Origin of the sequence: Nitrincola tapanii (genome assembly GCF_008368715.1) — a bacterium.
GTDB lineage: Bacteria > Pseudomonadota > Gammaproteobacteria > Pseudomonadales > Balneatricaceae > Nitrincola > Nitrincola tapanii.
Genome location: NZ_SMRS01000004.1, coordinates 230,686 through 282,347, shown reverse-complemented (window position 1 = coordinate 282,347; position 51,662 = coordinate 230,686). Strand labels below are relative to the sequence as shown.

At 50.6% G+C, this 51,662-nt stretch carries 45 protein-coding genes (1 of these 45 running past the window's edge); 21 read left to right on the top strand and 24 right to left on the bottom strand.

Features of this window, described 5'->3' with window-relative positions:
- Positions 1 to 997 (bottom strand): retention module-containing protein (locus E1H14_RS07140; protein ID WP_149390768.1); only part of this gene is annotated, 997 nt, incomplete at its 3' end.
- Between the two features lie 417 nt (positions 998 to 1,414).
- Here E1H14_RS07140 and E1H14_RS07135 point away from each other — a divergent pair.
- From E1H14_RS07135 to E1H14_RS07115, 5 genes are all read left to right on the top strand, one after another.
- Positions 1,415 to 2,836 carry a TolC family outer membrane protein gene (locus E1H14_RS07135; RefSeq protein WP_149390767.1) on the top strand — a complete coding sequence of 474 codons (1,422 nt, stop codon included), beginning with the start codon at positions 1,415 to 1,417 and terminating at the stop codon, positions 2,834 to 2,836.
- A 90-nt stretch (positions 2,837 to 2,926) separates the two neighbouring features.
- Entirely contained in the window at positions 2,927 to 5,068 is a 2,142-nt protein-coding gene (locus E1H14_RS07130; protein ID WP_149390766.1) for a type I secretion system permease/ATPase, read from the top strand.
- Positions 5,068 to 6,495 carry an HlyD family type I secretion periplasmic adaptor subunit gene (locus tag E1H14_RS07125; protein ID WP_149390765.1) on the top strand — a complete coding sequence of 476 codons (1,428 nt, stop codon included), beginning with the start codon at positions 5,068 to 5,070 and terminating at the stop codon, positions 6,493 to 6,495. The genes E1H14_RS07130 and E1H14_RS07125 overlap by 1 nt, the downstream gene beginning before the upstream one ends.
- Positions 6,492 to 7,088 carry a response regulator transcription factor gene (locus tag E1H14_RS13155; RefSeq protein ID WP_200834054.1) on the top strand — a complete coding sequence of 199 codons (597 nt, stop codon included), beginning with the start codon at positions 6,492 to 6,494 and terminating at the stop codon, positions 7,086 to 7,088. Before E1H14_RS07125 ends, E1H14_RS13155 begins: the two co-directional genes overlap by 4 nt.
- 13 nt (positions 7,089 to 7,101) lie before the next feature.
- Positions 7,102 to 7,452, top strand: coding sequence for a tryptophan synthase subunit beta like protein (locus E1H14_RS07115; RefSeq protein ID WP_149390764.1), 351 nt, complete (start codon positions 7,102 to 7,104; stop codon positions 7,450 to 7,452).
- 36 nt (positions 7,453 to 7,488) lie between these two features.
- Here the strand turns inward: E1H14_RS07115 and E1H14_RS07110 are convergent, their stop codons facing one another.
- Complete coding sequence (locus tag E1H14_RS07110; RefSeq protein WP_149390763.1) at positions 7,489 to 9,420, bottom strand: bifunctional diguanylate cyclase/phosphodiesterase; 1,932 nt, start codon at positions 9,418 to 9,420, stop codon at positions 7,489 to 7,491.
- A gap of 28 nt (positions 9,421 to 9,448) precedes the next feature.
- The gene (locus E1H14_RS07105) at positions 9,449 to 10,141 is read right to left on the bottom strand and encodes a transglutaminase-like cysteine peptidase (protein WP_149390762.1); all 693 of its coding nucleotides are present in this window, start codon (positions 10,139 to 10,141) and stop codon (positions 9,449 to 9,451) included.
- Between the two features lie 229 nt (positions 10,142 to 10,370).
- Between E1H14_RS07105 and E1H14_RS07100 the strand changes: the two genes are divergently transcribed.
- Positions 10,371 to 10,658 (top strand): ArsR/SmtB family transcription factor, encoded by a 288-nt coding sequence (locus E1H14_RS07100; protein WP_149390777.1) that lies wholly within the window; start codon positions 10,371 to 10,373, stop codon positions 10,656 to 10,658.
- A gap of 112 nt (positions 10,659 to 10,770) precedes the next feature.
- Here the strand turns inward: E1H14_RS07100 and E1H14_RS07095 are convergent, their stop codons facing one another.
- Positions 10,771 to 13,506 (bottom strand): bifunctional acetate--CoA ligase family protein/GNAT family N-acetyltransferase, encoded by a 2,736-nt coding sequence (locus E1H14_RS07095; RefSeq protein ID WP_149390761.1) that lies wholly within the window; start codon positions 13,504 to 13,506, stop codon positions 10,771 to 10,773.
- 278 nt (positions 13,507 to 13,784) lie between these two features.
- Here E1H14_RS07095 and E1H14_RS07090 point away from each other — a divergent pair, with 278 nt between their 5' ends.
- On the top strand, positions 13,785 to 15,518 hold the full coding sequence (locus tag E1H14_RS07090; RefSeq protein ID WP_149390760.1) for a PHA/PHB synthase family protein: 1,734 nt from the start codon (positions 13,785 to 13,787) through the stop codon (positions 15,516 to 15,518).
- A 180-nt stretch (positions 15,519 to 15,698) separates the two neighbouring features.
- On the top strand, positions 15,699 to 15,893 hold the full coding sequence (locus E1H14_RS07085; RefSeq protein ID WP_149390759.1) for a PA3496 family putative envelope integrity protein: 195 nt from the start codon (positions 15,699 to 15,701) through the stop codon (positions 15,891 to 15,893).
- Between the two features lie 69 nt (positions 15,894 to 15,962).
- Here the strand turns inward: E1H14_RS07085 and E1H14_RS07080 are convergent, their stop codons facing one another.
- Genes E1H14_RS07080 through ectA form a run of 4 tightly spaced genes read right to left on the bottom strand, consistent with a single transcriptional unit; the run spans position 15,963 to position 19,692 of the window.
- Entirely contained in the window at positions 15,963 to 17,390 is a 1,428-nt protein-coding gene (locus E1H14_RS07080; protein WP_149390758.1) for an aspartate kinase, read from the bottom strand.
- Positions 17,391 to 17,411: 21 nt separating this feature from the next.
- The gene (locus tag E1H14_RS07075; protein WP_149390757.1) at positions 17,412 to 17,795 is read right to left on the bottom strand and encodes an ectoine synthase; all 384 of its coding nucleotides are present in this window, start codon (positions 17,793 to 17,795) and stop codon (positions 17,412 to 17,414) included.
- A gap of 31 nt (positions 17,796 to 17,826) precedes the next feature.
- Positions 17,827 to 19,101, bottom strand: a complete 1,275-nt coding sequence (gene ectB / locus E1H14_RS07070; protein WP_149390756.1) for a diaminobutyrate--2-oxoglutarate transaminase — start codon at positions 19,099 to 19,101, stop codon at positions 17,827 to 17,829.
- A gap of 27 nt (positions 19,102 to 19,128) precedes the next feature.
- The gene (gene ectA, locus E1H14_RS07065) at positions 19,129 to 19,692 is read right to left on the bottom strand and encodes a diaminobutyrate acetyltransferase (RefSeq protein WP_149390755.1); all 564 of its coding nucleotides are present in this window, start codon (positions 19,690 to 19,692) and stop codon (positions 19,129 to 19,131) included.
- A 281-nt stretch (positions 19,693 to 19,973) separates the two neighbouring features.
- Here ectA and E1H14_RS07060 point away from each other — a divergent pair, with 281 nt between their 5' ends.
- The 4 genes from E1H14_RS07060 to E1H14_RS07045 all read left to right on the top strand — a co-directional run bounded on the left by E1H14_RS07060 (position 19,974) and on the right by E1H14_RS07045 (position 24,539).
- Positions 19,974 to 20,471, top strand: coding sequence for a MarR family winged helix-turn-helix transcriptional regulator (locus tag E1H14_RS07060; protein WP_149390754.1), 498 nt, complete (start codon positions 19,974 to 19,976; stop codon positions 20,469 to 20,471).
- Positions 20,472 to 20,544: 73 nt separating this feature from the next.
- The gene (hisC, locus tag E1H14_RS07055; RefSeq protein WP_149390753.1) at positions 20,545 to 21,618 is read left to right on the top strand and encodes a histidinol-phosphate transaminase; all 1,074 of its coding nucleotides are present in this window, start codon (positions 20,545 to 20,547) and stop codon (positions 21,616 to 21,618) included.
- Between the two features lie 104 nt (positions 21,619 to 21,722).
- The gene (locus tag E1H14_RS07050) at positions 21,723 to 23,030 is read left to right on the top strand and encodes an aspartate aminotransferase family protein (RefSeq protein WP_149390752.1); all 1,308 of its coding nucleotides are present in this window, start codon (positions 21,723 to 21,725) and stop codon (positions 23,028 to 23,030) included.
- 12 nt (positions 23,031 to 23,042) lie between these two features.
- Complete coding sequence (locus E1H14_RS07045) at positions 23,043 to 24,539, top strand: CoA-acylating methylmalonate-semialdehyde dehydrogenase (RefSeq protein WP_149390751.1); 1,497 nt, start codon at positions 23,043 to 23,045, stop codon at positions 24,537 to 24,539.
- A 3-nt stretch (positions 24,540 to 24,542) separates the two neighbouring features.
- Here E1H14_RS07045 and E1H14_RS07040 read toward each other — a convergent pair whose 3' ends face one another.
- The 5 genes from E1H14_RS07040 to E1H14_RS07020 all read right to left on the bottom strand — a co-directional run bounded on the left by E1H14_RS07040 (position 24,543) and on the right by E1H14_RS07020 (position 29,836).
- A complete protein-coding gene (locus tag E1H14_RS07040; protein ID WP_149390750.1) occupies positions 24,543 to 25,031 on the bottom strand; it encodes a GGDEF domain-containing protein in 489 nt (162 codons plus the stop codon).
- 23 nt (positions 25,032 to 25,054) lie between these two features.
- On the bottom strand, positions 25,055 to 25,348 hold the full coding sequence (locus E1H14_RS07035) for a c-type cytochrome (RefSeq protein WP_149390749.1): 294 nt from the start codon (positions 25,346 to 25,348) through the stop codon (positions 25,055 to 25,057).
- A 103-nt stretch (positions 25,349 to 25,451) separates the two neighbouring features.
- Positions 25,452 to 27,386 (bottom strand): molecular chaperone HtpG, encoded by a 1,935-nt coding sequence (gene htpG, locus E1H14_RS07030; protein WP_149390748.1) that lies wholly within the window; start codon positions 27,384 to 27,386, stop codon positions 25,452 to 25,454.
- Between the two features lie 106 nt (positions 27,387 to 27,492).
- Entirely contained in the window at positions 27,493 to 28,254 is a 762-nt protein-coding gene (locus E1H14_RS07025; protein WP_149390747.1) for a DUF599 domain-containing protein, read from the bottom strand.
- Between the two features lie 103 nt (positions 28,255 to 28,357).
- Positions 28,358 to 29,836, bottom strand: a complete 1,479-nt coding sequence (locus E1H14_RS07020; protein ID WP_149390746.1) for a protein adenylyltransferase SelO — start codon at positions 29,834 to 29,836, stop codon at positions 28,358 to 28,360.
- A gap of 129 nt (positions 29,837 to 29,965) precedes the next feature.
- Here E1H14_RS07020 and E1H14_RS07015 point away from each other — a divergent pair, with 129 nt between their 5' ends.
- A complete protein-coding gene (locus tag E1H14_RS07015) occupies positions 29,966 to 30,295 on the top strand; it encodes a DUF3301 domain-containing protein (protein ID WP_149390745.1) in 330 nt (109 codons plus the stop codon).
- Between the two features lie 7 nt (positions 30,296 to 30,302).
- Here the strand turns inward: E1H14_RS07015 and rmuC are convergent, their stop codons facing one another.
- The 3 genes from rmuC to E1H14_RS07000 form a co-directional block, all read right to left on the bottom strand.
- Positions 30,303 to 31,985 carry a DNA recombination protein RmuC gene (rmuC, locus tag E1H14_RS07010; RefSeq protein ID WP_149390744.1) on the bottom strand — a complete coding sequence of 561 codons (1,683 nt, stop codon included), beginning with the start codon at positions 31,983 to 31,985 and terminating at the stop codon, positions 30,303 to 30,305.
- 78 nt (positions 31,986 to 32,063) lie between these two features.
- Positions 32,064 to 32,699 carry a class I SAM-dependent methyltransferase gene (locus E1H14_RS07005; RefSeq protein ID WP_149390743.1) on the bottom strand — a complete coding sequence of 212 codons (636 nt, stop codon included), beginning with the start codon at positions 32,697 to 32,699 and terminating at the stop codon, positions 32,064 to 32,066.
- Positions 32,700 to 32,865: 166 nt separating this feature from the next.
- Entirely contained in the window at positions 32,866 to 34,785 is a 1,920-nt protein-coding gene (locus E1H14_RS07000; RefSeq protein ID WP_149390742.1) for a DNA topoisomerase III, read from the bottom strand.
- Between the two features lie 112 nt (positions 34,786 to 34,897).
- Between E1H14_RS07000 and E1H14_RS06995 the strand changes: the two genes are divergently transcribed.
- Positions 34,898 to 36,097, top strand: coding sequence for an MFS transporter (locus tag E1H14_RS06995; RefSeq protein WP_235017409.1), 1,200 nt, complete (start codon positions 34,898 to 34,900; stop codon positions 36,095 to 36,097).
- Between the two features lie 50 nt (positions 36,098 to 36,147).
- Here E1H14_RS06995 and rapA read toward each other — a convergent pair whose 3' ends face one another.
- Complete coding sequence (gene rapA, locus E1H14_RS06990; RefSeq protein WP_327436776.1) at positions 36,148 to 39,015, bottom strand: RNA polymerase-associated protein RapA; 2,868 nt, start codon at positions 39,013 to 39,015, stop codon at positions 36,148 to 36,150.
- 125 nt (positions 39,016 to 39,140) lie between these two features.
- Between rapA and E1H14_RS06985 the strand changes: the two genes are divergently transcribed.
- Entirely contained in the window at positions 39,141 to 40,007 is an 867-nt protein-coding gene (locus E1H14_RS06985; RefSeq protein ID WP_149390739.1) for a prephenate dehydratase, read from the top strand.
- 261 nt (positions 40,008 to 40,268) lie between these two features.
- Here the strand turns inward: E1H14_RS06985 and mgtE are convergent, their stop codons facing one another.
- The 6 genes from mgtE to E1H14_RS06955 are packed head-to-tail and all read right to left on the bottom strand — an operon-like array spanning position 40,269 to position 45,361.
- Positions 40,269 to 41,612, bottom strand: a complete 1,344-nt coding sequence (gene mgtE / locus E1H14_RS06980) for a magnesium transporter (protein WP_149390738.1) — start codon at positions 41,610 to 41,612, stop codon at positions 40,269 to 40,271.
- An 11-nt stretch (positions 41,613 to 41,623) separates the two neighbouring features.
- Complete coding sequence (locus E1H14_RS06975; RefSeq protein ID WP_149390737.1) at positions 41,624 to 42,682, bottom strand: FAD:protein FMN transferase; 1,059 nt, start codon at positions 42,680 to 42,682, stop codon at positions 41,624 to 41,626.
- 12 nt (positions 42,683 to 42,694) lie between these two features.
- Positions 42,695 to 43,642: a tRNA cyclic N6-threonylcarbamoyladenosine(37) synthase TcdA gene (tcdA, locus tag E1H14_RS06970; RefSeq protein ID WP_149390736.1), complete on the bottom strand. Its 948-nt coding sequence runs from the start codon at positions 43,640 to 43,642 to the stop codon at positions 42,695 to 42,697.
- Positions 43,629 to 43,868 (bottom strand): hypothetical protein, encoded by a 240-nt coding sequence (locus E1H14_RS06965; RefSeq protein ID WP_149390735.1) that lies wholly within the window; start codon positions 43,866 to 43,868, stop codon positions 43,629 to 43,631. Before E1H14_RS06965 ends, tcdA begins: the two co-directional genes overlap by 14 nt.
- Positions 43,869 to 44,576 carry a DnaA regulatory inactivator Hda gene (hda, locus tag E1H14_RS06960; protein ID WP_149390734.1) on the bottom strand — a complete coding sequence of 236 codons (708 nt, stop codon included), beginning with the start codon at positions 44,574 to 44,576 and terminating at the stop codon, positions 43,869 to 43,871.
- 2 nt (positions 44,577 to 44,578) lie between these two features.
- Positions 44,579 to 45,361, bottom strand: a complete 783-nt coding sequence (locus tag E1H14_RS06955) for a DUF2066 domain-containing protein (RefSeq protein ID WP_149390733.1) — start codon at positions 45,359 to 45,361, stop codon at positions 44,579 to 44,581.
- 154 nt (positions 45,362 to 45,515) lie between these two features.
- Here E1H14_RS06955 and purM point away from each other — a divergent pair, with 154 nt between their 5' ends.
- Genes purM through E1H14_RS06935 form a run of 4 tightly spaced genes read left to right on the top strand, consistent with a single transcriptional unit; the run spans position 45,516 to position 48,217 of the window.
- Positions 45,516 to 46,571, top strand: a complete 1,056-nt coding sequence (gene purM, locus E1H14_RS06950; protein WP_149390732.1) for a phosphoribosylformylglycinamidine cyclo-ligase — start codon at positions 45,516 to 45,518, stop codon at positions 46,569 to 46,571.
- A 2-nt stretch (positions 46,572 to 46,573) separates the two neighbouring features.
- On the top strand, positions 46,574 to 47,206 hold the full coding sequence (gene purN / locus E1H14_RS06945; RefSeq protein ID WP_149390731.1) for a phosphoribosylglycinamide formyltransferase: 633 nt from the start codon (positions 46,574 to 46,576) through the stop codon (positions 47,204 to 47,206).
- Positions 47,207 to 47,228: 22 nt separating this feature from the next.
- Positions 47,229 to 47,936 carry a DUF3108 domain-containing protein gene (locus E1H14_RS06940; protein ID WP_149390730.1) on the top strand — a complete coding sequence of 236 codons (708 nt, stop codon included), beginning with the start codon at positions 47,229 to 47,231 and terminating at the stop codon, positions 47,934 to 47,936.
- A complete protein-coding gene (locus E1H14_RS06935) occupies positions 47,933 to 48,217 on the top strand; it encodes a YfcL family protein (RefSeq protein ID WP_149390729.1) in 285 nt (94 codons plus the stop codon). Before E1H14_RS06940 ends, E1H14_RS06935 begins: the two co-directional genes overlap by 4 nt.
- On the opposite strand, the gene E1H14_RS06930 is transcribed toward E1H14_RS06935, so the two are convergent.
- Complete coding sequence (locus E1H14_RS06930) at positions 48,157 to 49,368, bottom strand: EAL domain-containing protein (protein WP_149390728.1); 1,212 nt, start codon at positions 49,366 to 49,368, stop codon at positions 48,157 to 48,159. The two genes, E1H14_RS06935 and E1H14_RS06930, sit on opposite strands and share 61 nt — an antisense overlap.
- A gap of 137 nt (positions 49,369 to 49,505) precedes the next feature.
- Between E1H14_RS06930 and E1H14_RS06925 the strand changes: the two genes are divergently transcribed.
- Both E1H14_RS06925 and E1H14_RS06920 read left to right on the top strand, forming a co-directional pair.
- On the top strand, positions 49,506 to 49,877 hold the full coding sequence (locus E1H14_RS06925; protein WP_149390727.1) for a response regulator transcription factor: 372 nt from the start codon (positions 49,506 to 49,508) through the stop codon (positions 49,875 to 49,877).
- Between the two features lie 4 nt (positions 49,878 to 49,881).
- On the top strand, positions 49,882 to 51,662 hold the 5' portion of the coding sequence (locus E1H14_RS06920) for a 3'-5' exonuclease (RefSeq protein WP_149390726.1). The gene runs 259 nt beyond the window's last position; the window shows 1,781 of its 2,040 coding nt (coding positions 1–1,781); the start codon lies at positions 49,882 to 49,884; its stop codon lies off the right edge, out of view.

Here is a 51,662-nt window from a genome sequence, read left to right as displayed (position 1 = left end):
TCACCACCTGATCACCCGTCGATAACGTCACGGTTAAATCTCGATCCAAGGCTTCGCTGACACTCACGGTAAAGGCGATCGGTTCCGCTTCCGTAACATCACCATCGGAGGTGATGCTGACCGTCACAGTGTCTTCATCATCAACCACAACCAGGTCACTTTCAGCAGATGTATTTATTTGATCATAACCACCGCCTGTAGCACTTTCGATGACTACGCCAATTAAATCGTCATCCTGAATGTAAACATCATCAGGTCGAATTTCTATTGGAGTAAAACCTGATGTACCACCTACCGGGATGATAATTTCACCTAATCCGTCACCTAATTGAATCACAAGAGGCGAGCCAGATGGCGGAATATCAACACTAGCCAAAACGCCTACTGGTGTGCCTTCAATGACTGAATCTCCATCCACAAGGATGAAGCCACCACTCTCATTTAAAAGAGGAATTCCATCTTCATCTAATTCAATGAGTGTCAATGAAATGGTTGCTACCACTGGAGGTGAAAGCTCGTCTAAAGCGCCCCCCTCTCCGATTGGAGCTTCAAAACCTGGCTCTGAGGTAGGATCAAAACTATAGGCCAGTGGATCTACAGATTCCGAGATACGAGTTAGACGAACAAAAGAACTACCACCTCCATCCGGTGCTCCATCTGTTCCAGCAGCAGGAGCTTCTAGCTCCTCAAGCAGATCACCTTCACCCTCTAATGCAGCCAACACATCCGCCACACTTGGATCCATCAACATACTTTCTGTAACTTGAGGTTCAGTACCCGCTGACACATTGGGAGTCATCAAGAGACTTTGTTCACCTGCCAACTGGAAAAGCTCGCCGTTTCCAAAATCCAAAACAACATTAGCACCTGCCTCCGTGATGAGTGTTTCGCCCTGAAGGAGTGCTTCACCCACCTCGATTGCACGCATAGATCCATCTACACCCCTGGCCCAAACCTGTCCCGTTACTTGAGTTACAACAGCGATTACAGTGCTCATTGCTATTTCCTTGTCTTAATTCTTGGATTTATAACAAACCAGTAGCTATTAACTCGTTTATTTCTACAGTTGAGTATAGGTGGGATGCTTCTACTGCCTATTGGACTCATGGACAGGGTATAACTAAATAAATTGTAAAAAAGATATAATTTGATCTAAGTCAAAAAACACCCTTCGTACAGATCGCAATGAGAACGTGTAAAACAAAACAGGCCTAAGATTCAGGGTGCTATCTTACACGGCTCATGTTAAGTCACGAGATTTCACTTTCTTTTTGCATGGCTATTGGACTGAGGTACACTTACCCATAGAGACTAATACCAAATAGATAGCATAGCCTTTTGCCAACCGAAAGGTATTAGTCTATTTTATGTACAATAACAACATACTTTACTCATCAATGTGGACACTAGGGATATGAACACAAAACTCACTCAAAAACTGTTGCCCGTTCTGATTGCAAGTGCTTGCTTGTTGCCTTTGCAAGCCTTCGCTCAGCTGACAACCGTGACTCTCTCCGACGTCGCTAAACAAGCGATTGAATCTAACCCTGAAGTTCAAGCCACTTGGTACGCCTTTAGCGGTGCTGGCCATGATGTTGATGCCCAGCGCGCAGGTTATCGCCCGGTGATTGATTTTACCGCAGGTTACGGTCATGAGTGGCGCTCAGGCCCAGGTTACACAGGTAAAAAAGAGTTTAGTGGTGGTGCCGCTCAGATCAGCTTAACGCAAATGCTCTATGATGGTTTCCGCACACGCAGCGAAGTTGAGCGCTTCAGCAATGCACAACTCGTGCGTTACTTTGAACTCATGGAAGCAGTTGAAGGCACCGCTTTAGCTGCCATGAATGCCTATGAAGATGTGATGCGCTTCCGTGAATTGGTACGCCTATCCGAAGAAAACCTAGAAGAACACATCGCCGTGTTTAATCAGATTGAAGAGAGTGCCCTAGCCGGTGTCGCTCGCCGTGCTGATCTCGAGCAGATCACAGGCCGCTTATCTTTGTCTGAATCCAACCTCCTGACGGATATTTCCAACCTGCATGACGTCAGCGCACGTTACCTACGTATCGTTGGTGAACTGCCTCCCGTTAATATGGCACCCGCGACTTTAGATGACAGTAAGATTCCGGCAAACATCCGTGAAGCCTTACAACTGGCTTATCAGGGAAGCCCTTCTTTCCATGCGGCCTTGCGTAACATTGAAGCTTCACAATCTGCCGTGAATACAGAGAAATCTAACTTCCGTCCGCGTCTTAACCTGACCGCGCGCTACGGTACTCAGGATACGGATGATCAGGGCTTCAGCAATCGCCGTGACGATGGCCGTATTGCTTTGGAATTTAAATACAACCTCTACAATGGTGGCCGTGATCAAGCAACCTTACGTCGTGCCTATGACAACGTAAATCAAGCCAAAGGCCTGCGTGATAAAGCCTGTGTCGATATGCGTCAGACGTTGCAGATCGCTTTCAACGATATTCGTAAACTCGATGAGCAACTCCCTGTTCTGAATCAACACCGCATTTCATCTGATCGTGTCCGTACCGCTTATAAGGATCAGTTTGATATAGGTCAAAGAACACTGCTTGACGTCCTAGATTCAGAAAACGAATATTTCCAAGCAAGTCGTGCTTATGTAAATGCCATGTATGATCGTAGCATTGCCTCAGGCCGCACCTTAACGGCGATGGGTCAGTTGCTGCCTGCGTTGAACATCGTACGTGACGGTTTGCCTAATCTGGCTGACTTGGGTGCTGAGCCCATGATCGTTGATGCTGAAACGGCTTGTCCTAATTACGATGTGAATGATGCGCTGACCCGCACCGGACTACGTTAGTCATTCACTAGGTGATCAGTGAGTTTCGCCTAGTTTAGTCTTCGTCAGACCTCCTGATGGGAGGTCTGACGCCTACCTCATGGGTTCTTCATGTCGACGTCTGATTATTCCGAAAAAAACGGTGGTGCGCTCACTGAATGTCTGCTTATTTTATGCCGATTTCATGACCGCAAACTTTCTCGTGAATCTGCTCTTTCCGGCTTACCGCTCATCGATGGTGTATTAACACCCTCGGTTTTTTCCCGTGCCGCCAAGCGTGCCGGCTTTGCCACACGGATTGCTGCTCAACCTATTCAACATTTAAATCCCGATCTGTTACCCGCCATTCTACTTCTCCAGGATGAGCAGGCGTGTGTCCTAACGGATCTTGATCGTCAATCAGGTAAAGCAACTCTTGTCTATCCTGAACTCAGCGATACCGAGGTGGAAGTTGATCTTGAAACCTTGAACTCGCGCTATACCGGACGCACTTTGTATGTCCGCCCTGAGTTCCGTTTTGATCAGCGTGCGCCTGAAATTAAAAAACTTCGGGATCGTCATTGGTTCTGGGGAGTGATTGCCGAAAATCGGCGTCTGTATCGTGATGTGTTGTTGGCAGCCATCATGATCAACCTATTTGCCGTGGCCATGCCGCTCTTTGTCATGAACGTTTATGACCGCGTCGTACCCAACCATGCGACCGATACCCTTTGGGTCCTCTCCGCCGGGGTGTTTATTGTCCTCTGTGCTGATCTGGTTTTACGTTTAATGCGCAGTTGGTTTGTCGACTTGGGCGCGAGTCGTGCCGATGTCAAACTTTCCTCATCGATCATGGAGCGGGTATTGGGGATGAAGATGGCCAATCGACCTGCATCCGCCGGGTCTTTTGCTGCAAATATCCAATCTTTTGAATCTGTGCGCAGTTTCATTGGTTCCTTAACCATCGTCTCCCTGGTCGATCTACCCTTCGTTTTCTTGTTTGCAACGGTGATAGCGATCATCAACTGGATGCTCGTGCTCCCGATCTTGGCAGGGGCAATCTTGGTTCTGATTTATGCCATGATGGCTCAGAGCAAGATGCACAGTTTATCTGAAACCTCGATGCGTGCCGGAGCCATGCGCAACGCCACCTTGATTGAAAGCCTTTCTAACCTGGAAACCCTTAAAAGTTTTGGAGCGGAAAGCCGTATTCAGGGTATTTGGGAGCGCACTACCGTGTTTCTGACACGCACCGCTGCACAGATGCGTTTAATTTCTTCATCTATTACCAATGGCGCCATGTGGACTCAACACACGGTAGCGATCGCCATTATTATTATTGGGGTGTATTTAATTATTGAAGGTGAGCTGACGCAGGGTGGTTTGATCGCTGCCTACCTACTCTCTTCACGAGCGATGGCCCCTATCAGCCAAGCCGCAGGGCTCTTAGCGCAATACCACCATGCTGCGACCTCTATGCAGTCTTTGAATGAAATCATGGAGCGTCCTATTGAGCGCCCGGATGATAAACACTGGATAAGCCGTCCAAGTTTTTCCGGTGAGATTGAATTTCGCAATGTCAATTTCCGCTATCCTGATCAAGAACGCCAAGCACTGAACAATGTCAGCTTCAAAATCCAAGCAGGTGAGCACGTCGCCATCCTCGGACGCAATGGATCAGGCAAAAGTACTCTAGAAAAACTCATTTTAGGTCTCTATTCACCTGAATCAGGTTCCGTTCTAATCGATGGGGTCGATACAGGACAACTCGATCCCTCAGAGCTGCGCCGATCTATAGGTTATGTCCCGCAAGATATTTCTCTTTTTTTTGGCTCCTTAAGAGACAACATTATCACGGGATCACCGCAGGCCGATGATGCACAAATCCTACAAGCCGCTAACATCAGTGGATTGGCTAGTTTTATTAATACGCACCCTTCAGGTTTTGATATGCAGGTGGGTGAACGTGGACAACTCCTCTCCGGTGGCCAACGCCAAGCAATTGCAATCGCCCGAGCCTTAATTAATGATCCACCCATTTTATTACTGGATGAACCCACCGGCTCATTAGACCACTCCAGCGAAGATTCAATTCTCAAAAACCTAGCCAACTACGCTAAAGGCAAAACACTTTTTGTCATTACGCACCGTAGTTCTGTGCTTGCTTTAGCCGATCGAATCATCATTATTGATGGCGGCCGTATTGTCGCCGATGGTCCAAAAGCCGATGTTATGGAAGCCCTACGCCAGGGTCGTGTCGGGAGTGCCTCTTAATGAGCGATAACACCGAGAAAAAAACCTTAGAACAACGAGGCTTTGAGCAGGTCGGCCAGATTTCGCAAGCGGTTGGTGCACACGGCACGCCTTTTATGGATCGTCTCTTCGGTCGCTGGCTACGCACCCCAGCGAATCGTGATTGGGTCATTGATGCAGAGTGGGCACGTATCCAGCAAGAACCCGTACATGCTCGGCGTTTACTTTATGTCATGTTTTTAGCACTCGTCGCGTTAATTGCTTGGTCAGCCCATGCCCCCTTAGATGAAGTCGCACGTGGAGACGGTCGTGTGATCCCGTCACAACAATTGCAAGTCGTTCAATCCTTGGATGGAGGGATCGTCGAGCAGATTTTGGTACGCGAAGGTCAAGTGGTGGATGCGGGCGACCTGCTTTTACGCATCGATCCCACACGTTTTGTCTCCAGCCTTCGTGAAAGTCGTGCCCAATTTCTCTCTCTTAGCGCTGAAGTGGCACGCTTGCGTGCACTCACCAGTGGCACTGAACCCAATTTTCCTGAAGAGCTACAAAGTGAGGCCCCAGAAATAGTTGCGCATGAACTACGCCTCTACCAAGCCAATCTAGAAGAACTCAGCGAGCAGATTGCCGTTCTCCAACGTCAGATGGAACAGCGCGAGCAAGATCTACGGGAAGCGCGTGCGGCTCGAGCACAACATGCCAGCAGCCTAGCCTTGAGTTCTCGCGAACTCCAAGTCACGCGTCCACTGTTGCGCTCCGGTGCTGTTTCAGATGTGGATATTATTCGTTTGGAGCGCGAGGTGTCTAATGCACGGGGAGAGTTGAACCGAGCGGAAGCCGTTATCAGTCGTAGCGAAGCGGCGATAGAGGAAGCACGGAACAAAATTCGTGAAGTTGAATTAAATGTCATGAACCGCTGGCGTACGCAGCTTTCTGATTCACGCTCGCGCTTAGATGCCCTGAGCGAAGCCGAAACGGGGTTGGCAGATCGCGTCAAGCAAACCGACATTCGCTCCCCTGTACGTGGCACAGTTCAACGTCTATTTGTGAATACGATTGGTGGAGTCGTCACTCCAGGCCGCGAGGTCGTGGAAATCATTCCTCTGGATGACCAACTGATTATTGAAGCGCGTATCGCGCCTAAAGATATCGCTTTCTTGCGCCCAGGCCAGCAAGCAATGATCAAGTTTACGGCTTATGATTTTGCCATCTACGGCGGTTTAGAAGCAGAGGTACAACACATCAGTGCCGATACGATTACGGATGAACGTGATAACACCTATTACTTAGTTCGACTGCGAACCCTTACGTCTGACTTTGGTAATGATTTACCCATCATTCCAGGTATGACCACCCAGGTGGATATTCTGACTGGCAAGAAAACAGTCCTGGAGTATCTGTTAAAACCGGTATTACGGGCCACTTCTCAGGCGATGACAGAACGATGAACACCTCCCCTCTTTTTATTACAGAACCAGGTTTCCTGATCGCACGTTGGAGTAAAGCGTTTCCGAATGCTCAGGTCACGGATCAACACCTCCCTGCTGAAGCGCAGCAATTGATCTGGGTCCTCACCGGGCTACCCGATTGGGAAGAAACCATACGTTTCTATAGCCGTAGCGGCTGCAAAGTGATTGCGATGACCCGAGTGGCCGACCTTGAGGAGCTCAGATCTGCCCTCATGGCCGGTGCCCGCGGTTATGTGGATGCCTTATCCAACACCGAAATTCTCAGCCAAGTGGCCAAAACCGTCAATGAGGGGGCGCTCTGGTTACCCGCTCCTTTAGTCACCAGTGTGATCGGCATCATTTCCAGCCTATTGGAAAAACGTCAAACGCAACCGGCAGATCTTTCAAATCTGACCGAACGCGAACGTGAAGTCACAGAAGCCGTGGTGGCAGGCGCCAGCAATAAAGAGGTCGCAAAACAGTTGCAAATCACGGAGCGCACCGTCAAGGCACATTTAAGTAACATTTTTGACAAGCTTGGCGTCAGAGATCGTATGCACTTAATGCTGGCCGTTCGTGGTAAATCCTCATAAAAGGAGTTGCAGCATGTTTATCAAACGCGACACGCAAGGCCAGATTATCGCGGTTAGCCGTGATCGATCAGAGGATTGCAGTGAAGAAATTAGCGATGCCTCAGACGAACTACAGAGTTTTTTGCATCCACAAAATGAAGCCTTAAGTGCCTCCATCGAAGCCCTAAAATCTTCAGATACTGAATTGATTCGTGTTGTAGAAGATTTGATTGACTTGCTCACCGATAAGGGCGTGATTCAATTTACAGATCTCCCCAAAGCGGCTCAGCAAAAACTGATGAAACGTCAGACGCTGCGTAAGCATAATCACAGCTTAAAGTTGTTCGCAGAAGACAGTGACGAAGAGATGGTACATCTGCCTTAAATCAAAATCATCCCTTCGTCAAAAAGGGGCAGGCGCTTAGCGTCTGACCCCTGGCCCCGTCAAACCATCGAACCCGATCTCTTTTAACAGCTCTCTTTCGCGTGGATGCTCCACACCTTCCGCAATCAGTTGCAGGCCAATGGAATGCCCAAGTGTACACAAACCGCGCAGGAAGCTTTGATTGGCGGCATTATGTTCTAGAGAGCGGATAAAGGCCGCGTCCACTTTTAAATAGTCCAAACCCAATTCTTGCAGATGCCCAATCTGAGCAAAACCAGCTCCTGCTTTTTCCAAGCCTAACTTACAGCCGAGGGGTTTCATGAGTTCACAAAACTCTCGATACGCCTGTAGATGCTGAACGACGGCATGCTCTGGAACCTCAAACCAAAGGTAATGTGCCATCTGCGACATCTGTCGTAAAAGTGTCCAGAGTTGATGACGTGCAGCAGGATCTAAAAGTGTTTCGATCGAAAGGTTAACGGCTAGCTCTTTAGGGGCATTGGATTCTGCCAAGTGCTCTAACAGATAACGCACCATCGCCAGATCCAAGCTCGGTAAGATCCCCAAGCGGCGCGCCCAAGGCATAAAGCTGCCCGCAGATCTCAGCTCATCATGGATGCGCAAACGCATCATCGCCTCTTCATGTAAAGGATGCTGATCCATGCCCATCACAGGAAAATAAACGGCACGCACACCTTGGTTTTGCAAAGCCGTTTGAATCGCCTCACGCCACGCCTCTGCATTCAGAAATTCCGGTTCAGCTAACTGTGGCTGGACAGCCAACTCGGCACAAATGCTATTGCGCTGTTCCGCACTGGCCAGCAGACTGTCTAAACGCATCATCAAAGCACCACGGCTTTCACCACTGTGAAAATAACTTGCCGCATGGGGTAAAATTAATGCTACGCGCTCTGCATATTCGGCCCCTAAGGTTTGCATCGCCTGCAACAAAACATCACTGATCAGCGGTAGATCACTGACATCCTGCAACAGGAGTACAAAGTCGCTACCATTCAAGCGCCCGGCATGACTGGCCGAAGCCTTTTCAGGATACACCTGCATTAAATTCTGCAATGACTGCGCCAGCTGTTTGAGTAATGCATCGGTGGACTGATGACCCAGATCACGATTGATCTCGGCCAGATGCACTACCCTCAACAGAATCAAGGCATGGCGTCGCGCATCGTCGGGATCACTCAATACCGAGTCCAGCTGACTAATAAAGTACTCACGATTAGCCAAGCCAGTGAGCGCATCATGTTGATGCTTGTAACGCATCTCTTCCAAACGCTGCGTTTCGGTTTCCAGCATCTGTCGTATACGATCCGACAAAATATTCATTGCCCGAACCACACGACCAAACTCCAGGGTGCGAGGCTCGTCCGATGTAATAAACCGCCGCCCACCGATAGCTTCTGCCTGAACGACCACATCATCCAGAGGGCGGGTGATCCATTTCAGAATCAAAGTGCCCAGAGCACCACAACCCAGTGCGACGACCAAAAACCACAAAAACAGCTCCCGTGTTGTCGCCCAAAGCGCATCGTAAGCAAAACGTGTGTGGCTCTCGACATAAAGTGTTCCAAACTGATGCCAGCCATCTTGAACCTGGGCTACACCGGGCGCGACCTCTAAAGGCGCTAAGCGTCTAAACCAATCCGGCACCTGCTGCTCATCACGCCCTTCATAGAGCTTACGTTGATAGGGCGTGCCTTCTGGATCAATTAATTCGATACGCTGATAATGTCCGGTGTCAAACTGTGCTGAAATCAACAACTCAACCGTCACCAGGTCTTTTTCGATTTGCGACAGCGTTAGCGCAAGTGAGTTGGCATTATCAATATTTTTCAGGCGCAATTGCTCCTCAAAATACTCCCTTGCGCTGTAGGTACTAATCGAAAAACTACTTAAGAATGCCAAGGTCATTAAGATAGCAACAGCCATCCAAAGCTGCTTTATAAGAGACATGGCCAAGCCTCCTCTAGGGAATTGATACTCACCAACTTACTCCTTCCTGTTGTATACGATCTAACACATCACGCCAACGTGACAAACGTGCCGTCGAGCTGGCTTGGGGGTTCACAGCATTACCTGCCCAAAGCCCCTGACTGTTAAAGCTGAATACAGGTGATAAATCTGGCCGCTGTGAGGCCGGCAAGACATTCGAAATCAAACTATCCAAAATTAAAGGTTCTGAGGTGGGTGTGGCATAGTAACCCAGAACCATGTGTGCTTCAGTGACCGAACTGCGTGCGCCCCCCGTTCGCGCACGCACGTAGATCAAACGTAAATTCTGGTCACTGATACCGGCTTGACGCAGACTAATATATTTGGCAATTGCATAATCTTCACAATCACCAAAACCCTTGCCGAAGGTTTCCATAGGTGTGGCCCAATAATCCTCCACGCCCCAGAGACGAATATCGGTTCGATAACGAACGTTCTGGTGTACAAATTGATTGACTCGCACCACCTTCTGCTCATCCGGCAAGTTGGCAATCTCACGCAACATCGCTTCCCAAGCTCTTGCGACCTGGGCCTTTTGACCACCGTAACGGCTTTCCATGAGTTGCTGAAAGCGGGCAAAATCAACTGAGACACGACTGGTCGCCGTACCTGTAGAGAAAAGAAAGAAAATGCTGATCAGGACCAGCAGCCAGCTCATTCCCAGAGCTTTAGTTAGGCGCATTCACTCATCCTGTTTGAACTCCACCCATTTAATTTGCTGAAGTCTGTCACCAGAATGAAATAGAGACATACTTTTTTATTATAAAGCAGCCACTTCTCTCATCGGGTAGTTGCTATACAATATATCCTAGCATGACTTAGTGAAACAGGACGATACCGCCTTGGCCCAGACACTCTCGACTCCATCCCTCAACGCCGATGCCCAGGCTGGCGTTGAACAGATCGATCTGATGAAGCAAAACGCTGCCGAAGCGGTACGCTTTCTAAAAACGCTTGGCAATGACAGCCGCTTATTAATTCTCTGCCACCTAGACGGTAAAGAGTTATCGGTCAGTGAGCTGAACAGCTGCTTGGATCTGAGTCAATCTGCTCTCTCCCAACATCTCGCGGTGTTACGCCGGGATGGCTTAGTGACGACTCGTAGAGAGTCTCAAACCATTTATTATTCACTGCGTGGTGATAAAGCGATTCGTTTGATCCACACCCTACGTGAGCTCTTTTGCCCGAATTCGCATTAGCATTAATTGCATCTTGAATCTGAGCCTCTCATCTGAGTACGCAAAACAACCGAAGAGACAATTTAGCCCTCCTCTCTCTTCGGTTGATATCTCTTTATATTCGACTTTGACTTTAATGGTGCAAGCGCAGAATCTGCCAATCCTCGGTCGGTTCATGCAGCATTAAACGCATATCCACGACATCTTCTTCCGCATTGTAGCTGTTTATAAAGCCTAAACGTTTGGCCAAGGCTTGCATGCCTTTATTGGAAGGCAGCGTGGAACCACAAATCATCAGGGTGCCACGATCTCGACAATAGGCGATGATTTTTTCCATCAACATGACACCTAACCCCTCCCCCTGGAGATCATCACGAATCACGATCGAGAATTCGGCACGGATGTTATCCGCATCGGTCACGGCGCGCACCACTCCCAGGGTTTCATAACCCTGCCCATTCAATTTAGGGGCGGTGACGATAAGCGCCATTTCACGGTCATAGTCGATCTGAGTCCAGTTCGCTAACTCTTGATGGGTTGGAATACCACGACTGTAGAAATAGCGTAGACGTATGGATTCCGGTGAGAGTTGATTATAAAACTCAAGATGAGCAGGTTCATCCTCACCCCGTATCGCGCGGAGTACCGCAGGGCGCCCCGATTTTTTCAGGCGTATGTATTCTGTGAGGCGCTCAGGGTAGGGAGAGACCGAAAGCTCAACCGCTTCACCTAGGGACACACTCACATCCACTGCCAACAAACCGCGTTTGTTGAGCAGCAAGGGGTTAATCTCCAAAGCTTTTAACTCGGGCAATTCAACCGCCATTTGCCCCAGATTAATCAGTAGGTCACAGAGATTTTTAACATCCTGCTCAGGACGGTAGGAGTTCTCTGTGATGATACGGTAGACACGCGAGCCCTTCACCAGCTTTAACGCCAGTGCGGAGTTCAAAGGAGGCAACATCAGATTCCGATCAGCCAAAGCATCCACCACATAGCCCCCCACCCCGAAAAAAACCAGGGGGCCAAACACCGGATCACGGGTGATACCCAGATTGATCTGTAAGGATTGGAAACCTCGCTTCATCTGCTGTACAGCAAACCCCAAAAGTGCCTCAGGTGGATAACGTTCGCTGACACGATACGCCAGCTTGGTGGTGGAATGACGTACTTCTTGCATCGAAAACAGATCCAAAGCCATATCAAACTTACGTAGATGCCCGGCTTTTTCATAGTAAAACGGATACATATTGCCCAAATGCAGAGCTTTCACTGCGACTGAGCCACCAAGTTGACTGGCAATACTCACCACTCCGTCTATGTCTTCAGCATAGTGCGTGTTAGACGTCGGAATCTCGTAAAGATCGAGGAGATCACAGGCTTCAGTATGCAATAAATAGTCACGACCTGAGTCCCGAACACCTCGAATCAAATCACGCGCCTTTTCTCGATTCGGCGCATTACTGATCTGATAGGGTGCTGGAGTTTGTCGCATCGCATTCTGGTTACGGTGATAATCCACCATATGCATAAAAGCATCGATCGCTTCTTCAGGAGTCAAAAAAGTTGAAATACCTGCGCTATTGCAGCGATTTCGTGCCGCAATAGCCGATTCACGCCCCATCCAGCAAGACAGTAAATTTCGCGGCGTACTGCGTGCCACTTTGACTACGGCTTCGGCGGTATCCACGCCCGGTGCCATACAAGTTGGTGCATGGATAGATAAGATGGCATCCACATTCGGATCTTTGCTGAGAATACTGATCGCTTGTGCATAACGCTCGGGGGTGGCATCGACATTCAAATCCACAGGGTTGCGACGATTCCAATGCTTGGGCAATAAAGGCGCTAACGCCTCAAGCGTCGCTTCGGTCAACTCCGCTAACTGTCCCTGTTTTGCTTGCAAACGATCATTCGCCAGAGCATTAGGCCCCATACCATTGCACAACACCGCCAAACGCTCGCCACGCATCGGCTTCATCCGTGTCAGGGTTTCCAACGCATTAAACAACTGATCTGAGGTATCCACACGCACCACACCGGCACGGCGCAAGGCTGCATCGTAGACTAAATCTTCATGACCAATGCCTTCGGCCAACTGTGGCTGCATACGCCCATCGGCGATGATTCCAGACTTCAGCACCAGCACCAATTTATTACGTGAAGCTGCGCGTAAAGCAGAAATAAAGTTGCGTGCCGGGCCGATCACACGATCCATTTGCAACAGAATCGCATGGGTAGCCGGATCAGACGCTAGATAATCAATAATGGAGGGGAGATCGACATCGATGCCATCGCCCAGCGTGAGAAAGTGTGAAAAGCCGATCTCCTGACCATTCGCCCAGTCAATCATCGCTGTGCCAATCAAACCCGATTGGCCCACGTAGGCTACACGCCCTTTACGAATATTCGTGTGGGCAAAACTGGCATTCATATGAGAACCCGGTACCAACATCCCCATGCAATCCGGCCCCAAAATACGAATGCCATAAGAACGCGCAGCCTCTTTGACTTCTTCACGCAGGCTGCTGTGCGTCATCGGATTGTTCATCGACAAGCCGCCGGTCAGAATCATGGCCGCACGTACCATATGGGTGCCTAAACGTCGCACTAAATCGGCAACTGTATCGGGTGGAGTGCAGATAATCGCTAGATCCGGCATCTCGGGTAACGCCGATAAGGAAGAATAAGCGGTCACGCCATACACCTGTTCATAGCCCTTAGTATTCACCGCCATCAAGGGGCCTTTAAAGCCACTTTCCAGCAGGTTACGCAGCACCAAGCCTCCCAGACTGTCAACACGCTCCGAAGCACCAAACACAGCGATCGAGCGAGGTTTAAAAAAGCGTTTAAGATATTTTGTAGACATCTGGGTGTTCCTACCTAGAGGGTGCACTAAAAGAACAAGTGTGGCTTAAACAGAAAGGGATCACCCTTCTGCTCGCCTGCAGCAAATAAAACTTCATTTCCGATAACCCAATCAGAAAATTAGGCTTTAGTCGTACACATTTTAATCATTTCGCACCTGCAGCAAAAGAACTTTTGATCTGGATCACTGAATATTCCGTCTTGGCAAAATCACTCGGGCTATACTGTGAAGCATAGACGCTGACGCGGCACTGACGCACATCAACGCAAGGAGCTCACATGACCCGCTTACCCATGCCAGAGTTAAAAACCACAGTTGATCGCATGATCCATGCCATTGAAGGGCGCATGACGAAGGGCTTGTCACCGGCCTCACAGATTCTTGCGTTCACCGATTGGTTAATTCATATGGCGCACTCACCTGGCAAAATTTCAGAAATGGCTGAGAATATTCTGCGCAAGAATTCCGCCTTCTTAATCTGGTCAATGCGTGCCGCTTGGGATCCCGATCTCGAACCCTTTATCCGCCCCCTTAAAGATGACCGACGCTTTCGTGATCCACTTTGGTCACAATTTCCCTATAACGTTATCTCTCAAAGCTTCTTGATGCATGAACAATGGTGGAACTATGCCACCACCAATATTCCCGGTGTCTCTTCGCATCATGAAAACATGGTTCACTTTGCTGCACGCCAGTGGCTAGACATGGCCTCCCCGACCAATTTTGCGCATACCAATCCAGTGGTGTTGGACAAAACCCTTAAATCCGGTGGAATGAATTTGTATCAAGGGATGCAAAAACTCTTGGAAGATATCCAACACACTCTGCTGGAACAGCCACAAAGTGAAGCCGATATTCAAGTGGGGCGTGATATCGCGGTGACCCCCGGGCAGGTCATTTATCGCAACCGCTTAATCGAATTGATCCAGTACAGCCCCAGCACAGAAACTGTGGCCGCCGAACCTATCCTGATCGTGCCGGCCTGGATCATGAAATACTATATTCTGGATCTCTCACCCCATAACTCCATGGTGAAATTCCTGGTAGAGCGCGGCCACACCGTCTATATGATCTCCTGGCACAATCCCGGAGTCGATGATCGCGATCTCGATATGCAGGACTATATCGATCTCGGCGTGATGGCCGCGCTTGATAGCATTAGCCAAATCCAACCCCAGGTCGGCATTCATGCCGTCGGTTACTGCTTAGGCGGCACACTCTTGTCTATCTGTGCCGCTGCAATGGCACGTGACAACGACAGCCGCTTACAGTCTCTCACCCTGTTTACCGCTCAAACGGACTTTACCGAAGCCGGTGAGTTGATGCTCTTCATCGATGAAAGCCAGCTCAGCTACATGGAAGACATCATGTGGGACAAGGGCTATTTAGACACCAAGCAGATGGCCGGTGCCTTTATGTTGCTGCGCTCCTACGATCTGCTCTGGTCACGCATGGTGAATGAATACCTGCTGGGTGAAGTCGCTCCCATGAATGATCTGATGACCTGGAATGCCGACGCCACCCGCATGCCCTATAAAATGCATTCACAGTACCTGCGCCAGCTCTTCTTGAATAATGATCTCGCCAGCGGCCGCTATCTCGTCAAAGACCGCCCGATCTCGTTACGTGATATTCGAGTCCCTGTGTTTGCCGTCGCCACACAAACCGACCACGTCGCGCCCTGGCGTTCGGTGTATAAATTGAATGATCTGTTTAATACCGAAATCACCTTTGTCCTCACCAGCGGTGGGCATAATGCCGGGATTGTCAGTGAGCCAGGACACCCTAGACGTCATTATCAAATCGGCGTACAACGCGCAGAAGACAAATATATCCCGCCCTCAGAGTGGATACAGAATCACCCGTCACATCAAGGATCTTGGTGGGAACCCTGGCGTGAATGGATAAGCCGCCACTCATCTGGCCAGGTTGCTCCGCCTTCTGCAGGTAACCCCGAAAGCGGTTTAGCACCTCTGACGCCCGCACCTGGCTTGTATGTATTGGAAAAGTAGAGGGTTAGAAAATAGATTTCTGCCGAGAAAATTTAAAAGGTTAATAAATTATTTCAATTTTGAACCCTTGAGAATCGGCACTATATTCGCCGGTAACAGCTCGGACACTCCCGAGCTGTCAATGATCTGAAGCAGTATCCCTGCTTTAAATGATAACTTTTTTCTGTGAGAGCAGAACCGATGGGCACAAAAATCCGTGTCGATCAGGTCACTATCGAAGAGGTAGATGACTGGAGCGAACAGTTTTCCGAAGATGACGACTCTGGACGCAGCCGTCTGAAATACAACGGTAAGCGTCGACGCCAGATCGAAGATCTGATGGAAGAGCGGCGTTTGATGAAACAGATCAGCGACGTTTTTGACGAACACGCTTAAGCAGCAGGCCGGATGATCTCCGGCCTGTTTTATTTCAGCGACACCCCTGCCGCCATCCATGCCTCAGATTTAGGCGGCACAGATCACATCACCATGATTCTCTTGCTCAATGAGTGCTCGATGCAAGGCACATACAGCCGCCTCATAATCACTCTCTGCGACCACACACTGCATTTCGACCTGTCGCATCGATTGATGCAGCGCCTGCACACTGATTCCTGCCTGAGCCAAAGCCGTTACGGTTTTAGCCAGAATGCCGGATACCTTGAGATCCGATCCAATCGCCGACACCAAGGCGACCGGATGTAAGCTCACTTCAGCACGCGAATACTGCTCACGAATCAGCCGTAGTGCACGATTCACTCGTTTACGGGAACCGGCGACATAATAAGTAATACTGTTGGCATCCTGATCACGACTGACAACATATAACTTGAGCTGATGCAATAAACGCGAAAGCTCAATATCGTAGTGACTGTCTCCGAGCATTTCTTGATCAAATACCTCTATCGCAAAGACATTGCGACGTCCGGCAATAATTTCCACACAAGGCTTGCTACTGGTGTACTCCTGGGTAATCAGTGTCCCTGGATGTTCAGGTTCAAAGGCATTTTTAATCCGCAGCGGAATCCCTTGCTGACGCAACCCCTTCGCCGCCTTGGGATGTATGGCCTCCATCCCCAGGTTAGAAAGTTGATCCGCTACATCATAATTAGTCCGACCGATTGTGACGATTTTATCCAAGCCCACCAAAGAGGGATCAGCACTACTGAGGTGATACTCTTTATGAATGATCGCCTCCCGGGCACCCGTCAGCGTCGCAATCTTGCTAAAAGTCATCTCACTGTAGCCACGATCAAAAGTTTGCATCACCCCTTCAGCGCAGTGCACATAGCCGGTGACGATGGGCAACTCTCGACTGAGATCCATCTCTGCAAAGTGTGAGCAGATCATCTCATCAAAACTCAAAGGTGCCTCTTGCTGCCAACCGGAAAGATCAACAAAACGCGCATTCACACCGGCACGCTTTAACGCCAATACTGTGTTAAAGGCACTATGCGCTTCGCCCAAGGAGGCCAGCATTTCACGTACTCGAAGCAGATGATCCTGCAACTGAAAATGCCCAACACTGCATAGCTCTTGCAGATTTAACATGCAAGCAGCCGCCACATTAATCCGTTCATCGATAAACTGATCCGCACGCACACGATCAAGATCATCGAGCAACTCAGCATTGGTGGCCAACATCTTCTGCCGCACCTCCTCCAAGCTTGGCAACCAGGCATCCGCATTCTCTGCTTCAACAAAGCGTGCATAAACCCCCGGTTCACCTGTCTTTTTATGCTCCAGCAAGGCGTTCGTCATGCCGCCATAAGCCGAAACGACAAAGACTCTTTGATACCATTCTTCTGGTGTTCGCGTTCCGAGCAGGATGCTTGACATCAACTCATCAAAACGACTCATCGAAGTGCCGCCAATTTTCTCTACACTGTGCATGACTATGCCTCCTGAGCCGTTTTAGTCGTTCAGGGGATAAACACCCCTGTCATCATGGACTTCTTTTCCGGTCAGAGGCGGATTGAAGACACAGGCCATTTTCATCTCACTCTTGGCCCGAAGCAGATGCTCATCATGCTGATCAAGGATATATAAAACACCCGGCTCAATCGGATAGATTCGGCCATCGGCAAGCGTCTCGATCTCACCTTCACCGCTCATGCAATAAACAGATTCTAGATGATTCTGATACCAGATATGTGTTTCTGTGCCCGCATAGATGGTAGTGATGTGAAACGAGAAACCCATTTGGTCCTCTTTCAACAACATCCGTGTACTTTCCCAGTTTGCAGCCACCACTCGGCGTTCCGAGGCTTCACAGTCTTTTAATTTACGTACAATCAAAATTTGCTCCTGTCGACATGCTAGGTAAGAATTAAGAGGCCTGCTGAGACAGCTCTGACAAGGCCTGATTAAAGGCTTGATCCAGCACTTTCAAACCGAACTCTATCTGCTCATCGGTAATGACCAGAGGCACAAGGCACTTGACCACTTGACCATGCGCACCGGATGTTTCAATCACCAAGCCTTTACTAAAGGCCAAACGCACTACGCGCTCCGCCAGCTCACCATTTGGGCACTCTATACCACTCATCAACCCTCTGCCTTTGAGAATCAAATCACGTGCGCCATGACGCTGAATCAAAGCCTGCAAACCCGAACGTAGCTTTTCCGCCTTACGACGCACCGCTTTTGCAAAGGTATCGTCTGACCAAAAGTGACGAAATGCCGCCGCCGCGGTGATAAAGGCGTGATTGTTACCACGAAAAGTGCCGTTATGCTCGCCAGGTGACCATTGATCCAAGGATTCACGGAAGATCGTGACAGCAAAGGGCAATCCATAACCACTTAAGGATTTGGAAAGCGTAATGATGTCAGGCTGAATTCCAGCCTCCTCAAAACTAAAGAAGTGACCGGAACGTCCACACCCAGACTGAATATCATCGACGATCAACAGCATGTCATGCTTACGACAAACGGCCTGAAGATTGCGTAACCAAGCATAAGACGCCGCATTTAATCCGCCCTCACCTTGAATCGTTTCGACAATCACGGCCGCCGGATGATCGATACCGCTGCTCGGATCTGACAGGGTTTTATCCAAGTATTCCGTTGTATCCACCCCATCACCGAGGTAACCATCAAACGGCATACGGGTCACATCCGCCAAGCTGGCGCCCATACCACCACGATGATGTTGATTACCGGTGCAAGCTAAAGCCCCCCCTGACACACCATGAAAACCATTGGTAAAGGAGATAATTTCACTGCGCCCAGTCACTTTACGCGCTAACTTTAAGGCTGCCTCCACGGCGTTGGTGCCGGTCGGCCCAGTAAACTGTACGCGGTAATCTGAAAAACCACGCGGGGTGAGAATCAGGTCATGGAAGGTTTGCAGAAATTCGCGCTTGGCACAGGAGTACATATCCAAACCATGAGTGAGGCCGTCCTGTTCGATGTAACTCAGTAGCGCTTTTTTTAACACAGGATGGTTGTGACCATAATTCAAAGTGCCGGCTCCGGCTAAAAAGTCGACGAACTCACGCCCATCTTCAGTCATCAACTGTGCACCCTGGGCACGCTTAAACACCACAGGAAAAGAGCGTGAGTAGGTGCGGACGTCGGATTCAATCTGTTCAAAAATATTCATAGGGGCTCCTAATATTTCTCTTATCGTTTAGGCAGGCTGATGGGCTGATGGATAAGCACGCTGATCAACAGGGGTGGTTGATACCGCCAAAGACCCCGGAAGAGGTCCTGCACGCCAGAGCACTTCATCTTCATGCTGATCGGCAAAATGGGTTTTGCGGCTGAACAGCAGCGTGCGTGTTGTCTCTAACTGCCAGGTTGCAAAAAAACCTGCAAACAAGCCTTCAGAGGGCAAATTGCCTGGGCTAATCGTGGTTTCGATGAAGGCGATGCCCAGATCGCGTTGTGTACGCTCAACCAAGGCTTGCAGCATGGCTTGTGCTATACCTTGACCTCGATACTTCGGATGCAAGGCCACCTGCCAAACGAACAAGGTATCCAGACGCATAGGTGGACGATAACCGGAAATAAAACCTATCAGCTCACCCTGAGCGGTTTCAGCCGCCAGTGCCGTTTCGGAAAAATGAGTACATTGCAAAAGATTGCAATAGACGGAGTTGGTATCCAAAGGTGGGCAGGCCGCAATCAGCCGATGAAGCGCGACACCATCTTCAGGTCGCGGTAGACGGAAATGAATTTCTGTTGAGTGCATAGTATCCTTTTATTTAGCATTGCTATGCATTTATTATAAAACATATACGAATACACATTGCAAGATTAGTAATTCAATCTGTTTACATAGCCAGATATTGAGATAAATGCATTTTTTTGGGTGAAATAACGCTATTTTGCATCAGAATCTCAAATACTATATCGTATTGCATTACAATATAGTTAATCGAGGTGATTTTTATCTATTTGCAATCCCTTCACAATGCCGTTACAAAGCGCGTTGCAATCGATTCTCAAGCTCAGGTCAGCCTTCTCACTCTTATGCAAAAAAGCCAAGACGTTCTTGTTCTTCTGCGTCAGATCATTCGCGCAACCGAACTACACGATAAACACCTCAGCCGTGACACAGGGCTCACCCTACCTCAGCTGATTTCGATGCAAACACTGCATCAACATGGTCCCATGACTGTCGGCGCACTCGCTAAAGAGATGAATCTCACACAGGCAACCGTAACCAGCATTCTCGATCGCCTAGAGCGCAAACAACTAGTCACGCGCGTGCGCAGCCAAGAAGACAAGCGTAAGGTTCTGGTCTATCCCACCGCAGCCGGTCTGGATCTTTTAGAATCCGCTCCCGCTCCCTTACAGTCGATCTTGATCGAAGAGTTTGAAAAAATGGCCGAGTGGGAGCAGACCTTAATTGTGGCCTCCTTGGAACGTGTATCTAATATACTTGGCGCCCACAAACTGGATGCGGCTCCGATTCTGGATATCGGAGCCCTGGATCGCTCAGGTCAACATGAAAACGAAAATGGATGAGGTATTGTCTAAGGCTCCGTTTTGTTAAGATGTGCGTACTTTTTAGGCCCATCCAATACGAGTAGAGACCCTCATGAGCAAGTTTTGGAGTCCAGCTATTCAGTCGCTGGTTCCCTACACCCCAGGTGAACAGCCCAAAGTGCTTGATTTGATCAAGCTCAACACCAATGAGAACCCTTATCCACCCTCGCCTGCTGTCAATGAAGCCCTGTGCTCCTTTGCGATTGAGCGTTTGCGCCTCTACCCCGATCCAGACTCCAGCCAGCTCAAGCAGGCGTTAGCTCAGTATCATCAGCTTAGCGAAGATCAGGTATTTCTTGGCAATGGCTCCGACGAGGTTCTCGCACTCGCTTTTATGGCCTTTTTCCGCCAGAGCAAACCCCTGCTGATGCCTGCGGTGACCTACAGCTTTTATCAAGTGTATTGCGATCTCTTCCAGATCCAGTTCCGCTGTGAGCCACTGGCTGACGACTTCAGCATTGACCTAAGCCGCTACTCTGAACAGAACGGTGGGATTATTTTTGCCAACCCCAATGCACCGACTGGCATCCCCGTCCCCTTGACTGAGATTGAAGCTCTATTGCAGCGTAATCGCGATAGTCTGGTCCTAGTCGATGAGGCGTATGTCGATTTTGGTGGTGAAAGTGCCATAGGTTTAATTGACCGCTACCCAAATCTGTTAGTCACCCACACCTTCTCAAAATCGCGCTCTTTAGCAGGGCTACGCATAGGGGCGGCCTTTGGTCACCCGGAATTGATTGCAGGCCTCGAAAGGGTTAAAAACAGCTTTAACTCCTATCCATTGGATATGCTGGCTGTCACTGCGGCCGTTGCTTCTGTTCAAGATGATGCTTATTTTCGTGACATCTGCCAACGCATCATCTCTACCCGTGAATCCACAGTATGCGCATTAAAACAGTTAGGTTTTGATGTACTGCCCTCGGCCAGCAACTTTGTGTTTGTACGCCATCCGTCGATAACCGGCAGTGATCTCATGCAGTTTTTACGTGAACGCAAACTGCTTGTGCGCCATTTCAACCGTCCTGGGTTAGATGCCTTCCTGCGTATCACCATCGGTACCGATGCCGAGATGCAAACCCTGATCGACACCCTGCACAGCCACCCGCAGCTGGCGGGCAACCATTAAACCCCCGCCCTTCTCGAAGCAAAAATTACCCTTCGGGAGGGGCTCTATCCCCTTGTTATCACGAGCGCTTCACCTAGAATAGAAGAAAATCAAAGGAGCGCTTTATGACTGAGAATCCCGCTTTCTGGCTTCCCTTTACAGCCAACCGTGCGTTCTGGAAATCTCCAAGAGTCATCACTCAAGCCAAAGGACATCACTATCTGACCGATCAAGGCCAAGAGCTGCTTGATGGCTTTTCTGGCCTGTGGACGACTGGCCTAGGCCACTGTCACCCGAAAATTGTCGCCGCGATCCAATCTCAGGTGAGTGAGTTGGACTTCTGCATGAGCTTTCAAGTCACAAACAACAAGGCCATCGAACTTGCAGATCGCTTGGCTGAGTTAGCTCCAGCCTCGATCAATCGTGTTTTCTTCACCAATTCAGGCTCCGAATCCGTCGATACCGCTTTAAAAATTGCCCTTGCTTACCATCGCGCCCGTGGTGAAGGACAGCGTACGCGCCTGATCGGCCGTGAGCGTGGATACCACGGAGTGAACTTTGGTGGCATGTCAGTCGGTGGCATGATGCCGAATCGTAAAACTTTCAGCGCAGCCATGCTGCCGGGTGTCGACCATCTGCGCCATACCCATGAGTTGAGCCAAATGGCATTTTCGCAAGGCCAACCCGAATGGGGTTTGGAGCTGGCTGAAGATTTAGAGCGCCTGTGTCGTTTGCATGATGGCAGTAACATTGCCGCCGTCATTATTGAACCTGTTTCCGGTTCAAGCGGTGTCCTTGTTCCGCCCCAGGGCTATCTGCAACGTATCCGCGAAATTTGTGATCAATACGGCATTCTTCTGATTTTTGATGAGGTGATTACCGCCTTTGGCCGCACCGGTGCCGCCTTTGCTGCAGAACGTTTTGCGGTCACTCCCGATATTATTACCACCGCCAAGGGCTTGACCAATGGTGTGCTGCCCATGGGGGCGGTACTGGTTAAAGATGAAGTTTATCAGGCGCTAATGCATGGGCCGGAAGAGATGATCGAGCTCTTCCACGGTTATACCTACTCGGGTCATCCTGTTTGTGCCGCAGCCGGCCTGGCAACACTGGAAGCCTATGCGGAGGAACATACTTTTGCCCAGTCTCGGCAACTGGAACCGATTTTTGAGCGCTTACTGCATAGTTTGCGGGATTGCCCCCATGTCATCGATATCCGTAACTTTGGCTTGATGGGAGGCGTCGAACTGGCACCTCGTGATGGCAAGGTGGGTGTCCGAGGCTTTGCCGCTTTCTTGGATTGCTTTAAACAGGGCGTGGTGATTCGTAACAGCGGCGACACCCTCTCCTTCTCGCCTTTCCTTAACTCAACTGAAACTGAGCTGGAACAGATCGTCGAAACGGTACGTACCGCTCTCTTGCGCTTAGCCTAATCAGGATTTTTTATGCAGATTTTGGGACATTTTATTCACGGTGATCGCACAGATATCCAAGAGAATGTGCGCACTCACCCCGTGTATAACCCCGCTTTAGGCACTGAAGTACGCCGTGTTGCACTCGCCAGTCGTGAAGACGTTAATGAGGCGGTGCAGATCGCCCAAGAGGCGTTTCCTGCTTGGCGTGATACCACACCCCTGAAACGTGCGCGTATTCTGTTTCGCTTTAAAGAGCTCCTTGAAGCCAATGCGGATCGTTTAGTGCGCGCCATCGTCGAGGAGCATGGTAAAGTCTGGGAAGATGCTCAGGGTGAGCTAGGGCGCGGCATCGAAGTGGTCGAATACGCATGCGGAGCCTTAGAACTCTTGAAGGGTGAACATAACCGCAATGTCGGGCCTGGGATCGATTCTTGGTCAGAATTCCCCCCTCTCGGTGTCGTAGCCGGCATCACACCGTTTAACTTCCCAGTCATGGTACCTATGTGGATGTTCCCTATGGCCCTGGCGTGTGGCAACTGCTTTATTCTTAAACCCTCTGAAAAAGACCCATCGGCGGCTCTGATCCTAGCTGAGTTACTGCGGGAAGCCGGTCTCCCCGATGGGGTCTTTAACGTTGTCAACGGTGATAAGGAAGCGGTTGATGCGCTACTCGACCACCCGGATGTGCAGGCCATCAGCTTTGTTGGCTCCACACCCATTGCTGAATACATTTACCAGCGCGGTAGCGCTCAGGGTAAGCGTGTACAAGCACTCGGCGGGGCGAAAAACCATGCCGTAGTCATGCCGGATGCGGATCTGGATGCCGCAGCCAGCGCCTTGATGGGGGCAGCCTTTGGTTCCTGCGGTGAACGCTGCATGGCGATTTCTGTCGTGGTTGCAATCGGAAATGCTACGGCTGATGCGCTGATTGAACGCTTACAGCCCCAGATCGAAGCTCTGCGGATTGGTCAAGGCTCTCGCCGTGGTTTGGATATGGGGCCGGTGATCAGTGCAGAGCACAAACAAAAGATTATCAGTTACATCCAGGCCGGTGAAACCGAAGGCGCGGAGTTGATCTGTGATGGTCGCCAGCACCCAATGCAAAAAGAATCTGAAGGCTTCTTTTTAGGCGGTACCCTGTTTGACCAAGTTACAGCCGATATGCGCATTTATCGTGAAGAGATCTTTGGCCCAGTACTCTGCGTGGTGCGTGTCAGCCACTTGGAGGAAGCGATTGCGCTGATTAATGCGCATGAATTTGGCAACGGCACTTGCATCTTTACTCAGAGCGGCAGCCAGGCACATTACTTCAGTGATCGGGTACAGATCGGTATGGTGGGCATCAACGTTCCCTTGCCGGTGCCTGTCGCTTGCCAGAGTTTTGGTGGCTGGAAACGCTCACTATTTGGGGATTTGTATGCTTATGGGCCGGATGCCGTGCGTTTTTATACACGCCGCAAAACCCTAACCCAACGCTGGGCGCCTCCTGCTGGCAGCGCCCAGTTTGCCTTCCCTGGGAACGGTTAATCCTTAAGCGTCGCCTTCGACACGATTGCCGCCACTATGGCGTGCAATCGTGAGATTTTCAGCCAAACGGCGCAACAGGGTTTGAGGGGTTTCCTCGATACCTGACAGGGTCGCCGCCCCCACACTTAGGGTGCAAGAAAGTTGTTGACCACCATACTCCAGTGCCAGCTCACGAATTAAACGACAGACACGCTCACCGGCTAACTGTGCTTGTGCCTGATTGGCTTCCGGCAAGAAGAGTCCAAACATATCATCCGCGACACGCGCCAGGAAATCAGCGGCACGTTTCGTGCGATTCAACTCAGCGGCAATCGCTTTAATCACCTCACGCGCCAGGGTATCTCCCTGCTGATCACGGATCTCTTTGTATTGATCCACCTGCAACAATAACAAGCTACAGATACCATCATAACGCTGTGCTTGAGCAAGATTCTGCTCCAACACCAGCTGCAATTCCGAACGTGAGTGCAATCCAGTTAGCTGATCAGTCATAGTCTCGTCCTTTTCACCATCACTCAGCGTAGAGGTTCAATCATACGCTCAACCGCCGCGCGCAACTCTTCATCAGTGCATGAAAAGCAGGTGCCTTTCGGTGGCATCGCTCCCTTCCCCTTGAGCACCGTTGCGGTCATGGCATCCACACCTGTCGCAATACGCGGCGCCCAAGCATCTTTGTCATTTAAGGCCGGAGCACCGCCTACGCCTTGAATATGACAGGCTGTACAGTGCCGCTCTAACACGGCATCGGCATCCGCCCAGGCAATGGACAGTGGCAGGAGGGAGAGGAGGAGAACAGAGAGCTTTTTCATGCTAAAACCCTGATATTTAGGTAGGTATTTTTTCAGGATAGCATAAAAAAAACGCTGCAGCTTGGCTAGCGAACAGCGTTTTTTTGTTTGCACTTAAAGAAAATTAAGCGCTGAGTTCAAGCAAGAGCTTATTCAGACGATGGATATAAGCTGCCGGATCTTGTAACTGACCCCCGGCGGCTAAATCCGCCTGGTCGAGCAGAATCTGTGCGAGATCTGCAAAGCGATCTTCATCTGCTTCCTGATCCAGTTTTTGAATCAAAGGATGCTCGGGATTGACCTCAAACACCGGCTTGGTATCCGGCACTTTTTGCCCCGCGGCTTCCATGATCTTACGCATCTGCAAGCCCATGTCGTAGTCACCTAAGACCAAACAGGCAGGAGAATCGGTCAAACGATGGGTGACACGTACATCGGAGACACGCGCTTCCAGTACAGGCTTCAAACGCTCAATCAAGCTTTCCAGCTGTTTCGCGGTGGCTTCCTGTTGCTGCTTCTCTTCTTCAGACTCCACCTCCCCTAAGTTCAACTCACCCTTGGTGACATCCTGGAAAGACTTGCCTTCGAAGTCGAAGAGCTGGCTCATCATCCACTCATCAATACGGTCTGTCAGCAACAGAACTTCGATGCCTTTTTTGCGGAAGATCTCTAGGTGCGGACTGTTTTTAGCGGTATTAAAATTATCCGCGACCACATAATAGATCTTCTCCTGACCTTCTTGCATGCGTGCTACATACTCTTCCAGCCCCACACTCTGCTCAGATGTGCCGCTATGGGTGGAAGCAAAGCGCAAGAGTTTGAGGATCTTATCGCGGTTGGCATAGTCTTCTGCCGGCCCTTCTTTGATGACCTGACCGAACTCTTTCCAGAAGCTCGCATACTTATCCGCATCCTCCTTAGCGAGCTTCGCCAACATATCCAGCACACGCTTCGTCAGTGCGCCACGCAGCTTATCGACGTTCGGATCCTTCTGCAGGATTTCACGAGAGACGTTCAGGGATAGGTTGTTACTGTCAACCACGCCCTTAATGAATCGCAAATACAGTGGCAGGAACTGATCTGCCTGATCCATGATAAAGACACGCTGTACATAAAGCTTTAAGCCACGCGGTGCTTCTCGGTTCCATAGATCATAGGGGGCACGTTCTGGCAGATAAAGCAGGCTGGTGTATTCCAGATTACCTTCAACCTTGTTATGCGACCAGCTTAAAGGATCCGCAAAGTCATGCGAAATGTGCTTATAAAACGCCTTGTACTCCTCATCGTTCAACTCAGATTTGCTGCGCGTCCACAGCGCCGTGGCACTGTTCACCGCTTCATACTCAACCTGAGCAGGCGTTTTTTCTGTCTGATCCGCGTCTTTATCTTCCTCTTGCGTTAAGTCCAGATTTTCTTTCTCCATTAACACGGGGAAAGCAATGTGATCTGAATATTTGCGTACCAGAGAACGCAGACGCCAGCCATCGGCAAACTCCTCTTCACCCTCTTTCAGATGCAGAACAATGCGTGTGCCACGAGCGGCCTTCTCTGTATTGGCAATGGTGAACTCACCTTCGCCCTTAGACGACCAATGCACAGCCTCCGTGATCGGCAAACCGGCACGACGGGTGAAAACATCAACTCGATCCGCAACAATAAAAGCAGAATAAAAACCAACACCGAACTGGCCGATCAACTGGCTGTCTTTGCTCTGATCACCACTGAGGTTAGAGAGGAAACTAGCGGTGCCTGACTTCGCGATTGTCCCCAGATGGTCGATCACTTCCTGACGGCTCATGCCAATACCATTATCTTCGATGGTGACGGTTTTAGCGTCTTTATCAAAGCTGACACGCACATTCAGTTCGGAATTGCCTTCATACAGATCGGCATTCGACAGGGCTTCAAAACGCATTTTTTCGGCGGCATCTGAAGCGTTGGAGATCAACTCACGCAGAAAGATCTCTTTATTGGAGTAGAGCGAATGCACCATAAGGTGCAGCAGCTGCTTGACTTCGGTTTGGAAACCTAAGGTTTCAGAACGCGTTTCAGTGGTCATCTCTACCTCTATATCTGAATAGCTGACTTAAATCAGGATGGAGGCTTACCTCCAAGCACTGATGCCGATATAGGGTCACTGAGAAAAAATTCAAGGCCTCTGGCGCTTAAAGCGTGCCATTATCCTTCTCACGCAGGTTTATGTTGTTCAGCTCTGAACTCATCATCAAAGTTTTTAGCGTTGAGGAACTGAACTCTCGACGATAGAGCACAAGCACCACCACCGCCGACAAAATCATAAATAGCCAGGGGTTCACCAACCAGCCGAGCACCGCAATACTGAAATAGTAAGAGCGTAATCCCAGGTTAAAACTGTTGGCGGCCATCGAAGTCATCTTTGCAACCCGGGCAGCATGCGCCTCACGTTCACGCTCACTTAATTCCTCGGTAGGCAGCGGCGCACTCCCGACCATAACCGAGGCAAAACCATACTGACGCAGACTCCAAGTAAATTTGAAAAATGCAAACACAAACAGCATCAGCATCACCAGAAGTTTTAATTCCCACTCCTGTTTAGTGGCTGCCAAAGCAAAAGGAATATCTTCGATAAGATTGATTGCTTGCTCGGTTGAACTCATCACCGTCAGAATACCGGCCATCACCAGAATCGTGGTGCTGGCGAAAAAGGAGACACTACGCTCGAGGTTGGCGATCGCCGTGGTATCGGCAATACGATTGTCACGTGTCATCATACGGCGCATCCATTCCGTACGATACATGTGCAAAACGCTGGCTAAACACGGGGTGACATAACTCTGTACCCGAGCATAGTACATATAGCCTTTAAAACAGATCAGGAACCAGGCAAGCGCCAACAAATTTAACCTGTTATCCAACAAAAACTGCCAAACCACCAGCAACTGATCCATCTTAATCTCCCAGGCGGATGCAACCGACAAAAACTAATTATACGAAGGTCGAATCCTACAACTCCAGTAAAATTGAATGATGAACACGACCTCTCTGTCTAGTTTAGGATGAGCAGGTTAAACAGATCGCAGCAGCCCAATTCGGCGGTGGCTCCGCATAGTGCGCCAGATCACTCGACTCACGATAAGGGTCACGTAACAGCGCCAGCAACTGGTTGACTAAACGGTAATCACCCTCGGTCGCGGCACGTATCGCTTCTTCCGCCATATAGTTACGCAGAATATAACGCGGATTCACCGCCTGCATCTGGGCTAACCGCTGCGGTTCCGGTAAGGATTGTTGCGCCAAGCGTGCTTGATAAGCCAAAAGCCAAGCCTGCAAACGCGCCTTTCCCTGCGTGGCAAAAGACATAAGCTCAACCGATGTTGTCAGCTCAGTCGCCGGAACCTGTGATAAGCACGCCAGAAAACGGGTGACATCCACCGCCTCCTGTTTAAACCAAGCCCAGAGCTCCGTCACCAATTCAGCGGCTTTGGCATCACAATCGTGCAAGCCTAGACGCTGTGCTTTGATCTCCAACTCGTAGGTGTGCTGTTGATCGTTAAACGCTTCCAGGATGGATTCCAAGGCTTCGCGTGCAATAAAAGGCAACAGGGTTTGTGCTAAGCAGGCCAGGTTCCAGAGCATCACCGCCGGCTGACGGAAAAAGGCGTAACGTCCCGTATCATCGTTTTTATTACTGATATGCGAGGGATCATAGGCATCGAGGAAAGTAAAAGGCCCATAATCAAAGGTTTCACCTAGAATCGACATGTTGTCGGTATTCATCACACCGTGCACAAATCCATAGCTCTGCCATTGCGCGACTAAGCGCGCGCTGCGCCGCGCCACCTCTGTAAAAAAGGCAAGATAAGGCTGTTCTGCTTGCTGATACTGCGGATAAAAACGTGACAGACAGTAATCCAAAAGCTGCTGCAACTCAGGGATACGCTTTTGATAATAAAAATGCTCAAAATGACCGAAGCGGATATGACAGGGTGTCACACGCAACACCATGGCACAAGGCTCCATCCCCAAGCGCTGGGTATAACTTTCGCTGCCGACCAAGCATAAAGCCGAAGTACTGGGAATCTGCAAACCGTACATCGCCTCACTGACCAGATACTCGCGGATACTGGAGCGCAGCACCGCACGTCCATCTCCAAAACGTGAAAATGCGGTTTTGCCAGAACCCTTGAGATGGAGATCCCAACGCTGCCCTGCTTGATTCACCACCTCTCCCAGCAACACTCCTCGACCATCACCCAAATCAGGATTGTAGTAACCAAACTGATGCCCAGCATATTTCATTGCTAAAGGCTGAGTACCGGGTAAACGTCCTTCCCCACCAAAATAATGCGCCAAATCCTGCGGCTGTGTCTGACAGGCATCAAGATCCAGATGTTCAGCAACCCGTGGATTAAAACTGATTAAATGAGCATGTTTGAGGGGTTGAGGTTCGATGCTATGAAACCAACTCTCGGGCAAGCGAGCGTAGCTGTTATCAAAGTTCAAGTGTTCAAGACGGCGTTTCCCTGTCATGATGGCGGCCTTAGTGTGATTCATCTGCAAGGGTTGATAAAAATGAGCGGTTCGTTTTATACCATAGCATTTTTGTCAGGTATAAGCAGGTGTTTCCTGTTCTGTCTCCGTTGTTGAAGCCGTCTCATCATGCGTCTTGATTTAATCGATCTGATCTTTTTTACCCTGCTGGCCGCGCTGCTGATGTTTTGGTGGCAGAATCTGAAAAAACGTGAGGCCGTGTTCAAAGCGGTGAAGCGTTATTGCCAACGTGAACATCTACAACTCTTAGATGAAAGTGTGGCACTGGAGGCGATGGGCCTTAAGCGCCACCCTGAAACGGGCTATCTGTTGCTGACACGACGCTACCGTTTTGAATTCACCAGCACTGGAGATGAGCGCTATCAAGGGCGCGTATTTCTCTCGGGTGCCCAGATAGACCAAATTGAAGTGGAGGCGCATCGAGTGGATGCGCCTTAAGCCTGATTCAATTTGGCTTGGACTCAGCTGGATTGTGTTCGGTTGAGTGATGTAATCCGTTGGGTGATGCATGCTCTGATGCGGGTGCCGGAATAAAATCGATTTCCAATTCTGCTTTTTCAACAAAATACTCTGGCAGTTCCGCTTTAATCGCTGGAGCCAGATTTTTAAACTCACCGACCTGCTTCACCAGATTGCCCTTACCGCTGACCAGCTGATTTTCCGCCGTGGTATAGGCCTGACATGCGCCATCCAAACCTTTTTTAATCTTCTCAAAGCTCGCCAAAAAGGTGTTCAATTTCTTGAACACCGCTTCGGCTTTACTCGCCAAAGCTGCCGTGTGTTTATTCTGATCCTCATAACGCCATAATTGACGCACGATATTCAAGCTGGTTAGGAGCGTAGTCGGTGTCGCGACCAGAACCTGGCTTTCGATCGCTTTCTGAAAGAGGGTTTCATCCGCTTTTAAGGCTTCGACAAAAGCCGATTCGATAGGGATAAACATAAACACCATTTCCGGGGAGTTCAGCCCGGGCAGACGGTAATAATCTCGATCCGCCAGCTCTTTGATACGCGCCGCCACAGCCTGCACATGCTCTTTGAGGGCTTGTAGACGCTCGACTTCGTTTTCGGCATTCACAAAGCGGGTATAGGCATTCAAGGACACTTTAGCATCAATGATCAGATGCTTGCCTTGCGGAAGATACACCACCGCATCCGGACGCTGGCGCCCCTCTTCCGTCGTAATACTGACTTCTCGCTTATAATCCTTGCCCAACTGCAAACCGGAACGATCCAGTACATTTTCCAGCACCAACTCACCCCAATTACCCTGGAGCTTTTTCTGGCCACGTAAGGCGGTAGAGAGCTCATGCGCCTCGGTGGTGATCTTCTGGTTCAACTCTTTGAGTGACTCCAATTCCTTACGCAACTCACCCTGCTGGGTGGTTTCGCGATGATGGATGTCCTGCACCTCTTTTTTGAAACTCTCTATCGATTGCTGGAAGGGATTCATCACCGACGTCAGACTTAACTGACTACTTTCCTGCAAAGATTTAGCTTTGGCTTCGAGAATTTCATGGGATAAAAGTTTAAATTCTTCGCTCAAACTGGCTTTTTGTTTCGCAAAATTTTCCACTTCACGCGCATGGCTGGCCGCCCGTTCATCCAATTCCGTTTTCAACTGTGTATGGGTACGAATCAGCGTTTGATATTCAGCTTGCAGTATTTCATGGCGCTGTTTTTCTTGATTCAGATTGAGTTTCAACTCCGCCATGTATTTCTGTGTTTCGTTCAGTTGCGCCTCTAAAGACTCCGCTTTCTTGCCTTCCTGCGCCCACTGATCACCTAACGACTGCGCTTTATCACGTTCCGCTTTCAACTCCTGCAGGGCAGTCTGTAGCCGCTGCGTCAGATCTTCAATCTGCTTATCTTGAGCACGCTGCTCAGCCTGCAAGGCCTCAAACTGCTTTTCGACCTGATGTTGCCGCTGGCGTGTGGTGTCTAACTGCTGTAGCTGAAGCTGACTTTCTTGTTTGGCAGCGATTAAGTCCGCTTGCAAGCGCTGCTCCGTTTGCTGCCAAAGGGCTTGTTCAGACTGGTTACGCTGACGTAGATGCATCCACATAAACGCTAACAACACAACAGCCAGAACCAGCAGGGCAATTGCGACCAGATAAAAAAGTTGCATAAGGACTCCAAGGATAAAATCTAGGGTTAGCGAAAGAGTAGATACGTTGAGCTTGGATGGACTGAAGGCTCATCTGTGTCACATTTCATTTTCTACCACGCGCTCAAAGAGAAAGTATGTGAACTTCTGTACCTTCTGAGCGGGAGTGAGATGCTCTTCGGATCGTTCTTCGACCAGCTTAAACCCCTCACCGAGTTCAGCTTTGAGTTTTTCAGCATCATACTGAACAACCGGCAAACCACTACATTTTTCAGGGCCACCGACTGCAAAGGACGCGATGATAAGATGCCCTCCCACACTGAGTGCCGTTTTTAACACCTCAACATAGCGCTGCCGATCGATCGCCTCCGTCAAAAAGTGAAACACCGCGCGGTCATGCCACAACAGAAATCGAGCTTCAGGTGAAAAGGCTGTCACATCAGACACTATCCAGTTCACGGCCTCCGCAGATGCTCCGAGCCTTGTACGGGATGCCGCCAAAGCCGCTGCGGAAATATCGAGCACGCTCAGTGAGGTATAGCCCTGTGTAAGCAGGTGATCGACCAAAATTGATGCCCCAGCGCCTACATCAATGACTGGATCCGAAAAATCCAGACCACACCGGGCAATCAGTTCTAATGAAGTAACAGGTTCGGCCTGATACCAGCTGACTTCACGGGCGTCTTTTAACTCGTATACATTTTCCCAATGCGCCCTTCTATCAAACTCTTGCACTCGTGCCTCCAAAATAAAACCTGAATTCAGATGCTAACCGCAAGATTATCCGCACCTGCGCTCAGCATCGCTATGCTAGCCTCGGGAGGTAAGCACTGTTGCTCTCTACTGATCATCAAAACAACAGACTCTTACGATCCATACTAAAGTCTGTTTAGCGTTCGTGCTATAGCGTGTGATTGGATGCCAGCCGCTTTTTCTTACGTACCGCTGTCTTCCCCATGCCCCGTAAACTAGAGAAGTCCTGGCTTTCAACCTCGCTAATCAAGGCTCTAATCCCATCGATGAGGGGTTGCATAAACTGCCCATAGCGCATTTTCTTTTCACTGATCGCGTTCAGCTGAGCTTCCCAGTGCGCGGTCATATCTGGAACGACCATCGCTCTTGGTAAGCTGTTGATCAGCTGCTTGCCTATTACAGTGGCATGAATCTCCTTCCCCTTTTTCGTCAAAAATTGACGTTTAAAGAGTAACTCGATGATGCCCGCACGCGTGGCTTCGGTTCCGAGTCCATCCGTCTCACGCAAGACTTTTTTAATCTCAGGATCCGAGACAAAGCGTGCGATCCCCGTCATCGCCGCCAACAGCGTGGCATCGGTAAAATGCTTGGGTGGGCTCGTTTGCTTCTCATCCAATTTCGCATCGAGACAAGTCACTGCCTCACCGGTTTGCACCTTCGGTAACCGAGTGATGGAAAACTCAGGATCTGATTTCGCCCCACTCTGCGGCGCCAACAGCACTTTCCAACCCTCGCTCTTGACTGTTTTCTGTTTCGCGATGAAGAGTCCGCCCGCCACTTCGGTATCAATCTGATGTGCGTCATACTCAAATGTGGGGTAGAACTGCATCAGATACTGGCGTGCGACCAGTGCATAAATATTCTGTTCATCCTGAGATAAACGCTCGGAGGATAACGCCCGGGCGGTCGGAATAATCGCGTGATGCGCCCCCACTTTGGCATCGTCCCAGGCTTTGCTCTTAAGATTTAGATCCGCTTGTTTGACGGCATCCGTTAGCCCTGCCAGGGTTTTCGCCAATGCCTGAGTGACACTATGACGCTCTTGATAATGTCCCTGTGGTAAGTAGCGACAATCGGAGCGTGGATAGGTGATCAACTTATGGCGCTCATACAATTGCTGGCAAATATCCAGCGTTTTTTGAGCATTTAGATTGAAGCGCTTTGAGGCATCGATCTGTAACGCGGATAGGTTGTAAGGCAAGGGGGCCGGTTGTTTTTTACGATCACATTTCACCGCTTTCACCCTGCCCGGTTGCCCTTTCACCTTTTGCACGACTTTTTGCGCAAGCTGAGGCGACAGGACACGGCCTTCTTCATCCATATAGGCTTCACAGGCGGCACTAGGCTTCCATTTAGCGACAAAGGATTCCCCTGCCAAGGTTTCCAGGGTAATCAGCACCTCATAAAAAGGTTTGGAGACAAAGTTTTCGATCTCTTGATCACGATGAACCACTAGACCTAAGACGGGTGTCTGTACACGACCGATCGACAAAACACCGTTATAGCCGACGCTCTGGCCTAGAAGGGTACACAGCCGCGTCATATTCATGCCATACAACCAATCTGCTCTTGCTCTGGCTAAAGCTGAAGTGGCTAGGGGAATAAAGTCGGTATTTTGACGCAGATTTTGCAAAGCCCTTTGAATCGCGGCAGGGTTCATATCATTGACCAGGCAACGCAGCGTCGCATCACGCTTAGCCTGACTCACCCCGGCATAATTAATCACCTCATCGACCAAGACCTGACCGACGCGATCAGGATCGCCCATATGTACCAGTTGATCGGCTGTTTTGATTAACTTTTTTACACTGCTTAACTGTTTGCGTGTTTGGCTTTTGACCACCTGCTTCCATTGCGTCGGAATAATCGGGAGATGTTCACGCTTCCATTTTTTGTATTCGGGGTCATAGGCTTCGGGCTCAGCTTGCTCCAGTAGATGGCCAATACACCAGGTAATCACATCACCATTACCCAAAGTGATATAGCCCTCGGCTTTGCGCTGAGGTCCCGGCAGCACCTCAGCCACAGCCCGTGCGACACTGGGTTTTTCAGCTATGTACAGAATCAAGGCTTAACGCTCCTCATGAACCACTGGGTAGGTGACTGACGGACAGCAACCACCTAGGCGACCTCGGATGAAAGCGCCTATACTAACGTCTTTTTTCGATAGGAAGACAAAATTGTCTAGGTTACCAACCCGTGTTTGGGGATTGGCGTTAGGCCAGGCCCTGTTGATCAGTGGCAATATTTTGCTGGTTTCCGTGACCGCTCTAATCGGACAACTGCTTGCCCCCAAACTTTCTTGGGTGACTCTACCCGTCGCCTTGCAGTTCCTAGGCTTAATGGGTGTAACCCTCCCAGCGGCGCATCTAGTACGCTGGCTCGGGCGCAAACGTGTATTTTTGTTAGGCAATCTGATCGGCTTAAGCGGTGCAGGCCTGGCCTGCTTAGCACTTTGGCAAACACACTTCAGTCTTTTTTGTCTGGGCACTTTTTTGTTGGGTATGGCGATTGGTGTCGGCCAACAATATCGTTTTGCAGCCTTGGAAAATTGTACGGACACACAGCAGCAGCCCAAAGCACTGGGCTTAGTCATGGGCGGAGGTGTCCTTGCCGCCATCCTAGGGCCCAATCTTGCGATCTGGACAGAAGATCTTTGGCCTAACTTTCCTTATTTAGGTGCTTTTACTGCGCTGATGACCCTATACAGCTTGAATCTTCTCCTGATGAGTCGTCTCGCCCTGAAAGCGCCTAGTCTTGATGAGCAAAAAGGGCCCACACGTCGCTACATAGAATTGCTGCAACAACCCCAACTGATTGCCGCTTTAAGTGCGGGTATGATTGGGTATGGCGTAATGGTGTTGGTGATGACGGCCACTCCGCTCGCCATGCAGGCTTGCGGCTTTGCATTTGCCCCCACGGCCAGCGTTATACAATGGCATGTACTGGGGATGTATCTGCCTTCGTTTTTTACCGGTGCTTTAATTCGCCAGTTTCGCGCGGGTCCGGTCATTCAGGCCGGCTGCCTGTTGTTGCTTCTCTGTGTTTTGCTCAATCAATTGGGGGAGAGTTATTGGCATTTTTGGTCGGCTTTAGTGGCCTTAGGTGTCGGCTGGAATTTTACCTTTATCGGTGCCACCCAATTACTGACCGCCACCTATCAACCGGCGGAAAAAGCCAAGGTACAAGGCTTAAATGACTTTTTAGTTTTTGCCAGTGCCGCGTTCGCTAGCCTACTCGCTGGTTACTGGCAAACACAGCTAGGCTGGCAAACACTCAACCTAGCCATGTTACCTGCAATCCTTTTAGCCATGCTGAGCCTGGCTTACAGCAGCAGGCGCCAGAAACGCCAAGAACATGAAGTGCCGCTCAGCTCCTGACTGACGCGCCTGACGCCATGCGCTCGGCTCACCCTCTGTCGCTTGCGTGATTACTCGCTGACCAGAATGACACGTAAAGCATCCAAACGTAAGCTGGCGCTGTGCAAGGCGTTGCGCATAGATTGTGTTTCTTCTTCATGCCATTGCAAATCGGCAGGGCCTAGTGCCGGATTAACCCGCGCTAAGGCTTGCAAGCGTTGCCACTGGGCGGAACGCTCCGCATCAAGACGCTTCTGAGCCTGCTCAATCAGGCCTGGAAGCTGTTGATCCGCAAGGCGACGCGCAGTTTTCAGCTGATCACTAATCGCTTCGCGCGCCATCCGTACCATCGACTGTGCCGTGGCCAGCGGTACGGTATCCATTAATTGGTTTAAAGGCTGATGAGCGAGCGCGGCGGCGAGATCACGACCATCCGGTGTGGTTAAGAACCTGAGATAACCCGTATCTTGATAACGACTAAGCTGTAAACTTTTCGGCGCAGCCAAAACCGGCACAAAGATACTTTCCAACAGCAAGGTCCCTGCCGGTAAAGCGGGAAGTTTCAGGACACAGACGCTGTTATTGCCCGTTTCGTGCTGACTGAGCAGCTCCATCAACTCACTGAGTAGTGGATGCTCCCAGCTCATAAACTCAATATCTTCACGCGCCAAGGCTTCACGGCGACTAAACGTCAGAGTCATCCCCTCTTCGGGCAACTCAGTGAGCTGGCACAGCAGATGCTCACCTGGATGCAAAACCAAGCCACGTGCACCATGCGGCTGAATCGCGATGCCATAACGATCAAAGAGTTTTTCGGCGTATTCCTGCAAGCGTTGAGAGTTTTCCAGCTGCTGCACACTCTCCAGAACCTGATCTGCTTTCTCTTGATTAAAACTACTCATCTCCAGCAAGCGATCTCGCCCTTCCGCCAGGGTTTGTTCCAACTCCAGGCGAGTTTGGCGTGTTTTGTTCAGCAGCTGCTCTAAAGCATGGCTTTCACCCGGATGACGCATGGCATCACGCAGAGGCTGGGCAAACTCTTGATAGAGCGCATCCCCCACGGCACACACCCGCTCAAAAGCATCCAGACCCTCGTCGTACCAGCGCATCAACACTTCCGTTGCACTCTGGCGGTAATAGGGCAGATGAATGTTGACATCGCGATGCTGCCCAATGCGGTCTAAACGCCCTATTCGTTGCTCTAAGAGATCGGGGCTCAGTGGCAGATCAAACAGCACCAGGTGGTGACAGAACTGAAAGTTACGCCCTTCACTCCCAATTTCCGAGCTGATCAGCACCCGCGCACCCAGCTCCTCTTCAGCAAAATAGGCCGCACTGCGATCACGCTGTATCAGGCTCATTCCCTCATGGAACAGAGTCGTGCGCACGCCCGAACGTACAGCGAGAAAACCTTCTAAGGCGATGGCAGTCTCGGCATGTGCACAGATCACCAAAACCTTGTCTTTTTTATTCTGTGCCAACCACTCTTGGAGCCAGCCGACACGCGGATCTTGCTGCACCCAATCCTGACCTAAACGATGCTCAGGATGGAGGGCAGGCTCTAGAGAGTGCTCTTGCTCCAGCGGCATAAATAGCGCCGGTGCTGTCAAGGCATAGGTATGCAGCTGCCGCTTTGGAAAACCGCTAACGGTCAGGCGCGTATTACGAAACAAAACACGTCCGGTGCCCTGCTGATCGACCAGCTGCCGCATCAGTTGTTTTAAGCCCGCATCCTGCTCTAACGCCTTCAGACTTAACCAATGCTCTATCACCTCTGCGCCAAGGCGATCACTGAGCTCACGCTGCATACTGGCATCTTGACGCAAGAAGGCCGCTCCACCTTCCAACAAACAGCTAATCAGATGATTCAGATGGTGATATTGACGCGATTCTGCCAAAAACTGGTCAAGATCGGGGTAACGCTCAGGATCGAGCAAACGCAAACGCGCAAAATGGCCTTCCGGCCCCAACTGCTCAGGGGTTGCGGTCAGAAGAAGCACCCCTTTAGCGATTTGGGTCAAACGCTCGACACTCTGATAAGCGTGACTGACGACTTCACGGCTCCAACCCAGATGATGCGCTTCATCCACAATTAACAGATCCCACTCCACAGCCTGCGCTTGAGCCAAACGCTGTTCATCACGGCATAAAAGAGATAAAGGACAGAGAATTAACTGTGCCGTTTCAAAAGGATTCGTCTGACCCGACTCTTCCAGTCCTTCACAGCGCTCTGCATCGAGCAGCGTAAAACTCAGGTTAAAACGGCGCAGCATTTCCACTAACCACTGGTGCAACAAGGAATCGGGCAGTAAAACCAAGACTCTTTGCGCACGCCCACTCAAGAGACGCTGATGCAAGATCAAACCGGCTTCAATCGTTTTACCCAAACCCACCTCATCCGCCAAGAGTGCACGCGGAGCGGGGCGCGAGGCTAGTTCGGATGCGATATAAAGCTGATGTGGCAAGAGTTGAACACGTGGTCCAATCAATCCCCAAGCAGGCGATGACATAAGCTGATGGCGATGCTCGAGCGTTTCCACTCGCAGTTTAAAGAGACTATGGCGGTCAATCTGACCGGCAAACAAGCGTTCCTGCGGTTTCGAGAAGTGTACCGCACTGTCCAGATGCAGCTCCGGAAGGATCACCTCCTCACCCTGGTCATTGCTGCACAGATAAAGGTAACAGCCCTTGTGCTCAATGCGCTCACGCACTCGCAGCCGATCACCCTCATCATTAAAGATCTCTTCATCCGCCTCGTAACAAACTCGACTTAACGGCGCATTGTCCGTTGCATAGGTGCGGACCTCCGCAGCGGCTGGAAAACTCAGCTCAACGCGGCGGTTCATAGATTCGACGACAATGCCCAAACCCAAATCGGCTTCCGTATTGCTAATCCACCGCTGCCCCGGAACAAACACTTGCTGCGTCAACTTCGACACTCCCAATGACTGACTTAGGGGTGCAATGATAGGCCTTGAGGCCAGACAGTGAAAGGCTGATCGTGCGAAGCGGCAACGCCTATGCGATAATTAGCGTTTTTCGTCTCTGGCCGAGTACTGCCACCATGACCGCTGACAACCATTTAATTGCTTACCAAGGGCACGAAGGTGCCTACTCTCATCTGGCCTGCTGCCGAGTGCATCCTGAGCTCAAAGCCATTGCTTGCGAAAGTTTTGCCGACGCCATGTTTATGGTCGAACGGGGTGAAGCACGTTTAGCCATGATTCCTTTAGAAAACTCAACCGCTGGGCGTGTGGAAGAGATCTATCGCCTCATGCCAAGAACACGTTTACATATTATTGGCGAACATTTTGAGCCGGTGAACCATTGCTTACTGGCCCTACCTGGCACAGGTTTAGAGGAGCTGCGCACGGTCGCTTCTCACCCTCAGGCATTGGCTCAATGTGATGGCAATCTGCGTGCGCTGGGTTTAACCCCGATTGCCGCACTGGATACCGCCGGTTCCGCCAGCGAGTTGGCTCAAGAACGTACACCTCATCATGCCGCCATCGCCTCCAGCCTGGCTGCCGAGCTCTATGGTTTAGAGATCCTGAAAGAGAACTTTCAAGATGTGAATGGCAACACCACACGCTTTATGCTGCTGGCGAAAGAGAGCCGCATGCCCGCATTTGAAGAGGGTAAGCGCTACATCACGACACTGATGTTCCGAGTCCGCAACATTCCTGCGGCACTCTATAAAGCGCTGGGTGGATTTGCGACCAACGGCGTGAACATGGTGAAACTTGAGAGCTACATGGCGTCAGAAACCATGGAGGTTTCCAGCTTTCATCTGGATGTGGAGGGCCACCCCCATCAGTTAGCGATGCAGCACGCTTTGCAGGAGTTGGATTTTTTTGCCAGCGAAGTCCGTGTCATGGGCACTTACACGGCGCATCCTTTCCGAAAAAGCCGCTTTAGTATCGATAATTGAAGCTTAAGCCTATCTCGACAAATTCCGCAGTGCACAATAAATGCTCAGTTATATAAGAAAATGATATAAAACTGGGCAAGAAATCCAATTGTGCACTGCACAAAACTAGGCTATCTTTAAATTGTCCTGATCTTCAGGACGCGAAAAAGTTGATTCTCTTCCAGAAGCAACCTATCGCATCCCATCTCTCAACTCTTTCTGAGTTGTATGCACTTTGCTTGCCCCTCTTCGTGAGGGGCTTTTTTTTGTGTTGAGAGTCGATCACAGACCCAGAATCGCCGTGGCGATGGCAAAATACACCAAAACCCCAACGGCATCGGCAATCGTAGCGACCAATGGCGCGCTGGCCGTCGCCGGATCCCAGCCCAGCTTATTCAATAAGAAAGGCAAACTCATACCGACCAAGCTACCGAGCATGACCACCGCGACCATGCTGGAAGCAACCACCATCGCGATCTCTGGCCCGCCGCGCACTGCCCCGATCAAGGACACGGCCAGCGCCATGGTCAAGCCCAAGCCCAGCGCCACCAAAAACTCACGCGCAAACATCCGTGCCCAATCCGTGATCAACACATCCCCTGTGGCCAAGCCCCTGACCATCAGGGTAGACGCCTGAGAACCCGCATTACCGGCACTTCCGACCAACAATGGCAAGAAGAAGACTAAAACGATATAGGTAGAGATCGTCTCTTCATAGAGGGCGATACCCGCTGCTGAGAAAATATTGGCAAAGACCAGCAGCACCAACCAGACAATACGTTTACGGTACAGCGTAAACAGACTCGCCTCTCGTAAACTGCCTTCCAGATTACCAACGGTACCGCCTTTAAGAATGTCTTCAGTTGCTTCCTGCTCCGCCACGTCCATCGCATCATCGTAGGTCACAATCCCGACCAGACGCTGCTGTGCATCGATGACAGGCAGCGCTAACAAGTCATAACGGCTGATCATGCGCGAAGCATCTTCCTGTGGCTCGTCCGGGTAAGTCGTCAGCAGTTCTGTGGTCATGATGCTGCTGATCGGCATACTTGGACGATTGAGAATCAACTCTCGCAGAGACAGGGTACCGACCAGACGCTGAATATTGTCCAAGACATAAATTTGATAGATGGTTTCCGCATCCGGTGCCGTTTTACGCACGATATCCAGCGCCTCAGCCACCGAAGCTCGCTCCGGCACACTGGCGTAGTTACTGGTCATAATCGCGCCTACCGTGCCTTCGGCGTAACTGGCCATGCGCCGCAAATCCTCACGCTCCTCATGTGCCATGAGTTTTAGCACCGCAACCTGACGTTCCTCTTCCATCAAGTTAAACAGATCGGCACGCTCATCCGACTCCATCGAAGAGAGTAACTGCGCCAAACCTTCCAGCGTCATCTCTTCTGCGACTTCGGCCTGTAGGGTTAACGGCAGATAACCAAAGACCTCAGCACGCTCAGCCAAGGCCAGATGCGCTAAGATTTTTAAGCAGACTTCGGTTTCTTCATGGCGCAGGAATTCGGCTAGGTCCGCAGGTTGAAATTCACACACCAGCTCTTCTATAGCCACCGTGTCCTGCTTTTCCATGGCGCTGCGAAGCGTATTGGCAAGCATGGCATAGGACATCTTTCATCTCCTTACATGGACAGCGGCTGGATTTCGGCCAATTTCTCCGGACCAAGATACGCCGCCATGGCCGTGGATACGTAGGTTTCCCAACCTTCCTGACCACGGACGATCATTAAGACTTTTAAATTCTCGGTTTCAGCGACCTGCAAACCCACTTTAGGACCTTGCACCATTAAAGCGGTTGCCCAGGCATCAGCATGGGCATTATCCGGTGCCAGCACGGTGACTGAGGCTAGGTTATGCGCTATCGGCCAGCCACTGAGCGGATCGATAGTATGAGAAAAGCGCACACCTTCGGCTTCAAAATAGTTGCGATAATCTCCAGAAGTGGCCACCGACATATCTTGAATCGCCAAAATATGCTGAGCTTCCTGCACCCCTTCATGCGGTACTTCAATCCCGATGCGCCAAGGCTGATCACTCGCGCGCTGTCCTTTGGCCAGTAGATCGCCACCGATATTCACTAAAAAGTTTTCTAAGCCTTGTGCAGCCAGATAACGTGCCACCTCATCAACTGCAAAACCCTTGGCCACCCCGGAAAGGTCAATGTAGAAATCCTGCATCCGACGCGCGGCGGGAGGATCCTCCTGCAACTCTAAATACTGATAACCAACTTGGCTAAGACGCTGACTCAATAACTCAGGTTCGGGAATTGCCAGAGGGCGCTGCTCTGGACCAAAGCTCCAGAGATTGACCAAACGCCCCACGGTGACATCAAACTGTCCATGACTCGCTTCAGCAATCTGCTGACTCAGTGCCAGCACTTGATACAACTCCGGTGACAGACTGAACCACTCACCCAGCGGTTGGCGATTGAGCTGCATCAGTTCAGAATCCTGACGATAGGTCGACATCTGCGCATCCACCTGCTGCAGCACCTGCTCAATGCCCAAACGCCACGTCTGAACCTGCTCGGGTGTTTGGGCCGCAAAGGTGACCTGCCAGAAGGTTCCAAAAATCTGACCCTCTAAACGCTGAAGTGTGGTCTCAGGCTCCTTAGCCTGACAACCCAACAAAAGCAGCGTAATCAGCAGGATTAAGCCAAGGCGTATCTGTTGCAAGCGCATAACGGCCCCTTTTTATCGATTGGATTCATTCGCCTCAGCGGCGTTAAGTTGTTGGCGCTGCCAGCGCGCCTGCATTTTCTTCAGCACCTGAGCCACGGCAAAAAAAGCAAAACTGCCCGTGACACTCGTACTGGCACCAAAACCACCGGAGCAGTCCAAACGGATCGAACCCTGTCCCTGAGGCTTTTGCATACAGACACGCCCATCGGCTTGCGGGTAGCGCAATTGCTCAGTTGAATAGACGCAATCGACGCCAAATTTTTCCGTTTTACTAAACCCATGATGACGCTTAAGTACCGAACGCAATTTGGCCGCTAAGGGATCTTGCTGGGTACGACTCAAATCATCGATACGTATACGCGTGGGATCGATCTGGCCACCGGCACCCCCTATGGTTAAGATCGGCAGCTTGCGCCGACGACACCAAGCGATCAACGCCGCTTTATCACGCACCGTGTCGATCGCATCGATGACATAATCCGCTTGCTGCGGAATCAGCTCTTGTAGATTATCAGGGTGCACAAAAGCCTGACGGATATGCACCTTACAATCCGGATGGATATCACGTAAACGCGCCGCCAGCACCTCAGCTTTAGATTGCCCAATGGTGGACTGCATGGCCTGTATCTGACGATTGGTGTTGCTGATACAAATATCATCCAGATCGATCAGGGTGATTTCACCCACCGCCGTGCGTACCAAAGCTTCTGCCACCCAGGAACCGACACCGCCTAAACCTATGACAACCAAATGCGCACTCAAGAGATGCTGCGTAAAAGCCTGACCATACAAACGCGCCACACCGCCAAAACGTAGCATTTGCAGTTCACTTAACTTTCCAGATGACTCTCCCGATGAAGCCTCAGACGCATCTGCCGCTGCAGACAACTCAGCCGCTGGATTCACTGGATCAAGAGCCGCCACAGCAAACTCTGGATTTAGATTTTCAGAAACTTTCATCCGTTAACTCAGTATAAACAGGCTGACGACAACGCAAACAACGCCCCTCAATGGTAATCAGACCGCGGCATTCATACTCCACCGGTTCATCCATACCCAAGTCAGCGGCCTGACAATGATTGCACCAGGTTTGTGTTAAGAATTCTTGTTGCTCTTGCGCATCACGTGCAAAAAAATCCCGTTCGATACGTTCTAGCTCGACTCCTGCGCTCTGAGGATCATTCATTTACCACCCCATCTCCTGTTTCACAAAAGGCACCGTTATACGACGTTGTGCACTCAAAGAAGCATGATCTAATCTTTCCAAGACAGCTAAAAGATGCGCCATATCACGACTGCCATGATGCAAGAGGTAGTGCACCACCTCATCACTCAATTCAAAACCACGGCCTGCGGCACGCGCTTTCAGGGCAACTGCTTTCGCTTCATCATTAATAGGATAGACATGAAAAACCATGCCCCAATTCAAACGCGAAACCAGATCCGGCAAAGCTAAACCCAATTGCGCGGGGGCTTTGTGGGCGGCAATCAACAAAGTGTGGCCAACTTCGCGCATTCGATTGAAGAGATGAAACACTGCTTCCTGCCAAGCACTTTCCCCCGCAATACAATCCAAATCATCAATACAAACAAGCTGCAACTGCTCCATATTATCGAGAATACCGGGAGGATGATCGATCAATTCACGCAGCGGAAGATAGACAGATGAACGCCCAAAGGCTTGAGCCTCATGGCAACTACTTTGCAACAAATGACTACTGCCATGGCTTGCGCCGCCCCACAGATAGAGATACTGCTCACCCTGTCCACGCGCGGCCTGGCGCAAACTGTTAAACAGCAGGCCGTTTTCACCCACGATGAAATTTTCAAAGCGCGCCTCATCACGCAGGGTGATCCCCAAGGGCAACTGCACAGGACGTTTAGGATCAATCATGGTCAATTCCAGTTAAACTCCATGCGCCTTTCCGCAGCAGGGCGCAAACCGGGTAAGTTCAGAAGCTGGGTTTCCAATTCATCGACAGAAGCCTCACTCAGCAGGCGGACTTCTAGCACCCCCTGTTGAAAAGACTGAGGTAAAACCTGCTGTACCCCGGGCAGGGCTCGCAAGACTTCCAATACCGCTAAATAATCCCCAGGCTGATGCAGGCCATGAATCACTACACCTTCCCCTGGGGCTTGATAAGCGATCTCAACCGGCTGGAAACCACGAGGGGTTCGCGGGAATAAACGCTGACTGGTCTCACCTGACTGCAAAGACAAGTGTTTAAGGAGGTGTTCAACAAACTCCGTGGCCTGCTGCGCCGGATCGTCTCCCTGAGTTTCAAATTGGCTGCGCCGCCCTTCTTGCCAAAAATACCAGAGGATACGACCCGGTACCTGAGCTTCATAACGCACCGCTACCACCAAATCCGGTTGATAACGCTCGGAAGCACTCAACAGGGTCTCACTAAAACCACCCCAAACATGATCCACCGGCACAGCCGCCTGATCGGTCAAATCCAATAACGGAAACACCCAGTGCAACTGCACACCAGAAGCCTGACGCAAGGCCGTCTGTAAAGAATGGCCAGGCAGCACAAAATCATGCCCTGCGCCCTGATCTTCGGCAATCCAAGCCAAGGCCGTCACATGACGTTCATTCGCCTGCAAACAACCGCTGTTCACGAACAGAAGAATTAGGCTAAAGAGCCAGATTTTGATTTTTGGATGCTGAAACATACACTTGCCTCCGTCTTTAGCTGACCAGACGTACTCGCCAGTGAAAGAATTTTGCCCGCAACTTTAACACACAATAGCCCCCTCACCAGCAACCTGATACACTTGCACACCAAATTTCATTTGATTACACGCGCTTGGAAAGGTCGGATACGCCATGTCAACAGCTCCTGAAAACACATCCCTCAGCTACAAAGATGCGGGGGTCGATATCGACGCCGGTAATGCTCTGGTCGAGCGCATCAAAGGCGTTGCCAAGCGCACCACCCGTCCAGAAGTCCTTGGCGGCCTAGGCGGTTTTGGTGCCCTGTGTGAAATCCCTGCAGGCTATCGCCAGCCTGTACTCGTTTCAGGCACCGACGGTGTCGGCACAAAACTCAAACTGGCGATGGATCTTGGCAAACACGACACGATTGGTATCGATCTCGTGGCCATGTGTGTCAACGACCTAGTCGTCGCCGGTGCTGAACCTCTGTTCTTCCTCGACTATTATGCAACCGGTCATCTCAACGTTGACATGGCCGCAGATGTTGTCAGCGGTATTGGCAAAGGCTGTGAACTGGCAGGTGCGGCTCTGGTCGGTGGTGAAACAGCGGAAATGCCGGGCATGTACGAAGGGGATGACTACGATTTAGCCGGTTTCTGTGTAGGCGTCGTAGAAAAGTCCGAAATCATTGACGGTTCTAAAGTACAAGCGGGTGATGTTTTGCTGGCGCTCGCCTCTTCCGGCCCTCATTCCAATGGTTATTCTTTGATTCGCAAGATTCTGGAAGTTTCTCAGGCCGATCTCGACATGAAGCTGGGCGAGACCACTCTGGCCGCGGCCCTACTGGAACCGACACGTATCTACGTTAAACCCTTACTGCAATTGATGCGTGAAGTCTCTGTCAATGCGCTCTCCCACATCACCGGTGGTGGTTTACTGGAAAATATTCCACGTGTTCTGCCTGCGGCCAGCAAAGCCGTGCTGAATACTAACAGCTGGTCTTTACCCCCTGTTTTCCAGTGGCTGCAACAAGCTGGCGGTGTCGAAACACGTGAAATGTATCGCACCTTTAACTGTGGTGTAGGCATGGTGATCGCTGTGCCTGCTGCCGACAAAGACAAGGCTCTGAGCTTCTTGCAAGCCGCAGGCGAACAGGCTTGGGAAATCGGTGTAATAGAAGCCGCTAACCCAGGTGAAGAACAGGTTGAAATGCGACAGGGACTCTAAGCATGAGCGCGCGCGTTGTTGTTCTGATCTCTGGAAGTGGCTCTAACCTGCAGGCAATCCTCGATAAAATCGAAGCCGGACAGGTGGTAGCGGTGATCAGCAACCGTGCTGATGCCTTTGGCCTGAAACGCGCAGAGCTGGCTGGGATTCCCAGCCAGATCCTCGATCATAAAGGCTTTAGCGATCGCCTCAGCTTTGATCAAGCCATGATGCAGGCGATTGATACCTATCAGCCGGATCTAGTGGTACTGGCCGGCTTTATGCGCATTCTCAGCCCTGAGTTTGTGCAGCACTACAGCGGCCGCCTGTTTAACATCCATCCTTCTTTATTGCCTCTGTATAAAGGCATGCACACGCACCAACGTGCTCTGGATGCCGGTGATCTGGAACATGGCTGCAGCGTCCACTTTGTCACTGAGGAACTCGATGGCGGCCCCTTGGTCATACAGGCCAAGACACCCATCCTGACCAGTGATGATGCCGCCTCTTTACAAGAGCGCGTGCACAGCCTAGAGCATATCATCTACCCTCTGGCGGTCGATTGGTTCTGCGCCGGACGCTTACGCTTGACCGCCGAAGGCGTTTGGCTTGATGATCAGCTGTTGCCTGCCAGCGGCTTTCAGCTGGAACCCTGATTTTTCAACGCAGGTATCCTTCATGCTTAAACTTCGCCTTTTAACCTCAGGCTGCACTCTGGTCTTTGCCAGCCTGATCAGCCCTTCACTTCTGGCTGCCAGCCTGACACCTTTTAAAGCGACTTATACGCATGAATTAAACGCCGGCATTTCTGTGAGTGGTGAAGCCGTGCGTGAATTATCACAAACCGAAAATGGTGATTGGTTATTGGCCATAGAAGCCAGTGCCATGGTTGCCAGCATCAAAGAAACCACCCGCTTTACCGCCAAGGATCATCAGATCCAACCCCTCGAATACGATTATCAACGGCGTGTTCTAGGTAAACGTCGCGCAGCTCATCTGAGTTTTGACTGGGACAGCGGCAAGGTAACCACGGATATCGACAACAAACCCTGGAAAATGAACATTCAACCGGGCGTGCATGACAAGCTCAGCTATCAAATGCAATTGCCTTTAGATCTTGCCCAGGGCGCTAAACAGATGCGTTATGAAGTCGCCGATGGCGGACAGATTCAAACCTATCAGTTTAAAGTCGTTGGCGAAGAGCAGATCCAAACACCCATGGGTGATTTCACTGCCATCAAGGTGGCACGCGATCGCGGTGAAGGCTCTGAGCGTGAAACCTATCTATGGCTCGCACCTGCACTGGATTACATGGTCGTACGCTTGCATCAGATTGAATCGGATGGCAAGGAATACAGTTTATTACTGAAGAGCTTAAGCCAATGAGTGAGTTTTTAAAGTCCGCCGATCTTGCCTACACCAACCTCAGTCAGCGCGAAATGGCTGCAGGAGACAATACCGACCTCCTCTTTTTCCTATCTTACTTACTCGGACACCTCAGCCTGGTCAGCAGTTGTGACCAGGCCGAAGACTTAGATGCCACAGCACTGACCCTCGGCATGGACAAAAGCCTTGAAGCCGCCTTTGCCGTGGATCGTTTGAGTGATCAAGATAAGGATGGCATCAAATCACTTTGGCAAGAGATCGTCGCTGAAATACGACTCTGATTCATCTGCTCACGGATATCCACCAAAAGAATCCGTCGTTCATCCAAGGCCAGGCTCAGGGTATAACAGCTGAGCCCGGTTTCCAGATCCAAATAAGGCGAAGAACGCAAGATACGCCGCTCAAAATCCGCCGCCCCGATCAGCTGATAAAAATAGGCACGCCAACTCCAGTTATTGCCGAGGAAAGAGGCATCCTCAACCCAACTCGCTGCCGGGTAGTCATAGGTGTAATTAGGTGAGATCTGGATACCTTCACGGTCGCACAGATAAAAACGCAGCACATCCGCATCCGGTTGGTAAGCCGCCAAGCCTTCGGCGCCACTGCTTAACAACAGATCACGTAAAGCCAACAGCTCAGTATTTAAACCTTCCGCATGCCACTGACTCCGTGTCACCACATCAACCGCCAAGTCCAAATGCTGCGCCAAGAGTTGTGACACCTGCTCTTTCCGCGCCAGCTGAGGCAAAAACTCCGGCAAAGCGGAATCAAAAATATAACCTTGAACGTAACTGGCATTACAATGCAGCGCCAAGAAAAACTCATCTGCCGTCTCCACCCCCTCGCAGATGATTTTAGAACCCAATTTTGCACCCAAATCGCCCACCATCTGCAATAATGTTCTTTTATGGTGCATTGATGCACTATTAGAGAACATCCGCATATCCAGCTTGATAAAATCCGGCGTGAAGGCCAAGAGCCGATCGAGTTGCTGAAAACCTGTGCCAAAATCATCAAAGGCGATGCGCACCCCTTCCGCACGGTAACGCTCCGCCAGGGTTTTGATTCGCTCGATATCACCATCTAATTCCGTGATCTCGATCACCACCTGCCCAGGTGCGACACCCGCTTCTTTTAACATCTCCAAGGTCGGCAAAACATCTAAAGACGGCAGGGAATCTATCCATTGTGGTGATATATTCAGGGTGATGAACTGCCCTGGTTGTAGGTGCTGGCACTGAGCTAAGGCCTGCCTGCGCACATCACGATCAAAGGCGAGCTGTTCAGTGGCCGAATACACAGGATCATTAAATACGGCACCTGCAGAGACCACCTGACCACTGGCATCTTCAGTACGAGCCAAGGCCTCATACCCCGCCACTCGTCCTGTTGCTATCTCAATGATCGGTTGAAACCAGGGAAAAAGTTTCATACTTACAACCTTTGTTACAAAAATAATGTCTATGAATAGCAAGAAGCAGGCCAGCCTAAGCTTTTGGTCTAGTCGCCTTCCCTCTACCGGTGAGTCACACTAGACTCAAAACAAATTCTAATAAATAAGGAAACACCATGACCCAAGTATTGGTAGTGGATGATGAGCCTAACATTCTTCTGTCCCTAGAGTTTTTAATGGAACAGGCCGGTTTTCAAGTGCATACGGCAGCCGATGGTGAATCGGCGCTGCAAACCATCAACGCGATTACACCGGATCTTGTTTTACTGGATATCAGTCTCCCCGGCATCAGTGGTTTTGATGTTTTAGAGCAATTACGTCAAGACCCGCGCTTTAAGCGCCTACCTGTGATTATGCTCACTGCCCACGGGCGTGAAGTCGAAAAAGAAAAAGGCTTGGCACTCGGTGCCGATGACTATGTGACCAAACCTTTTTCAACTCAAGCCTTGGTACAAAAGGTTCATCATCTTCTGAATGAAGCAGGGTGAATCCATGCCAAAACGTCAAACACTTCTCGGGCTGTGGCTGCTGACCTGCGGCCTCAGCCTTCTGCTGGTGTTAACCCTAGCGCTTTGGCTGGAGAGCCAGCTCTTGCTCACAACCGAGCTGCGCCTGGTGATCTGGGCTTTGGCAGCGCTGCCCCCCCTCACTCTGCTGTTGCTCGGCTGGGTGCTGGAGCAACGTTTATTAGGCCCTTTGCGCCGCCTGCAGATTCAGTGCGCACGCCTGGCAGCGAACCCCGATGCCCGTGATGACTTCCCTCCCGAAGGCTGGTTAAGCAGCCTGAAACCCGATTTAGACCGTCTGCGTGGCGGCTGGCGTGAAGATCGTGAAAAACTCCAGGATGCGCGTGAAGCCGGTGCGCGTGATGCCGCTCGGATACGTCATGAACTGGAAGCCGTGTTACGTGTTTTGGATACCCCTTTGCTGCTCTGTGACAGTCATCAACGTGTTTTGATGCTTAATCCGGCCGCCGAGCAACTGTTTGCCGGCCATCCAGCCCTAGGCTTAGGTCGCCACCTGCAGCAACTGCTCCCCCTGCCCAATCTGACCGATACCTTGAAGCGCTTACCCCAGGATGGCAGCCCCAGACAACTGCTCGTGCATTTTCAAGAGCGCTGGTTACGTTGCCAGATTCGTCGCGTCCGGGCCACACAGGGTGAAGCGCTACTCACTCTGGAAGATACCACCGACAGCCACAGCGCGATGCAACGCTGGCGCCAACCTCTTTCAGAGCTTTTACCGCGCTTACGTGGCCACACAGCCAACCTGGTCACCACCGCCGATGCCCTGTCCAGTGCCGATGCGACGAGCCCTATACGCCAGCGCTTAGAAGATGCCGTGCACCAAGAAAGCCAAAACCTCAGCGAGCTGATCAGTCAGCTCGGGCGCTTATTAGAATCAGCGCAACTGGATCAAGGACGCTTAACCGATACCTGGTCGAATGATCTGATTAACGCCCTAGCTGAACGCTATGATCCAGACACTTTGGCATTAACCGCGATCGGGATTCCCACTTGGTTCCGGGCCGACAGCCCCATTTTTTTAGCCATGCTGGAACGCTTACTGCCTGAAATTCAGCGTTTAACCGCTACCCATCAATTGGATGTGGAAACCTGTTTAGGCAACCGCCGTGTCTATCTCGACTTTATCTGGGCCGGCCAACCCATTTCTCAACAAACCCTGAATGAATTACGCCACCTCCCCATCAGCGAGCAGCCTTTAGCGCCACGCATGGACGATGTTTTACAGCAGCATAATTCAGACTGGTGGTGCTTACCGGATCAAGATCATGTACATGCACGCCTACGCTTGCCTCTTCCGGTCAGTGAGCGCTTCACACAACCACCGGGGCCAGCTCGGACTGAACGCCCCGAATTCCATGATTTCAGCATTGCTGACCTGCCCCCACCGGATAAAGCACTGGCGGATCTGCCGTTAAAACAATTAGACATGGTGGTCTTTGACACAGAAACCACCGGTCTGAAGCTACGCAGCGGGGATAGCATCATTAGTATTGGCGCCTGCCGTATCTTACAAGGACGCTTATTAGCGAATGAACGCTTCGAACAACTGGTAAATCCAGGACGTCCCATCCCCCCTGAAAGCACACAAATACACGGTCTAACCGATTTAGATGTGCAAAAATCGCCCCCTTTAACCATCGTTTTACCACGTTTCCGCAGCTTTGTTGGGCAGGCTATTCTGGTTGCACACAATGCGGCTTTTGATCTCTTAGCGCTGAATCAGCAGGCACAGGAAGCTGGTGTGAC

What these genes read in the sequence shown, in the direction of transcription:
- E1H14_RS07135 (WP_149390767.1), top strand. Translation starts at nt 1,415, where the DNA reads ATGAACACAAAACTCACTCAAAAACTGTTGCCCGTTCTGATTGCAAGT.
- E1H14_RS07130 (WP_149390766.1), top strand. Translation starts at nt 2,927, where the DNA reads ATGTCGACGTCTGATTATTCCGAAAAAAACGGTGGTGCGCTCACTGAA.
- E1H14_RS07125 (WP_149390765.1), top strand. Translation starts at nt 5,068, where the DNA reads ATGAGCGATAACACCGAGAAAAAAACCTTAGAACAACGAGGCTTTGAG.
- E1H14_RS13155 (WP_200834054.1), top strand. Translation starts at nt 6,492, where the DNA reads ATGAACACCTCCCCTCTTTTTATTACAGAACCAGGTTTCCTGATCGCA.
- E1H14_RS07115 (WP_149390764.1), top strand. Translation starts at nt 7,102, where the DNA reads ATGTTTATCAAACGCGACACGCAAGGCCAGATTATCGCGGTTAGCCGT.
- E1H14_RS07110 (WP_149390763.1), bottom strand. Translation starts at nt 9,420, where the DNA reads ATGTCTCTTATAAAGCAGCTTTGGATGGCTGTTGCTATCTTAATGACC.
- E1H14_RS07105 (WP_149390762.1), bottom strand. Translation starts at nt 10,141, where the DNA reads ATGCGCCTAACTAAAGCTCTGGGAATGAGCTGGCTGCTGGTCCTGATC.
- E1H14_RS07100 (WP_149390777.1), top strand. Translation starts at nt 10,371, where the DNA reads ATGAAGCAAAACGCTGCCGAAGCGGTACGCTTTCTAAAAACGCTTGGC.
- E1H14_RS07095 (WP_149390761.1), bottom strand. Translation starts at nt 13,506, where the DNA reads ATGTCTACAAAATATCTTAAACGCTTTTTTAAACCTCGCTCGATCGCT.
- E1H14_RS07090 (WP_149390760.1), top strand. Translation starts at nt 13,785, where the DNA reads ATGACCCGCTTACCCATGCCAGAGTTAAAAACCACAGTTGATCGCATG.
- E1H14_RS07085 (WP_149390759.1), top strand. Translation starts at nt 15,699, where the DNA reads ATGGGCACAAAAATCCGTGTCGATCAGGTCACTATCGAAGAGGTAGAT.
- E1H14_RS07080 (WP_149390758.1), bottom strand. Translation starts at nt 17,390, where the DNA reads ATGCACAGTGTAGAGAAAATTGGCGGCACTTCGATGAGTCGTTTTGAT.
- ectB (WP_149390756.1), bottom strand. Translation starts at nt 19,101, where the DNA reads ATGAATATTTTTGAACAGATTGAATCCGACGTCCGCACCTACTCACGC.
- ectA (WP_149390755.1), bottom strand. Translation starts at nt 19,692, where the DNA reads ATGCACTCAACAGAAATTCATTTCCGTCTACCGCGACCTGAAGATGGT.
- E1H14_RS07060 (WP_149390754.1), top strand. Translation starts at nt 19,974, where the DNA reads ATGCAAAAAAGCCAAGACGTTCTTGTTCTTCTGCGTCAGATCATTCGC.
- hisC (WP_149390753.1), top strand. Translation starts at nt 20,545, where the DNA reads ATGAGCAAGTTTTGGAGTCCAGCTATTCAGTCGCTGGTTCCCTACACC.
- E1H14_RS07050 (WP_149390752.1), top strand. Translation starts at nt 21,723, where the DNA reads ATGACTGAGAATCCCGCTTTCTGGCTTCCCTTTACAGCCAACCGTGCG.
- E1H14_RS07045 (WP_149390751.1), top strand. Translation starts at nt 23,043, where the DNA reads ATGCAGATTTTGGGACATTTTATTCACGGTGATCGCACAGATATCCAA.
- E1H14_RS07040 (WP_149390750.1), bottom strand. Translation starts at nt 25,031, where the DNA reads ATGACTGATCAGCTAACTGGATTGCACTCACGTTCGGAATTGCAGCTG.
- E1H14_RS07035 (WP_149390749.1), bottom strand. Translation starts at nt 25,348, where the DNA reads ATGAAAAAGCTCTCTGTTCTCCTCCTCTCCCTCCTGCCACTGTCCATT.
- htpG (WP_149390748.1), bottom strand. Translation starts at nt 27,386, where the DNA reads ATGACCACTGAAACGCGTTCTGAAACCTTAGGTTTCCAAACCGAAGTC.
- E1H14_RS07025 (WP_149390747.1), bottom strand. Translation starts at nt 28,254, where the DNA reads ATGGATCAGTTGCTGGTGGTTTGGCAGTTTTTGTTGGATAACAGGTTA.
- E1H14_RS07020 (WP_149390746.1), bottom strand. Translation starts at nt 29,836, where the DNA reads ATGACAGGGAAACGCCGTCTTGAACACTTGAACTTTGATAACAGCTAC.
- E1H14_RS07015 (WP_149390745.1), top strand. Translation starts at nt 29,966, where the DNA reads ATGCGTCTTGATTTAATCGATCTGATCTTTTTTACCCTGCTGGCCGCG.
- rmuC (WP_149390744.1), bottom strand. Translation starts at nt 31,985, where the DNA reads ATGCAACTTTTTTATCTGGTCGCAATTGCCCTGCTGGTTCTGGCTGTT.
- E1H14_RS06985 (WP_149390739.1), top strand. Translation starts at nt 39,141, where the DNA reads ATGACCGCTGACAACCATTTAATTGCTTACCAAGGGCACGAAGGTGCC.
- mgtE (WP_149390738.1), bottom strand. Translation starts at nt 41,612, where the DNA reads ATGTCCTATGCCATGCTTGCCAATACGCTTCGCAGCGCCATGGAAAAG.
- E1H14_RS06975 (WP_149390737.1), bottom strand. Translation starts at nt 42,682, where the DNA reads ATGCGCTTGCAACAGATACGCCTTGGCTTAATCCTGCTGATTACGCTG.
- tcdA (WP_149390736.1), bottom strand. Translation starts at nt 43,642, where the DNA reads ATGAAAGTTTCTGAAAATCTAAATCCAGAGTTTGCTGTGGCGGCTCTT.
- E1H14_RS06965 (WP_149390735.1), bottom strand. Translation starts at nt 43,868, where the DNA reads ATGAATGATCCTCAGAGCGCAGGAGTCGAGCTAGAACGTATCGAACGG.
- hda (WP_149390734.1), bottom strand. Translation starts at nt 44,576, where the DNA reads ATGATTGATCCTAAACGTCCTGTGCAGTTGCCCTTGGGGATCACCCTG.
- E1H14_RS06955 (WP_149390733.1), bottom strand. Translation starts at nt 45,361, where the DNA reads ATGTTTCAGCATCCAAAAATCAAAATCTGGCTCTTTAGCCTAATTCTT.
- purM (WP_149390732.1), top strand. Translation starts at nt 45,516, where the DNA reads ATGTCAACAGCTCCTGAAAACACATCCCTCAGCTACAAAGATGCGGGG.
- purN (WP_149390731.1), top strand. Translation starts at nt 46,574, where the DNA reads ATGAGCGCGCGCGTTGTTGTTCTGATCTCTGGAAGTGGCTCTAACCTG.
- E1H14_RS06940 (WP_149390730.1), top strand. Translation starts at nt 47,229, where the DNA reads ATGCTTAAACTTCGCCTTTTAACCTCAGGCTGCACTCTGGTCTTTGCC.
- E1H14_RS06935 (WP_149390729.1), top strand. Translation starts at nt 47,933, where the DNA reads ATGAGTGAGTTTTTAAAGTCCGCCGATCTTGCCTACACCAACCTCAGT.
- E1H14_RS06930 (WP_149390728.1), bottom strand. Translation starts at nt 49,368, where the DNA reads ATGAAACTTTTTCCCTGGTTTCAACCGATCATTGAGATAGCAACAGGA.
- E1H14_RS06925 (WP_149390727.1), top strand. Translation starts at nt 49,506, where the DNA reads ATGACCCAAGTATTGGTAGTGGATGATGAGCCTAACATTCTTCTGTCC.